The sequence below is a fragment of the Caballeronia sp. TF1N1 genome (assembly GCF_022878925.1).
Classification (GTDB): domain Bacteria; phylum Pseudomonadota; class Gammaproteobacteria; order Burkholderiales; family Burkholderiaceae; genus Caballeronia.
In genome coordinates this window covers 1,421,257-1,468,831 of sequence record NZ_CP084627.1, presented here as the reverse complement: position 1 = coordinate 1,468,831, position 47,575 = coordinate 1,421,257, and the positions used below count along the sequence as shown (strand labels likewise).

At 61.4% G+C, this 47,575-nt stretch carries 46 protein-coding genes (1 of these 46 cut by a window edge); 22 read left to right on the top strand and 24 right to left on the bottom strand.

All coding sequences use genetic code 11. The annotated features are described in order from the left end of the window. The first annotated feature begins 1,712 nt into the window (after positions 1–1,712). Entirely contained in the window at positions 1,713–2,912 is a 1,200-nt protein-coding gene (locus tag LDZ28_RS20890; protein ID WP_244828993.1) for a DNA-binding protein, read from the top strand. A 21-nt stretch (positions 2,913–2,933) separates the two neighbouring features. Here the strand turns inward: LDZ28_RS20890 and LDZ28_RS20885 are convergent, their stop codons facing one another. Then, on the bottom strand, positions 2,934–3,962 hold the full coding sequence (locus tag LDZ28_RS20885; RefSeq protein WP_244828992.1) for a tyrosine-type recombinase/integrase: 1,029 nt from the start codon (positions 3,960–3,962) through the stop codon (positions 2,934–2,936). Positions 3,963–4,140: 178 nt separating this feature from the next. Between LDZ28_RS20885 and LDZ28_RS20880 the strand changes: the two genes are divergently transcribed. Beyond that, on the top strand, positions 4,141–5,583 hold the full coding sequence (locus LDZ28_RS20880; RefSeq protein ID WP_244828991.1) for a DUF2252 domain-containing protein: 1,443 nt from the start codon (positions 4,141–4,143) through the stop codon (positions 5,581–5,583). 34 nt (positions 5,584–5,617) lie between these two features. On the opposite strand, the gene LDZ28_RS20875 is transcribed toward LDZ28_RS20880, so the two are convergent. Together LDZ28_RS20875 and LDZ28_RS20870 are read right to left on the bottom strand one after the other, a co-directional pair. Beyond that, positions 5,618–5,974 (bottom strand): DUF2471 family protein, encoded by a 357-nt coding sequence (locus LDZ28_RS20875; protein ID WP_244828990.1) that lies wholly within the window; start codon positions 5,972–5,974, stop codon positions 5,618–5,620. A gap of 301 nt (positions 5,975–6,275) precedes the next feature. After that, positions 6,276–6,878 (bottom strand): helix-turn-helix domain-containing protein, encoded by a 603-nt coding sequence (locus LDZ28_RS20870; protein ID WP_244828989.1) that lies wholly within the window; start codon positions 6,876–6,878, stop codon positions 6,276–6,278. Positions 6,879–7,036: 158 nt separating this feature from the next. Between LDZ28_RS20870 and LDZ28_RS20865 the strand changes: the two genes are divergently transcribed. Beyond that, positions 7,037–8,239: a glycine C-acetyltransferase gene (locus LDZ28_RS20865; protein ID WP_244828988.1), complete on the top strand. Its 1,203-nt coding sequence runs from the start codon at positions 7,037–7,039 to the stop codon at positions 8,237–8,239. 115 nt (positions 8,240–8,354) lie between these two features. Then, a complete protein-coding gene (gene tdh, locus LDZ28_RS20860; protein WP_244828987.1) occupies positions 8,355–9,386 on the top strand; it encodes an L-threonine 3-dehydrogenase in 1,032 nt (343 codons plus the stop codon). Positions 9,387–9,397: 11 nt separating this feature from the next. On the opposite strand, the gene LDZ28_RS20855 is transcribed toward tdh, so the two are convergent. Then, the gene (locus LDZ28_RS20855; protein ID WP_244828986.1) at positions 9,398–10,030 is read right to left on the bottom strand and encodes a YceI family protein; all 633 of its coding nucleotides are present in this window, start codon (positions 10,028–10,030) and stop codon (positions 9,398–9,400) included. Between the two features lie 151 nt (positions 10,031–10,181). Here LDZ28_RS20855 and LDZ28_RS20850 point away from each other — a divergent pair, with 151 nt between their 5' ends. Further along, complete coding sequence (locus tag LDZ28_RS20850) at positions 10,182–10,700, top strand: hypothetical protein (RefSeq protein WP_244828985.1); 519 nt, start codon at positions 10,182–10,184, stop codon at positions 10,698–10,700. Positions 10,701–10,735: 35 nt separating this feature from the next. On the opposite strand, the gene LDZ28_RS20845 is transcribed toward LDZ28_RS20850, so the two are convergent. Further along, complete coding sequence (locus LDZ28_RS20845; protein ID WP_244829738.1) at positions 10,736–10,972, bottom strand: DUF1272 domain-containing protein; 237 nt, start codon at positions 10,970–10,972, stop codon at positions 10,736–10,738. Positions 10,973–11,130: 158 nt separating this feature from the next. On the opposite strand from LDZ28_RS20845, the gene LDZ28_RS20840 reads away from it, so the two are divergent. Together LDZ28_RS20840 and LDZ28_RS20835 are read left to right on the top strand one after the other, a co-directional pair. Beyond that, the gene (locus LDZ28_RS20840) at positions 11,131–12,360 is read left to right on the top strand and encodes a multidrug effflux MFS transporter (RefSeq protein WP_244828984.1); all 1,230 of its coding nucleotides are present in this window, start codon (positions 11,131–11,133) and stop codon (positions 12,358–12,360) included. A 101-nt stretch (positions 12,361–12,461) separates the two neighbouring features. Further along, positions 12,462–13,055 carry a nitroreductase family protein gene (locus tag LDZ28_RS20835; protein ID WP_244828983.1) on the top strand — a complete coding sequence of 198 codons (594 nt, stop codon included), beginning with the start codon at positions 12,462–12,464 and terminating at the stop codon, positions 13,053–13,055. A 91-nt stretch (positions 13,056–13,146) separates the two neighbouring features. Here LDZ28_RS20835 and LDZ28_RS20830 read toward each other — a convergent pair whose 3' ends face one another. After that, positions 13,147–13,785 carry an NADPH-dependent FMN reductase gene (locus LDZ28_RS20830; RefSeq protein ID WP_244828982.1) on the bottom strand — a complete coding sequence of 213 codons (639 nt, stop codon included), beginning with the start codon at positions 13,783–13,785 and terminating at the stop codon, positions 13,147–13,149. A 260-nt stretch (positions 13,786–14,045) separates the two neighbouring features. Here LDZ28_RS20830 and LDZ28_RS20825 point away from each other — a divergent pair, with 260 nt between their 5' ends. From LDZ28_RS20825 to LDZ28_RS20800, 6 genes are all read left to right on the top strand, one after another. After that, positions 14,046–15,062: an ABC transporter substrate-binding protein gene (locus LDZ28_RS20825; protein ID WP_244828981.1), complete on the top strand. Its 1,017-nt coding sequence runs from the start codon at positions 14,046–14,048 to the stop codon at positions 15,060–15,062. A 45-nt stretch (positions 15,063–15,107) separates the two neighbouring features. Beyond that, positions 15,108–16,055: a TauD/TfdA family dioxygenase gene (locus LDZ28_RS20820; RefSeq protein ID WP_244828980.1), complete on the top strand. Its 948-nt coding sequence runs from the start codon at positions 15,108–15,110 to the stop codon at positions 16,053–16,055. An 11-nt stretch (positions 16,056–16,066) separates the two neighbouring features. Continuing rightward, positions 16,067–17,437 (top strand): LLM class flavin-dependent oxidoreductase, encoded by a 1,371-nt coding sequence (locus LDZ28_RS20815; RefSeq protein ID WP_244828979.1) that lies wholly within the window; start codon positions 16,067–16,069, stop codon positions 17,435–17,437. Between the two features lie 126 nt (positions 17,438–17,563). Continuing rightward, positions 17,564–18,472 (top strand): ABC transporter permease, encoded by a 909-nt coding sequence (locus LDZ28_RS20810; protein WP_244828978.1) that lies wholly within the window; start codon positions 17,564–17,566, stop codon positions 18,470–18,472. Continuing rightward, positions 18,459–19,238 carry an ABC transporter ATP-binding protein gene (locus LDZ28_RS20805; protein WP_244828977.1) on the top strand — a complete coding sequence of 260 codons (780 nt, stop codon included), beginning with the start codon at positions 18,459–18,461 and terminating at the stop codon, positions 19,236–19,238. Before LDZ28_RS20810 ends, LDZ28_RS20805 begins: the two co-directional genes overlap by 14 nt. A 30-nt stretch (positions 19,239–19,268) precedes the next feature. Then, positions 19,269–20,267, top strand: coding sequence for an ABC transporter substrate-binding protein (locus LDZ28_RS20800; protein ID WP_244828976.1), 999 nt, complete (start codon positions 19,269–19,271; stop codon positions 20,265–20,267). Between the two features lie 37 nt (positions 20,268–20,304). On the opposite strand, the gene LDZ28_RS20795 is transcribed toward LDZ28_RS20800, so the two are convergent. From LDZ28_RS20795 to LDZ28_RS20770, 6 genes are all read right to left on the bottom strand, one after another. Continuing rightward, the gene (locus tag LDZ28_RS20795; RefSeq protein WP_244828975.1) at positions 20,305–21,543 is read right to left on the bottom strand and encodes an SfnB family sulfur acquisition oxidoreductase; all 1,239 of its coding nucleotides are present in this window, start codon (positions 21,541–21,543) and stop codon (positions 20,305–20,307) included. Between the two features lie 32 nt (positions 21,544–21,575). Beyond that, entirely contained in the window at positions 21,576–22,907 is a 1,332-nt protein-coding gene (locus LDZ28_RS20790; protein WP_244828974.1) for an LLM class flavin-dependent oxidoreductase, read from the bottom strand. After that, on the bottom strand, positions 22,904–24,115 hold the full coding sequence (locus tag LDZ28_RS20785; RefSeq protein ID WP_244828973.1) for an LLM class flavin-dependent oxidoreductase: 1,212 nt from the start codon (positions 24,113–24,115) through the stop codon (positions 22,904–22,906). Before LDZ28_RS20785 ends, LDZ28_RS20790 begins: the two co-directional genes overlap by 4 nt. Then, positions 24,112–25,773 carry a rhodanese-like domain-containing protein gene (locus LDZ28_RS20780; protein WP_244828972.1) on the bottom strand — a complete coding sequence of 554 codons (1,662 nt, stop codon included), beginning with the start codon at positions 25,771–25,773 and terminating at the stop codon, positions 24,112–24,114. The genes LDZ28_RS20785 and LDZ28_RS20780 overlap by 4 nt, the downstream gene beginning before the upstream one ends. 67 nt (positions 25,774–25,840) lie before the next feature. Then, the gene (locus LDZ28_RS20775; RefSeq protein ID WP_244828971.1) at positions 25,841–26,578 is read right to left on the bottom strand and encodes an SDR family NAD(P)-dependent oxidoreductase; all 738 of its coding nucleotides are present in this window, start codon (positions 26,576–26,578) and stop codon (positions 25,841–25,843) included. A 291-nt stretch (positions 26,579–26,869) separates the two neighbouring features. Beyond that, positions 26,870–27,457 (bottom strand): glutathione binding-like protein, encoded by a 588-nt coding sequence (locus LDZ28_RS20770; RefSeq protein ID WP_244828970.1) that lies wholly within the window; start codon positions 27,455–27,457, stop codon positions 26,870–26,872. A gap of 155 nt (positions 27,458–27,612) precedes the next feature. On the opposite strand from LDZ28_RS20770, the gene LDZ28_RS20765 reads away from it, so the two are divergent. Next, on the top strand, positions 27,613–28,749 hold the full coding sequence (locus tag LDZ28_RS20765) for a GGDEF domain-containing protein (protein ID WP_244828969.1): 1,137 nt from the start codon (positions 27,613–27,615) through the stop codon (positions 28,747–28,749). Between the two features lie 5 nt (positions 28,750–28,754). Here LDZ28_RS20765 and LDZ28_RS20760 read toward each other — a convergent pair whose 3' ends face one another. Further along, positions 28,755–29,465 (bottom strand): GntR family transcriptional regulator, encoded by a 711-nt coding sequence (locus tag LDZ28_RS20760; RefSeq protein ID WP_244828968.1) that lies wholly within the window; start codon positions 29,463–29,465, stop codon positions 28,755–28,757. A gap of 155 nt (positions 29,466–29,620) precedes the next feature. Between LDZ28_RS20760 and LDZ28_RS20755 the strand changes: the two genes are divergently transcribed. The 4 genes from LDZ28_RS20755 (at position 29,621) to LDZ28_RS32880 (ending at position 32,844) form a co-directional block, all read left to right on the top strand. Next, on the top strand, positions 29,621–30,895 hold the full coding sequence (locus LDZ28_RS20755) for a glucarate dehydratase family protein (RefSeq protein ID WP_244828967.1): 1,275 nt from the start codon (positions 29,621–29,623) through the stop codon (positions 30,893–30,895). A 32-nt stretch (positions 30,896–30,927) separates the two neighbouring features. After that, positions 30,928–32,271 carry an MFS transporter gene (locus LDZ28_RS20750; protein WP_244828966.1) on the top strand — a complete coding sequence of 448 codons (1,344 nt, stop codon included), beginning with the start codon at positions 30,928–30,930 and terminating at the stop codon, positions 32,269–32,271. A gap of 163 nt (positions 32,272–32,434) precedes the next feature. Continuing rightward, on the top strand, positions 32,435–32,638 hold the full coding sequence (locus tag LDZ28_RS20745) for a hypothetical protein (protein ID WP_244828965.1): 204 nt from the start codon (positions 32,435–32,437) through the stop codon (positions 32,636–32,638). 113 nt (positions 32,639–32,751) lie between these two features. Then, positions 32,752–32,844 (top strand): hypothetical protein, encoded by a 93-nt coding sequence (locus LDZ28_RS32880; RefSeq protein ID WP_350030150.1) that lies wholly within the window; start codon positions 32,752–32,754, stop codon positions 32,842–32,844. Positions 32,845–32,965: 121 nt separating this feature from the next. On the opposite strand, the gene LDZ28_RS32695 is transcribed toward LDZ28_RS32880, so the two are convergent. The 6 genes from LDZ28_RS32695 to LDZ28_RS20705 form a co-directional block, all read right to left on the bottom strand. Then, positions 32,966–34,765, bottom strand: a complete 1,800-nt coding sequence (locus LDZ28_RS32695) for a hypothetical protein (RefSeq protein ID WP_370652174.1) — start codon at positions 34,763–34,765, stop codon at positions 32,966–32,968. A 717-nt stretch (positions 34,766–35,482) separates the two neighbouring features. Beyond that, complete coding sequence (locus LDZ28_RS20725; protein ID WP_244828962.1) at positions 35,483–35,812, bottom strand: hypothetical protein; 330 nt, start codon at positions 35,810–35,812, stop codon at positions 35,483–35,485. 25 nt (positions 35,813–35,837) lie between these two features. Next, a complete protein-coding gene (locus tag LDZ28_RS20720) occupies positions 35,838–36,095 on the bottom strand; it encodes a hypothetical protein (RefSeq protein WP_244828961.1) in 258 nt (85 codons plus the stop codon). 115 nt (positions 36,096–36,210) lie between these two features. After that, a complete protein-coding gene (locus LDZ28_RS20715) occupies positions 36,211–38,007 on the bottom strand; it encodes a thiamine pyrophosphate-requiring protein (protein ID WP_244828960.1) in 1,797 nt (598 codons plus the stop codon). 82 nt (positions 38,008–38,089) lie between these two features. Beyond that, on the bottom strand, positions 38,090–38,389 hold the full coding sequence (locus tag LDZ28_RS20710) for a DUF6723 family protein (RefSeq protein ID WP_244828959.1): 300 nt from the start codon (positions 38,387–38,389) through the stop codon (positions 38,090–38,092). Between the two features lie 69 nt (positions 38,390–38,458). Continuing rightward, positions 38,459–38,635: a hypothetical protein gene (locus LDZ28_RS20705; protein ID WP_244828958.1), complete on the bottom strand. Its 177-nt coding sequence runs from the start codon at positions 38,633–38,635 to the stop codon at positions 38,459–38,461. Between the two features lie 206 nt (positions 38,636–38,841). Between LDZ28_RS20705 and LDZ28_RS20700 the strand changes: the two genes are divergently transcribed. Next, positions 38,842–40,098 carry an MFS transporter gene (locus LDZ28_RS20700; RefSeq protein ID WP_244828957.1) on the top strand — a complete coding sequence of 419 codons (1,257 nt, stop codon included), beginning with the start codon at positions 38,842–38,844 and terminating at the stop codon, positions 40,096–40,098. A gap of 11 nt (positions 40,099–40,109) precedes the next feature. Here the strand turns inward: LDZ28_RS20700 and LDZ28_RS20695 are convergent, their stop codons facing one another. Continuing rightward, positions 40,110–40,463, bottom strand: a complete 354-nt coding sequence (locus LDZ28_RS20695) for a Rieske 2Fe-2S domain-containing protein (RefSeq protein WP_244828956.1) — start codon at positions 40,461–40,463, stop codon at positions 40,110–40,112. Between the two features lie 382 nt (positions 40,464–40,845). On the opposite strand from LDZ28_RS20695, the gene LDZ28_RS20690 reads away from it, so the two are divergent. Then, entirely contained in the window at positions 40,846–41,895 is a 1,050-nt protein-coding gene (locus tag LDZ28_RS20690; RefSeq protein WP_244828955.1) for a Gfo/Idh/MocA family protein, read from the top strand. A 13-nt stretch (positions 41,896–41,908) separates the two neighbouring features. Here LDZ28_RS20690 and LDZ28_RS20685 read toward each other — a convergent pair whose 3' ends face one another. After that, positions 41,909–42,823: a LysR family transcriptional regulator gene (locus tag LDZ28_RS20685; RefSeq protein WP_244828954.1), complete on the bottom strand. Its 915-nt coding sequence runs from the start codon at positions 42,821–42,823 to the stop codon at positions 41,909–41,911. A gap of 100 nt (positions 42,824–42,923) precedes the next feature. On the opposite strand from LDZ28_RS20685, the gene LDZ28_RS20680 reads away from it, so the two are divergent. Next, complete coding sequence (locus LDZ28_RS20680) at positions 42,924–43,697, top strand: SDR family NAD(P)-dependent oxidoreductase (protein WP_244828953.1); 774 nt, start codon at positions 42,924–42,926, stop codon at positions 43,695–43,697. Between the two features lie 73 nt (positions 43,698–43,770). Here the strand turns inward: LDZ28_RS20680 and LDZ28_RS20675 are convergent, their stop codons facing one another. Then, positions 43,771–45,177 (bottom strand): MFS transporter, encoded by a 1,407-nt coding sequence (locus LDZ28_RS20675; RefSeq protein WP_244828952.1) that lies wholly within the window; start codon positions 45,175–45,177, stop codon positions 43,771–43,773. A gap of 282 nt (positions 45,178–45,459) precedes the next feature. On the opposite strand from LDZ28_RS20675, the gene LDZ28_RS20670 reads away from it, so the two are divergent. After that, positions 45,460–46,233, top strand: coding sequence for an IclR family transcriptional regulator C-terminal domain-containing protein (locus LDZ28_RS20670; RefSeq protein ID WP_244828951.1), 774 nt, complete (start codon positions 45,460–45,462; stop codon positions 46,231–46,233). Here LDZ28_RS20670 and LDZ28_RS20665 read toward each other — a convergent pair whose 3' ends face one another. Together LDZ28_RS20665 and LDZ28_RS20660 are read right to left on the bottom strand one after the other, a co-directional pair. After that, positions 46,234–47,076, bottom strand: coding sequence for a class II aldolase/adducin family protein (locus LDZ28_RS20665; protein WP_244828950.1), 843 nt, complete (start codon positions 47,074–47,076; stop codon positions 46,234–46,236). A gap of 166 nt (positions 47,077–47,242) precedes the next feature. Continuing rightward, positions 47,243–47,575: the 3' portion of a nucleoside deaminase gene (locus LDZ28_RS20660; protein WP_244828949.1), read on the bottom strand. The gene runs 207 nt beyond the window's last position; 333 of the gene's 540 nt are visible here — the last part of the coding sequence; the start codon falls outside the window, past its right edge — the gene reads right to left on this strand; the stop codon is at positions 47,243–47,245.

Sequence of the window (47,575 nt, the reverse complement as noted above, 5' to 3'; positions counted from 1 at the left end):
GCGTCGGACAGTATCGGGATTGCCAGCAGCATACCGAGTGCGGTGATCAACGTCTACGGGGTGGCCTTCACCGTTTGGGGTGAAGTACGAGAACAAACGGAAGCTCACTGCGGTGCGGTCCCGTAAACTCTCACCACTCACCTTTGAGCGTCAGGCGCCATCCCTAGAAGCCACGCGGGTAAACGGGAGCGGCGAGCGCCAGGGGGCATCACGGCATCGCGGCACAGGTCCCGAAAAATCTCACCGAAAAAAATTTTCCCCAAAAATGGCGTGTCGCACACGCACGACGCGTTCATTTGGGATGACGATCGTCGCCAAAAGCAACAGAAAAAGGGCATATGTGGATCTCCTTAAGTCGACGAACTTCAAAACGCTCCTGTAATACCTCACCTTAAGCGGAATATAGGACAAACCTGAGCAAAGCCGTCTCCAGACGCCGTCTTGGTTCATGCGTGTTGGCATCCCGAAAGGGCTCACCTTGAAGGAAAATTCGAGGCGGGTTTCGGTCCTGCAAAGGCTCACTTGAAGCTCCTGAGAAAGCTCACCTTTGCGGTCTACGTCTGCTGGAGACTCGCCCTATAAGGCTCCGAAGACGGGTGGAAAGGCTTAAGTGACGAATGCCCGATCCTGAATATTCTCACCCTAGAAGATATTCCTTGAGCGCTGCCTTATCGCGTCGAGGTCCCGAATACTCTCACCCTAACGCCGGCATAGCCCAGACGCTTGTGCTAACTCATTGTTTAAATAAGGTATTCTGAAGATGAGGTGTTTCAACCGAGTTCAGCGATGTCACGCTATTTCGGAGTAGGACAAAGGAAGTGTTTTCCGTCGAGCAAGCCAATGCGGGAATGAGGCTAGATTTGCCACGAATAGGCCCCCGTAAAAGCTCACCTCTCTTATTTTGGCCCGCTTCAAGGGAAGCATTGCACAAAACGAGGCGGTCTCTCTGGCCTCACATCTCCCCGTAAAACCTCACCTCCGAGGCTTCGGGGTCCGAATTCGCTCGTTTTATGGCTGTTGGTCCTGCAAAGTCTCACCGCACAAACACTTTAGCGCCTGAAATACCTCACCTATCGGTAAAATCGACCCGTTTTATCCGGTGACGAACCCGAATCGGCCGATCCCGATAAGCCTCACTTCGGTTGATCGAGGATTTCGACCACAATCCAACCATGGCGGGAGAACTGAGGCACTAAGCCCCCGGAAAATCTCACCTACATCAAAAACGGGCTCCCTGAATCCGCTCACCAAGCCTCCCGCGAGTCCTCACGTACGGCCCTGAAGGACATCACCAGAGTGTCCCGAATAGCTTCACCTTCTATCCTGAAACATCTCACCCGACGGCCTGGAAAGCCTTATGCAGTAAGGCTTTGCCAAGGCGTTAACAGGGTTAACAAGGTTTCAAAGGTGTTTACTTTTATTACTCTCAAACGAGCCCCGCGAGCATCTGGCTCTAAACAAAACGATCCGTCCCGGCTCTGTACGACGTGAAACCTCGCAAAAACCAGTCGCAGCAGAAATTATTCAAGAATATCAACATGCTAGATGAAAAAGCTAAGGATGTTTCACGCCTTTGCGTTCGAAGCACTAAGATTTGCAGTACTCAGTCGGTGCCACCGCACATCGGCAACTCTTGACGCGAGCGGATCTGCTGCCGTATAACGATCAAAACGTAAAACGTACCGTTCGATACAAATGCGCTGGAAATTGATATGAAAATGGCGACTCGCGAGTCCTTGCGCGAAGAAATAGAACAGATGAGGGCGTCAGGCGCACGCAGGCAGGACTTGTCCATGCATGCGTGTAAGCGCCTGTTTTTCGATCTTGGCATTCGTCCGTCAGTTACGACGGTCCGAGAGTTCACGCAGACGGGTAGCGCTGGCGACATTCCCAAAGACATTGAAGCGTTCTGGTCCACCGTGCGCTCGTCGATGCGCGTACGAATCGATGCCGGCGGGCTGCCTGCAGCCTTACAGGAGCGCGCTGGCGAGCTGCTCACGGAACTATTCGTACATGCGCAAGAAGAAGCCCGCTCGAAGCTGAATGCCGAGCGCACGCAAGTCGATGCCACTGTCAGCGCGGCTCAAATGCAAGCGCGCGAGGCCGAAATCCGGAGGGAAGCGATCGAGCTAGCGCATCAGCAAGCAAAAGCGCATCTCGACACGGCGATGGCGCAAATCGCAAATCTTGAAGCCGACTTGAGAGTGGCCCGTGAGCAGCAGATCGATGCGCAGTCAGGCCTGCGTGAAGTCATCGCGCGATTGGAAAAGGAAAACTCGTCCCTTTCTGATCGTCTTTCGCAAGAGCAAGCGCATGGCGCGCGGCTGCGCGAACGCATCGATGCGCTTCAGGACGAATCGCGTCGGAATAGCGAGCACTACGCGCAGCAGATCAAGGATGCAGTCAAGGAAGCTGAGCGCCGGGTCAAGCCTATGCTCGTCGAACTGGATGCGTTACGCGGCATGGCGGCGACGTATCAGGCCGGCACGCGAGAAGCAGGTCAGAAAGAATTCGAATTCATTCAACAACTTAGTGCCGCGAGGGGCCGCGCGGATCGGCTGGAATCGCAGGTCCGCACGCAATCGGACGAGATCGATGCTCTGGTTCGCGAGCGAGACGCGCATCGCGTCAGAGCGGGCATGAGTGCCGAGATCGGCAAACTGCTGGCGTCGATGGCCCAGGACGGCCGACTGAACCCCGAAGAGTTGGCGGCGCTCGGCACCCAGGTCGATGCGTATTTCGTGACCCCCACCGCGTGCCCGGCCTGCGAAATCGGCGAGCCAGAACTGCAGCGTCACGAAGACGAGTTCGAGCTCTCTTGTCCGAATTGCGAGCGCACTTCGGGCGCCGCCGCGTCGAAGCTGGCCGCAATCGAAGGATTCATCGAAGCCCCGCGATTGAAGGCTGATTAGCCCGCACGCGGGTATCGAAGGTCAAAGGTGAGAGTTTTCGGGATCGATGAACCGATCTTCCATCCCGTCTTGCCCGCAAGCCTCGGCCATATCGCGCTCCCGTATTTGCTCACCCATCCAGTCCTGCCACGCCCGATGCAGGCGATGAACCGAGATCATCTGCTGGAATCCGAGCCATTGTCCAACGCGTTCAGGGTCTGTGCCGTTCTCGAAAAGTTCAGCCGCATAGGTATTGCGCAGCGTTTGCGGGCTCGCGCGCGCGGCGCGTGATTCGGCGATTCCCGCCGCTGCGACCACCACATCGATGGCGCGCAGCATGGTCGCTTTGTGCATCGGCCGTCCGGCGGGCGCGGCCGGGAAGAGCAGCGCGCCCAAGAGTCCGGCGACTTTTCGTTCGTCGATCCACCGATCCAGCACATCGACGGCAAAAGGCGCGAGCCGGGCCTGCCGGATCAGCATGGGATTCGAGGCGTCGACGGTGACATACGGCGCGCCGCGCGCATAGCAATCGATAGTGAGTTGCGCCGCCTCGCCGGTCTTCACCCCCGCGCCGAGAAACACCGCGACGAGCGCTCGATCGCGAAGCTCGCGCCACCGCTGCACACTCGACAAGGCGCCAAGCGGCGCATCGAGTCGCGCGATCAGCAAGCCGCGTTCGTCATGCGTGAGAAAGCCGGTCGGCTCGTTGTCGCGTGCCTTGCGCCACGCCGCCTCGCCGTCCTGCGCGATGAATCGAGCCGGATTCGTCGACGCCGATTCGATCTCGCGCACGTGATCCAGCACGCGTTCGATCAAGCGTAGATAGCGCATGCGCTGTGGCCGCCGAATCTCGAGTTGAGAGACGAACTGCTCGATGACCGGTCGCTGCACCGTATGAAGCGTTGTGCGCCTGGCCGCGAGCCATTCAAGAAAGTTGCCCCATTGCGCCCGATAGACATCAGCCGACGATGCCCGGAACTGCTGTTGCGCGAGCCACGCATCGAAAGCAGCATGCGGGTCCGCTTGCCAGTCGGCTCGCTGTTGGTCGAAGAGATCGGTAGTGTTCGGCATGGTGTTCAAAGTGCGCTTCTAAGCGTCATGTTGCGTTGCGAACAGCGTCGGACTTCGGACTGATTCCGTCAAGGGCACTCTTCAGGATAAGTGTGGTGAAGTGTCTTGTAGCGGCGTTTGCAATCGTCGACTACTGTTTTCGATGTGACGTACTTCGAATAATAACGAGAGGTGATCCATGGGCGAAGGCTTTGCATCAGACTCGGGGCAATCGACATCTAAGTGGCAGGAACGCCGGGCTAGCGGACGTGCCGCGCGTCAGCGAACACCACGAGGCACGCAAGAGGCTGTCGGCGACGTCGATCGCGATCCCATCGAGTTGCTGCGAATAAACAGCATGGGTCGCGTCCCTGCGCTGATTCCGCTGCGATACGGCCGCATGTTGGCATCGCCCTTTGCTTTTTTTCGTGGCAGCGCGATTGTTCAGGCGCACGATCTGGCTAGTACACCTTCGAGTGGATTGACCGTTCAAATCTGCGGTGATTGCCACCTGTCAAACTTCGGCGGGTTCGCGACGCCCGAGCGTGCGCTCGTATTCGATCTGAACGATTTCGACGAAACCGCACAAGGTCCATGGGAATGGGACGTCAAGCGACTCGTCGCGAGCATGGCGGTCGCGGGCAGGCATCTGGGCCACGGCCGTGCGGGCTCTGAAGCACTCTGCTTCGAAGCGGCCCAGAGCTATCAGCAGCACATGCGCGAGTATGCCGAGATGGGCGTGCTGGATCTTTGGTACGAACGAATTACGTTCGACAGGATGTACGACGATGTGCAAAACGAAGACGTGAAACGTCGGATCAAGCGCGGTAGCGAACGCGCGAGCCGGCGCACGCATGAAAAGCTGTTGCCGAAGCTCGCCGATCGATCGGGCGATGCCTGGAGAATTCGCGACGCGCCGCCCGCGATCTTTCATATTCGCGGCGCAAGCACGCTCGTCGACGAGGACGACGAGTGGATGAAACTCGAAGGCGATTCGCACACGATCCTGACTCCGCTCATACGCGATTACGTTTCGACGCTGACATCCGAGCGCGCCGCGCTTTTGTCGCAATTCGCACTTCAGGACATCGCTTTCAAAGTGGTTGGAGTGGGAAGTGTTGGAACGCGATGCTTCGTGCTGTTGCTTACCGATCATCTTGGTAAGGCGCTCTTCCTGCAGTTGAAAGAGGCATCGACGTCCGTGGTGGCGCGCTACGTCGGCGCGACGAAACATACGCACGACGGGCATCGCATCGTTCACGGGCAACGCCTGATGCAGGCGGCGAGCGATCCCTTTCTGGGCTGGGCGTCGGGCCCGGTTGGACGCCCGCTTTATGTTCGCCAACTGCGCGACATGAAAATATCCGCCGACCTCGAAACATTCAGCGGCGAGGCCTTTCGCGGATACGCGTCGCTATGCGGCTGGGCGCTCGCGCGCGCGCATGCCAAGGCAAGCGGCTGCGCGCTTGAGATTTCCGGCTATCTGGGTTCTGGTGATCGCATGGCGGAAGTGCTCGTCCGATACGCGAGCTCCTATGCGGATCAAGTCGAAAAAGATTACGACGCGTTCCGCTTGGCCTGCCGCAGCGGCAGACTTATGGCGCGCACGGATGCGGACATGGCGGCGGACTTTGCCGCCTGATGACTAGCGATGTGCGGCGTGCATCGCTCGCATGTCAGTGTGCGGCGATGGCCAGTTGCGGTCGGCCTTGTCGTGCAGCGCATTCGTAGGCGTCGACGGCGAATGCGAATACTGCCGGCAAAGCGTCGGAAGAGGCGACATCGACCACGTCGTCGGTTTCGGGGAAATGGAAGTCGTCGGGGCGGGCAAAAAGTTCGCGCAAGGCAGCCTCGTGCCGGCCAGCGAAGCCCAAGTCCGCCACGGCTTCCGCTTCGATGGCGTGCAGCAAACGCCAGGTCAGCGGCACGCTCAGATCGATGTATCGGCCCGCAATCTGCCGCGTAATGCGTTCCAGATCTTGTACCGCACGTGCAAACTGCTTCCTGCTGAGATGCTCGCCGTTCGACTCCATGATTCGCCCCTTCCGACTGGTCTTTGTACTGTATAAATATACAGTACTTGCCGCCATGAAAGTAGGGTCTCGCCAGTCGCCTTGCGTGTATGTGCGGTTTCGCTTATGGGCGGTTGAGTCCTTCGTGGGAGTGCGCGGCGACTAACGAAAGGAGGCCGCGCGACGCAGACGGATGCTACGTCTTCCCAGGACACGCCAGAAATTTATGCGCATAAAGAAGTGCCATGCCACCGTTGCTGTGCGCTGGAGGAAGAGGCGGAGCACCTGCTCGCGGAAAACCGCAGACTCGCGAGTCAGGCCATTACCCATGTATAACCACGAGCAAAGCCTTTGCTTCTCCTCGCCCTACATTCCTAATGACATGACCATCGTCGGCAGCATAACGTGCGGTTTCCCCTGCCTTCAGTCGCTTCGCAGCACCTGATGCTTCGATTTCGATTGCGCCATTTAACACGGTCAAATGCTCCCGCGTGCCTGGCTCATGCGCGTCTGAGATGAGCGCCGCACCCGCGTGCAACGTGAGCTCGTACCATTCGAATTTCCCAGCCAACTCAATTGGTCCCCACACGCGAAGCTGATAGTCGCCGTTATCACCATTCAATGTCGGAATCTCATGCGGACCTGCAACGCGTATTACGTCACCGGCCTTTTGCTGCGCGAATAGCTGATCGAGGCTAATACCCAGTGCGTTTGTTAGCCGCCACGCTACGGCAATCGTGGGATTGGCCTTGTCCCGCTCGATCTCCGATAGCATCGATTTCGAAACGCCAGCGGCGCGGGATAAGTCATCGAGCGTCAATTTCCTTTCATTGCGTAGACGCTGAATCTGCTCGCCAACGCGTGGTGGCGCAGTTCCGCTGGCTGAGGAATCACCGGCCTTGCCGCTTGTGACAGAACTTGTCATGAACGCTGCATTCCTTTAGAGTGTTCAATATATTGGAAATTTGTTCGAAATACCGAACCTGTCCAATGCAATGAATGAACTATAACAGGGCTAAAGGTGTGGCCGAGCTTGACTGGTCTGCATCTACTTTCGAACAGCCGGATACTGGAAAGATGCCGATGAAAGACCGATACCTCTCCCATTTGCAAACTACGCTTAACGAGATTCGCGCCGCCGGGTTTTACAAAAGCGAGCGGGTCATCGCTAGCTCGCAGTCCTCGGAGATCCGCCTTGCCAACGGGAGCACCGTCCTCAATTTTTGCGCGAACAATTATCTCGGTCTTGCGAACGACGCTCGCTTGGTCGAAGCCGCAAAAGCCGGACTTGAAGAAGATGGTTTTGGCATGGCATCCGTTCGCTTTATTTGCGGAACACAAACGGTACACAAAGCGCTGGAACAACAAGTCGCGAAGTTCCTCCACTCCGACGACGCCATTCTCTACTCAAGCTGTTTTGATGCAAACGGCGGGCTCTTCGAGACGTTGCTGACCGAGGACGATGCAATCATCAGCGATGAGTTGAACCACGCGAGCATCATCGATGGAGTGCGTCTTTCCAAGGCAAAACGCTTGCGCTACAAGAATAACGATCTTGCAGACCTCGAAGCGCGCTTGAAGGAAGCCGATGCAGCCGGCGCCCGCTTCAAATTGATCGCAACTGACGGCGTGTTCTCGATGGACGGCATCATCGCCAATCTCGCTGGCATCTGCGATCTGGCTGAACGCTACGGCGCGCTGGTGATGGTCGACGACTCGCATGCCGTTGGATTCATCGGGGAGAACGGACGCGGGACGCCCGAGTATTGCGGCGTGCTCGATCGAATCGACATCATCACGGGTACGCTCGGCAAGGCACTTGGTGGTGCGTCAGGCGGATACGTGGCTGCGCATCAGGAGATTATCGACTTGTTGCGGCAGCGCAGCCGGCCGTATCTGTTCTCGAACACGCTTGCGCCGAGCATTGCGGCTGCGTCGCTGAAAGTGCTTGAGTTGCTGGATAGCGATGAAGGCGCCGCGCTCCGGCGACGCGTCCGCGAAAACGGCGCGCGGTTTCGGCAAGCGATGACCGCTTTAGGTTTCGATCTAGTGCCCGGCGAGCATCCGATCATTCCCGTCATGCTTGGCGATGCACAACTCGCTTCGAAGATGGCCGACGCGCTTCTCGACGAAGGCGTTTATGTGATCGGATTTTCATACCCTGTCGTGCCCAAGGGCCGCGCGCGCATCCGCACGCAGATGAGCGCCGCCCACACCGCCGAACACATCGACCGCGCAGTCGATGCATTCGCGCGCGTGGGCCGCTCGCTTGGTGTGATCCGTTAGGACTCACGCCTCGCAGGGTCCTTTATGCGCATAAAGTCAGGACACGTCACGCGACCTTTAGATGCACGGCGCGGTCACAGGCAGCGCCGCGACACAACCGCCCGGAACACCAACAATGAAAGCACTCGCCAAACTCGAACGCGCCCCCGGTCTTACCTTGACTCACGTCAAGCGGCCGGAAGTCGGACATAACGATGTCCTCATCCGCATCCGTAAGACTGCAATCTGCGGTACGGATATCCACATCTGGAAGTGGGATGACTGGGCGCAGAAGACGATACCGGTGCCGATGCACGTCGGCCATGAATATGTCGGTGAGATCGTCGAGATGGGACAGCAAGTCCGCGGCTTTGCCATCGGCGATCGCGTTTCCGGCGAAGGTCACATCACATGCGGATTCTGCCGCAATTGCCGCGCAGGTCGCCGTCACTTGTGTCGCAACACCGTTGGCGTCGGCGTGAATCGCGAAGGCGCGTTTGCCGAATACCTCGTGATCCCTGCCTTCAACGCGTTCAAGATTCCGCCCGATATTTCCGACGACCTCGCCGCGATCTTCGACCCCTTCGGCAATGCGACGCACACTGCCCTTTCGTTCAATCTTGTCGGCGAAGACGTGCTGATTACCGGCGCCGGACCCATCGGTGTAATGGCCGCCGCTATTGCACGGCACGTCGGAGCGCGCAATGTCGTCATTACGGACGTCAACGAATATCGTCTCGAACTCGCCCGCAAGATGGGTGCAACGCGAGCGGTCAACGTTTCCAATGAAAATTTGCGCGATGTCATGCAAGAACTCGGCATGACCGAGGGGTTTGACGTCGGCCTGGAAATGTCCGGCGTACCGAGCGCTTTCACCGCCATGCTGGAAGCGATGAACCACGGCGGCAAAGTGGCTCTGCTCGGCATTCCACCCGCGCAAACTGCGATCGACTGGAATCAGGTTATCTTCAAAGGTCTGGAGATCAAAGGCATTTACGGGCGCGAAATGTTCGAGACTTGGTACAAGATGGTCGCGATGCTGCAAAGTGGTCTGGATCTTTCGCCGATCCTCACGCACACATTCCCCGTCGACGACTACCAGCGCGCGTTCGACACCATGCTTTCGGGCAACAGCGGCAAGGTCGTGCTCGACTGGACCGCGGCGTAAGTGTCAGCGCTTCACTGCTTTACTTTTGCGAACTCGGCCTGAATGGCGACGTGAACATCGTCGCCGACTGCCGGATACCACGTCGTCAGTCCGAACTGCGCGCGGCTGAAATGACCGTTGGCCGAGAAGCCTAACGTTTCCAGCTTGGTCAGTGGATCGACCGAATGCCCGTTGAACGTGACATCGAGAGTGACTGGTCGTGTCGTTCCGCGAATCGTGAGATTGCCTGCCAGTGTGCCCTTGTCGTTGCCCGTACGCGTGAAGCCGGTGCTGACGAATTCGATGTTCGGATAATGCGCGACATCGAACATGTCGGGACCCTTTACCATCCGGTCGAGCAACGGCACATTCGTATTGACGCTCGCGGCGTCGATAGTCACATGCACCGTGCTCTCCGTCATGCCATCCGCGCTCCAGTCGAGTTGTCCGGCCGTCTTGTCGAAACGCATGACAAAGCGCGAATAATGAAGATGATCGACGTCGAAGCTCACATTCCAGTGATGCGCATCCAACTGATAGATCCCGGGCGGCACGCTCGATTCATTCGCGGACACACTGTGCGTGACGACGGCAAGCGGCGTGCATCCACTCGTTGCGATCAACGCGAATAGCGCGACGCATTGCAAGCTTTTCCAAACTTTCATCGATCTGTATCTCCTCGACGCGCGAAAAACGAGTTTCCTCCGAAACAGAAAAGTGCGCATTCGTCACGTGCGTGTCAGTTCATCACACGAAAACGGCACGATCAGGTAGAGTTCGCGACGACCTTCATCTCGAAAATAAGACGCCTAAATCATGCGCTCATGGCCACTCTGTTTCCGATTCGCTCGCGCCGCGTGTGCGGCGGTGCTCGCTGCCATCACGGTATCTTGGACGCCGTCGGCGCACGCCGCGCTGTGCTCTGACGGCGTTTGGATCGATGCGATGATCGGCTCGCATCACGTTCATCCCGATAAGCACTTCGAGCAGTTCAATCCCGGCATTGGCGTGGAATGCTGGGTCTCGCCGCAATGGGCAGTAACCGGCGGCTATTTCCGTAACTCGCTCTCAAAGCCTTCGTTTTACGGCGGCGGCGTATGGGCGCCCGAGTTCCTTCACTGGGGCTTCGTGCGGCTCGCAGCCATGGGTGGCTTGATCTCCGGTTATGACTACGGCCGCTGGGGTATTGGCCACAATCACACGCTTGGCCCCGTGGCCGCGCCGCTCATCATGGTGGACTATAAGCGCGTGGGCGCGAACATCATCCTCATTCCGCCCATTCCTTCGAGCGACTTGCCGTTCACGCTCGGCTTTCAGATCAAGGTCAAGTTTTGACTGTCAAACTCGATTTTATACGGCATCCGAACTAATCAACGGCACGCTGGATTAAAGACTCGTTTCGTTGATGCCGGGTTCTTCTCCAGTTTCTCCGCCGGTCGTCGCGGACGCTTCACCAGTTCACCGCCGCAGTTCGGACACGTGCCCTTTAGCACTTGCTCGGTACAGTCGCTGCAAAATGTGCATTCGAACGAGCAGATGAATGCCTCCGATGAAGCGGGCGACAAGTCCTTGTCGCAACATTCGCAACCGGGCCGTAATTCAAGCATTTTTTGCTCCTTTCTCCTCAGTGCTGCATTCATGGTCTCGAACGTGAGATCGTACCCAATCCCCGCACGAGCAGTGGACATTTACGCCAAATCCCGCTCATGCAGGCACAATACGTTGCGATGCCATCGCACATCGCCACCCGCTTCCCGACGCCTCCATGCCATCCGACATTCCCAGCCGCACCAGTACCGTCGCGCGCGTATCGAATTCGCCGCGCTATCTGTTGTTTCTCGTATGCCTGTTCGCTTCGGCAGGGCAGCTCGCAATCGACATCTATGTTCCCGCGCTGCCCGCGATGGCGCGTTTCTTCGATACCTCGCCGCAAGCGATCCAGTCGAGCGTATCCAGTTACATGGCCGCTTATGCGCTAGGCCAACTCGTTTTTGGTCCGATAGCGGACGCATACGGCCGCAAGCCGGTGCTGGCCTTCGGACTCGTCGTCTATACGGTCGGCTGTCTGCTGTCACTCGTCGCGCCGAGCCTCGAAACATTCCTGTTGGCGCGCTGTCTGCAGGGCTTCGGCATTGCGGCCACCAATCTGCTCGCCAAGGCGATCATCACCGATTCATTCAAAGGCCAGGCGCTGCTGCACGCATTCACCTACATGTCGATTGCTTGGGGACTCGCGCCGATCATTGCGCCCGTGATCGGTGCGCACTTGCAGGAGTGGTTCGGCTGGAAGGCCTGTCTCGTGTTTCTGCTCGTGTATTCGATCGTCATGTGGGTGCTCGTGTGGCGTTATCGCGAGACATTACCCAAGCCTGTTCGACTCGAATTGCGTACGCTCGTCGCGAACACGGGCAAGGTCTTGTCGAGCCCGGTTTTTCAGAGCTGCTTTCTTGCGCAAGGACTGTGCTACAGCATTCTGCTCGTGTTCAACATCGTCGGGCCTTTCATGGTGCAGAACACGTTGCATAAGCCGCCGACTTACTTCGGTTACCTCGCGCTTGGCATCGGCTTGATGTACTTTCTCGGCGGCCTGTCCAACCGTATTCATAGCCTGCGTCTGCCGACAGCAGAACAACGGCTCAAGTATGGATCGCGGATCATGGCGGGCGCATCCATCGTGATGCTATTGCTTTCGTTGACGATAGGTCTGCAAGTGTGGACGCTTGCGCTACCGGTCCTCGTAATGGGCTTCTGCGCAGGCGCCATGTATCCGACATTGATGGCCAAGGGCAACTCGCTGTTTCCCCACATTGCTGGATTGACGAGCGCGATACTCGGTTGCGCATTGCTGCTCGTATCGGCGGTGATGATGGGACTCGCGGGCTTCGTATCGGTCCATATCCTGGCGCCGCTTGCAGCGTTCTTCGTGTTGCTTGGACTTACCGTCGTGTGGATGGTGACGAAGCTGCTCGCGCATCTTGAACAGATGAACGCCTGAAGCGACTTGTCCATGCCGCGCGCATCGGCGACACTTGATGCATTCCCTTGACTGCCAAGCTTCGCATATGAAGCATGGTCATATCCATCGAAGATAAACGCATGACACATCGTCCCGCTCCAACCGATATCGACATTCATCCGCTGCTTGCAGGGCGCTGGAGTCCGCGCGCGTATGCACAGCAGCCCGTAGCGCATGAACAGGTAGTCGCTGTTCTGGAAGCCGCACGCTGGGCGCCGTCCGCTTATAACGTTCAACCGTGGCGTTTCGTGGTGTTCGAGAAGGGGCAAGACGCAGCGGCGTTTGAGCGCGCATTCGCCACGCTCGTGCCGTTCAATCAGTCGTGGAACGCGCATGCGCAGGTGCTCATCGCCGTCCTTGCCGACACGCTCACGGCCAAAGGCACCATCAATCCAAGCGCGAGTTACGACGCGGGCGCCGCGGGTCTTGCCGTATTGTTGCAGGCGCATGCGCTCGGCCTCGCCGCCCATGCGATGGGCGGCTTCGATGCAGCGAAATTGCGCGATACCTTCGCCATTCCCGAGCGCTATCAGGCTTTGAGCATGATCTCCATCGCGCATCATGGCGAGGCAGAGGCGTTGCCCGCAGCGCTTGCCGAACGTGAGCAGGCGCCACGTGCACGCCTTGCGCTGGACGAGATCGCCAAGTTCGGTGGATGGCCCGAATCGGCTTAGTGATAGTGATAGTGATCGCTAACAAGCCGTAGCGCCCATGAAAAAGCCTTCGCCACTCATGGCGAAGGCTTTTTCGTTAAAGCGAGGTAGTTTAATTCTGCGCGACGGCCACGCGTCGTTCGACATCGTGATAAGCGTCGCTATCGTGTGCGGCGAATGCGAGCGCAAAGCTCGATGCTTGACGGCCCACGGTGCGCAGCTGCTCGACGACCTTCGGGTCGGAGCACGTATCGGCGGTTTCGAAACGCGTTTCAAGCGTGTTGACGGTCGCACCGAAAGGCGTCGGCCAGCCGCGCAACGCGTGCACGATCGAACGCAGCGACGTCAGCACGGTGCCTGCTGCCTGCCACCCGTAAGCGGTCACGATGCTGCCGACTGCGCGCCCATCCAGATAAGGGCGTTCGTCCTCACGCAGCTCTTCCAGCGTATCCAGCGCGTTCTTGACCAGCCCCGAGATGCCGCCGTGATAGCCCGGCGTCGCGATGATCACTGCGTCGGCGATACGCACCGCCTCGATGAGTTCGTGCTGCTCGTCGGTCAGATTGCGATGCTCAGGCGCGTAGTGCGGCAGGCTATGCAGGAACGCGCCGCCGAACAACTGCACGCGCGCGCCGGATTCCTGTGCGCCGCGCAGCGAAAAAGCCAGCGCACGCTCGGTCGACGATGCCGGCCGCGTCGTTCCGCCAATACCGACAACCAGCGGCTGACGCGATGAGGTGTTTCGAGTCAAGGTGAACGCTCCATGAAAGGTAAAGCAGCGCGCGCGTTCGTTTTACGGCGAGCCGACAGACTAAACATGATAGCCAGCGAACGTGCGTATCGGAACGCATGATTTGCGCTAAGGATATTCAGTAAGCATGTGCAAGTGCCGTGCCGCGCACCTTATCTCGCACGGAGATAACCGTATGGCGTTTTCTTGGTTCGCGCGTGACGAGACGGCTTGTACATTTCATCGTCTTGGCGCGACGAATCCACGGCAAAAATCCCCGCATGACGATCAAAGGCTTAAGCAATCGCAGCATGGCCGCGCTCGCGCTGATCGCATCGATCGCGCTTCCCTTCGAATGCGCGCATGCTGAAGGCGAAGTGAAAGTCGCCGATCAATACGGCATCGGCTCGCTGCTGCTGAAGGTCGTGAAGGACCAGAAGCTCATCGAGAAGGAAGGCGAGCGCGCCGGAATCAAGATCGACGTGGAATGGCACACGCTCTCCGGCGGCGCGGCCGTGAACGAAGCGCTGCTTTCGCGTGCGGCGGATATCGCCACGCTCGGCATCGGACCGCTCATGACGATCTGGGACCGCACGCAAGGTCACCAAAATTTCCGTGCAATCGCGGCGCAAAGCTCGGTTCCGGTCGTGCTCGTTTCGAACGACCCCCGCATTCGCAGCATCAAGGATATCGGCGAGAAGGACCGCATCGCGGTGGTTTCCGTCGCGGTCTCGCAGCAGGGCAGGCTGTTGCAGATGGCATCGGCCAAGGCATACGGCGATGCGAACTACGCGCAACTCGACCGCTTCGAAGTGAACATGCCGCATGCCGATGCAACCACCGCGATGCTCTCGGGCAACTCGGTCATCAACCTGCATTTCTCGAACGCGCCGTATCAGTATCAGGAACTCGACGATCCAAAGATCCACAAGGTCATCAGCTCGACCGACATTCTCGGCGGTCCATCGACGGGCAGCGTGGTCGTGACATCGGAGAAATGGCGCAAGGACAATCCGAAGACCTATGCAGCCGTACGCGCCGCACTTGTCGATGCCGCAAAGCTCATTACGAGCGACAAGCAACAGGCCGCAGCCATCTATCTTCGTCAGGACGAGTCGAAACTCACGCCCGCTTTCGTCGCACGCATCCTCGGCGACAAAGACGTGAGCTTCACGACGACGCCGCAAAACACACTGCAATTAGGCGCTTTTCTTTATCGCGTAGGCGTGATTCATCATGAACCGAAGTCCTGGCGCGACTACTTTTTCGTGGACGACGCAAACGCGCAAGGCAGTTGACGCGAGCATCCGCGCCGGCATCAACATCAATCAGGAGACAGGCATATGAACGCAGCCGTCATCGAACACGCAGCGCGTGTCGAAGTGAAGCCGTTGTCCGCGCATATCGGTGCGGAGATCAGCGGTGTCGATCTTACGCGGCCCTTGCCGAAGGACGAGGTCAAGGCCATTCGCGACGCGCTTCTGAAGTGGCGCGTGGTGTTCTTTCGCGAGCAATTCCTGAGTCATGAACAGCATGTCGCGTTTTCCGCGCAGTTCGGCGAATTGACGGTGGGCCACCCCGTATTCGGTCACGTGGACGGGCATCCCGAGATTTATTCGATCTCCAAGTTCCGCAAGGCCACGCGCTTCGAAGGGCAGTCGGTATTGCGTCCGTGGACCGGTTGGCATACGGATGTCACCGCTGCCGTGAATCCACCGTATGCATCCATCTTGCGCGGCGTGACCATTCCGCCGTATGGCGGCGATACGCAATGGACCAACCTCGTGGCCGCGTACCAAAAGCTCTCGGCGCCGCTGCGCGCATTCGTCGATGGCCTGCGTGGCGTGCATCGCTTCGCGCCGCCGCAAGGCGCCGCCGGCACCGATGCTTTCGCGAAAGCGGTCGACCAGCACACGCTCGTGAGCGAGCATCCGCTCGTGCGTGTGCACCCTGAAACCGGCGAACGCGCGCTGTATGTAAGCCCGAGCTTTCTCAAGCACATCGCGGGTCTTGCGCCGCGCGAGAGTCAGGCGTTGCTCGAACTGCTGTGGGAACACGTGACGCGGCCGGAATTCACCGTGCGCTTCAAGTGGGAGCCGGGCAGCATCGCGTTCTGGGATAACCGCACGACCGCGCATCTCGCGCCGACCGATATCTTCGATCTAGATTTCGATCGACAGCTATATCGCACGACGCTTGTCGGCGATATTCCAGTGGGACCGGACGGTCAATCATCGGTGGCAATCGAAGGCTCGCCGGTGGGTGCCGCGGCCGCTGTCGCACTCAACTGATCGACGACGCCATGGCAAAACGAAGCGGACAACTGCGCCTGGGCGCGTTTCTTTATCCGACGGGACATCACATTGCCGCGTGGCGTCATCCGCATGCCGTCGCGGATGCCGGCGTCAACTTCAAGCATTACGCAGCGCTCGCGCAGGCAGCGGAAGCGGCGAGCTTCGATCTCGTCTTTCTCGCCGATGGCTCCGGCACGCGCGGCGACGATGCCGCGTTCCTGAGCCGCACCGCGCACAGCTATGTCGCGCAGTTCGAGCCGCTTACGCTGTTGTCCGCGCTCGCGGCCGTGACCGAGCGCATCGGGTTGGTCGGTACGGCATCGACATCGTTCAACGAGCCTTATCACATCGCGCGCAAGTTCGCGTCGCTGGATCACATCAGCGGCGGCCGCGCGGGCTGGAACCTCGTCACTTCGTCGAGCGAGCATGAAGCGCGCAACTTCAATCTCGATCAGCATCTCGCGCATGCACACCGTTACGAACGCGCGGAGGAATTCGCCGAAGTGGTGACGGGCCTGTGGGATAGCTGGGACGACGACGCCTTCGTGCGCGACAAAACATCGGGTCGGTATTTCGATCCCGACAAGCGGCACGTGCTCGACCATCGCGGCGAGTTTTTCAAGGTGCATGGTCCGCTGAACGTTTCGCGTGCGCCGCAGGGACATCCGGTCGTGGTGCAGGCGGGATCGTCCGAAGCGGGCAGGGCGCTTGCCGCGCGCACCGCCGAAGTGATCTTCACCGCGCAGCAGACGCTCGAAGATGCCGTTGCGTTCTATGCCGATGTAAAGGGACGCATGGCGCAATATGGACGTGATCCCGAATCGCTCAAGATCATGCCGGGCGTCATGCCCATAGTCGGACGCACGGAAGAAGAAGCACGCGAAAAGTTCGATGCACTGCAGGCATTGATCGATCCCGTGGTCGGCCTAGCGATGGTCTCGACGCTCACGGGCGGCTTCGATCTCTCGGGCTATCCGCTCGACGGACCCATTCCCGATTTGCCGGAAACGAATGCCAGCAAGAGCCGCCAGGGCTTGATGATCGACTTGGCGCGCCGCGAGAATCTGACCATACGTCAGCTCTATTTGCGCATTGCGGGCGCGCGCGGTCATTGGCAAATCGTCGGCACGCCGGTGCAGGTTGCGGATGCGCTGGAAGAGCGCTTTGTCAATTATGGGGCGGATGGTTTCAACGTCATGGCCGCGTTGCTGCCCGATTCGCTGAATGATTTCATTGAACTGGTGCTGCCTGAATTGCGCCGGCGCGGGCTCTTCCGACACGGCTATGAAGGGCGCACGTTGCGCGATCATCTTGGTCTCGAAAGACCGCGTTCTCGCTATGCGGTGACGCAAGAGGAAACCAGCACGGATCTCGTCTGAATGTGAGCCAGCGGCGCGCAAAACGATATTGCGCGATCCTTGGATAGCATCTGGCAAACCGTTGGTTTGCGTGGGGCAGACACGAACGTAGTATCGGGTGTTCTCTTTCTCACTCGAAGAATGCCCATGAATGCCCATCGCTTTTCCTCGGCGACACTCGAGCTCGATCCGGGCACGCCGCTCGAACAGCCCGCGCCACGCGCATCCGGCGCACAGACGCTGGTCGAACTGCCCACACGCGAACGTGCCCGCACCACGACACTGAACTGGAAGCTCATCCGCTCGCGCAGTTTGCGCGTGGGCGTGCCCATTGCGATTGTCGTGCTGTGGCAACTCGTGTCGTCGCTGCAACTCATCGCGCCCGAAACGCTGCCGCCGCCGACCGTCATTCTTGCTGCATTGAAGGAACTCGTCGCGGATGGCGAATTGCAGAGCGCTATCGGCGTATCGCTTGCGCGTGCGGCGACCGGCCTTGCCATTGGCGGCGGTATCGGCCTGATTGCGGGCTTGTTCGCGGGACTGTGGCGCGTAGGCGAAGAAGTCGTCGATGCGCCCTTGCAGATGCTGCGCACGATTCCATTCATCGCGCTCATTCCGCTCTTCATCACGTGGTTCGGTATCGGCGAGGGCGCGAAGATCGCGGTCATTCTCGCGGCGACCATCTTCCCGATGTACCTCAACACCTACGCGGGCGTGCGCGGTGTCGATCCCAAGCTGCTCGAAGCGGCCACCGTGTTCGGGCTATCGAGCCGGCAAGTAGCGTTGCGCATCATTCTGCCGACCGCGCTGCCTTCCATACTCGTCGGCTTGCGCTATGCGTCCGCCGTGGCGCTGCTTGCGCTCGTCGTCGCGGAGCAGATCAACGCGCAGAACGGCATTGGCTACATCCTCGTCAATGCGAACCAGAACCAGCGCGCGGACATCATCATCGCGGGCATTCTGGTTTATGCGGCGCTCGGCATTCTCACCGATCTCATCATGCGCGGTCTCGAACATGTCGCGCTTCCGTGGAGGCCGCGCTTTGAACTCGCCTGATATCGATGCCTTGAAGAACGCACGCGATCATCGTGAAATCGCACTCGAATTGCAAGGCGTGAGCCGTCGCTTCGGCGGACGTGCAGTACTCAAGGACGTATCGCTGAACATAAGGCGCGGCCAATTCGTATCGATGCTCGGCGCATCGGGCGCCGGCAAGACCACGCTACTGCGTATTCTCGCGGGCCTCGACAAGGCCGATGAAGGACGCGTGCGCGTGGCGAATGCGCGCTCCGTCGTGTTTCAGGAACCGCGTCTCGTGCCGGCGCGGCGCGTGTGGGAGAACGTCGTCATCGGCCATGACAGGTTGGGCGCCGCAAAAAACGACGCACTCGCCGCGCTCGACGAAGTGGGTCTTGCAAGTCACGCGGAAGGCTGGCCAAAGACGCTTTCGGGCGGCGAAGCGCAACGCGTTGCATTGGCCCGAGCGCTCGTGCGCGAGCCGCGTCTCTTGCTCCTCGATGAACCCTTCGCCGCACTCGATGCATTGACCCGCATCCGCATGTACGACCTCGTCGCACGCTTGTGGCGCGCGCATACGCCGGCGGTCGTGCTGGTGACGCATGACATCGACGAAGCCATTCTCTTGTCGGACCGCATTGTCGTGTTGTCGCAAGGCGAGATAAGCGCGGACTTCACCGTGGACTTTCCCCGGCCGCGTTCGCGTGCGGACGCCAACGCTATAGCACTCAGAACACAACTGCTGGAAGCGCTCGGCGTGACGACAGAAGAACCACAACGAGCCGCGACAGCAAGCGCGGCCTGACATTCCTTTCCTTAACCGACCACTCACTTCATGCGCATCAAGAAAAGCTTAACCGCACTCTTCGTTACGGGCTTCCTCGCTTTATCGACTTCGGCGTTCGCGGAAGAGCCGCTCACCATTCAGATCGGCACGCAGGATGCCGCGTGGCCATTGATCGTCGAGGCATCGCACGTGCTGGATGGCGCGCCGTACAAGGTCAAGTGGGCCGTGCTCACGGGACCCGCCGCGCAACTGTCCGCGCTCTATTCGAAAGTGCTCGACGTGGGTCTGATGGGCGATACCTCGCTCATCATCGAACAGGGGAATGCGCGTCAGATATGGACGCCGGAGACCGCGCCCTTGCAGATCATCGCGGGATGGCGCAACCCGGATAACGCGTATCCGCCTATCGTCACCGTGGTTCGAAAGGAAGCCAACGTGAAGACGCTCGCGGACCTGCGCGGCAAGACCTGGGGCTACAACTTCGGCGGCTTCAATTATCTGCAATACGTGCTGTCGTATGTGAAGGCCGATCTCAAGCCGAAGGACTTCCAAGCGGTCAAGTTCGGCGATGGCAACGTGTCGGCTTCCGCTTTCAACGCGGGACAGGTGTCGGTTTATTCGGGCGGCTTTGGTCCGGTGAAGGAAGCGGTCGACAAGGGCGATGCACGCGTGATCGTCAAGAGCGACGAACTGGATATTCCAGCGCTCTCGGTGTTCGCGGCCCGCACCGATGTCTTGCGCGATCCCGCGAAGAGCAAGGCCATCGGTGACTTCCTGGGACGTCTCAAGAGCTCGTGGACGTGGTGGGCGCAGAACGTGCCGGCCGTCGAGAAGATCTATGCGGAGAAAATGAAGCAGTCGCCGGCACGAGCGAAGTTCTCGGCGGAAAATGGACGCTCCGTGTTTTATCCGCTCGACAAGACGCTTGTCACGCGCGAGCAGAAGATTGCGGACACGCTCTACAAGTCCGGCGATATCAAGAACAACATCAAGGTGGATATCGAGTTCAATCCGGTATTCGATTCGCAAGCAGTCGCCGCGCGATGATGCCTGAAGCGGGCGTGCGAAAGGCACGCCCGCTTGTTCATTCCTTCACCGCCGTATAAGGATGCGCGTAGCTGAAGGGATCGCACAGCAAGTCGTTCAGCGCATACTGCCCCACCGCGTGATACTTCCATCGCACGCTGTCATGCAACGTATGCGTGCGCGCATTGCGCCAGTGGCGGTCGAGGTTATGCTCTTCGCGTGTCGATTGCGTGCCTGCAAGCTCGAAGAGTTTGTTCGATGCATCGAGCGCGAGGTGGGTCGTGAGAATCTTGGCTTCCGCCGTCGCGACGATGGCCGCGCTCACTTTGTCACGCGCTGAACCGGGCACACGCGCCGCTTCGATCAACACCGCTGCGCGCTCGGTCAACGCGCGCGCAGCGTGCAGGTCCACGGTCAGCGTGCCGATATCGCGCAACGTGAACGGATCGTCCGTGGCATGTGCGGCGCCACTTCCTCGTGCCGGATGCGCAAGCGTGCGCAAGAAGCGCTTCGTCTCATCGAGCGCGGCACGGCCGATACCCAAGTCGATCGCCGCATGAATCAGCTGCGAAACCGCGTTGCCCGTATCGATCTCGCCGCCTGGCTCGCGACGCACCACTTGCACCGCGTCCACTTCGACATTGTCGATATGCACCCGACCGCTTGCAGTCGTGCGTTGCCCGAAGCCCGACCAGTCGTCGATCACTTCGACGCCGCGCGCATGACGCGGCACGTAGACGAACACGGGCGAGCCATCGTCATCGCGCGCGGCGACGGGTATCCAGTGCGCGAAGAGCGCGCCTGTGGAATACACCTTTTTGCCCGATACGACGAGCCCGCGCGTCGTGCGCCGCACGCGTGTTTCATGCGAGCCCGGCAAGCGATCGCCGGGTTCGGCCGTCGCATTGCCGAGTCGCTCGCCTGCAAGCGCGCGTTCGAAGAAAAACGCCTGCTGCGAAGGCGTGCCGTCGTGCCGCAGGCGTTCCAGATTGGCGAAGTGATTCTGCGGAATCTGGCCGAGCGATGAATCGCCTGCCGAGATATATTCGAAGACCTGCGCGATGGTCCATACGGAAACATCCGCGCCGCCGAATGCCTTGGGAACCGAGATGCCCCACAGTCCCGATGCGCTGAACGCTTCGAGTTCTTTACGCGGCAAGCGCCGCTCGCGATCTCGCTCCGACGCTTCCTGCGCGAACGCATGTTCGAGACGTTGTGCCGTTTCCAGCGCTTCTGCATCGGTACGAATGCGATGCGCTTCTTGCGCGCGAGTCGGTTGATCCAGAGTAGAAGACATGAAACTCCCTTGGAGGCTCGGACGATAAAAGATCAGGCGGCCTCGCGCCTCTTTGCATACTGGCTGTCGGGACGCGGCAAACAATAATGTTCGCGCAAGGTCGTGCCTTCGTAATCGGTGCGGAAAATGCCTTTGCGCTGCAAGAGCGGCACGACGTGATCGACGAACGCCGCAAGGCCGCTCGGAAACACATCCGCGTTGAGATTGAAGCCATCCGCGCCACGCTCCTCGAACCACTGCGCGATGTCGTTGGCAATCTGCTCGGGCGTACCGACAATGATTCGATGCGCGCCCGGATTGCGATCGAGCAACTCGCGTACGGTCAGGTTTTCGGCCTTGGCAAGCGCAACCGTCGAGTCGATGAAGCCGCGCGGCAAGTCCGAGCGCACGACCTTTTCGATGCGCTCATAAGGCAGCGGCTTGTCGATATGCAGATCGTCCGGCGAGAGCCCGAGCGCGCCGGCCAGGCGCGCGACTTCCCGGTCGGTGTCGAGCAGCGCATCGAGTTCGGCTTTATGCGCGCGCGCTTCCTGTTCCGTTCCGCCAACCACCGGATACAAGCCCGGCAACAGCAGAAAGTGATCGGGGTTGCGCCCATGCCGCGCCACGCGTTCCTTCATCTCCTTGTAGAACGCCTGCGCGCTCGGCAGAGTGGTTTGCGCGGTGAAGACCGCATCGGCGAAACGGGCGGCAAGCGCGCGTCCGCCTTCGGACGATCCCGCCTGCACGAGCACGGGCCTTCCTTGCGGACTGCGCGGCACATTGAGCGGGCCGCGCACCGAAAAGTACTGACCGCGATGCTCGATGGCATGCACGCGCGACGGGTCCGCATAACGTCCCGTGGCCTGATCGGCGACGAGCGCGTCGTCTTCCCAGCTATCCCAGAGCTTCGTCACCACATCCACGAATTCTTGCGCGCGTGCATAGCGCTCTTCCGTGGAAAGCGGCGTGTTGAAGCTGAAATTCGCGGCGGCGGCTGCGTCGTAGGTCGTCACGGCATTGAACGCGACGCGCCCGCCGCTCAGGTGATCGACCGATGCGAAGCGCCGCGCGAGATTGAACGGATCGTTGAACGTGGTCGATGCCGTGCCGATGAGACCGACATGCTCGGTCGCGCCCGCGAGCGCGGTGAGGAGCACCGTGGGTTCGAACGATTGCTGCGGACCTTCGGCGTGATTGCGCAGGGCGAGCGCATCCGAGAGAAACACGGCGTCGAGCTTGCCGCGCTCCGCTGTCGTTGCAATCTCCCTAAAGAACTTGAAGTCGATGATCGCGCGCGGGTTGTCCAATGTGCGCCATCCTGCGGGATGCCGCCCGACGCCCGTGATGTTGGTGTTCAGATGCAATTGGCGATGTTTGGTCATGACGTCGTCCGAGGTAAGGAGTTCGCTGCGGGCACGGGCAGTCGCAAACCCGCATCGACGAGAAGCGGCAACACGGCCTCGCCGAAATACGCGAGGTCCGGTTCGAAGTCGAAGAAGGTGAGCTGCACGCCATCGCAACCGGCGCGCTTCAATGCAAGCAACTGATCGACGATCTGCTCGGGCGAGCCGATCAGATGCAGATTGCCGCCGAGAATGCGCTGCTCGCGCTTGTGATTCGCCCACGCCTTCGCGTCGCTGCGGCCGTGCTGGCCGACGAAGCCATCGAGCGCGCCTTCATCGGCGTGAGCGACGATGGCATCGCGATACTCGCGCGCCTCGCGTTCGGTCGGCCGGCACACGATGGTCGGATTGATGAGCGTGCGCACGTTGCGTTTCACCCGCGCGGCCTCTTCGCGAATGGTCGCGGTATGCGCGGGCAGGGCGCCGATGGCGTCGTTGAAATCGGCGCCTGCGGGGCTCGTGATGAAGATCAGGTCCGAGTGACGCACCGCGTACGCAATCCCCGCGGGCGACCCGGCCGCATTCACGAGCACCGGCCGATGAAAGCGCGGTCGCGGACTCACGAACGCGTCCTGCAACTGCCAGTGCGGAGAATCGATGTTCTGATTCGCATCGCTGCGCCACAACGAATCGAGCACGGCGACGAATTCGGCCGCGCGTTCATAGCGCGTGTCGTGCTCGATCATCGGCTGGCCGAACATCGCCCATTCGCTTTTGACGTGACCCGTCACCAGGTTGATGCCCCAGCGTCCGCCCGAGATATGGTCGAGCGTCGCGCCGAACTTGGCGAGATGCAGCGGATGCCACGGACCATAGAGCGCATGCACCGTCGAGATCAGCAAAATGCGCTCGGTGACGGCGGCAAGCGCGCTCGTCGCGATGAACGCATCGAGCGATTGCTCACGATACTTGAGCACGCCGCCATGCCCGTTCTTGCCAAGCCATTGCGCGAGGCCGAAGACCAGATCGAAGCCGAGCGCTTCCGCTGTCTTCGTGAGCCGCGCGTTGTAGTCGAAGCGCCAGTCGGTCGAGCGCGGCAAGGTCGAGATGGACCAGCCGCCGTTCTGAATCGGCAAGAAGAGGCCGAGCATCAACGGTTGCTGAAACGCGCCGTGAAGCGCGCTGCCGGGAATGTCGGCGGGACTCGTCGAACCGTCAAAGACAGGGCGTATCGTCGGTGAAGTCATGATGCCAGGCGTTCGCGGCTGCGCTTGTCCGTGGCCGTCTTGAAGTCCAGCACATCGATCGATGCAATCGCGTCGCGCTCCACCTGTTCGACCAGTTGCAGCTCCCACGCGAGGTACGCATTCATTTGCTCGGCCACGCGTTCCTTCTCGACGTGATACGGGCTATACCACGCGTCGTCGTCGCCAGTCAGGTTGTGCGCGTCGCCGGTTTCGAGCGGCAAGCCAATCGCGCTCCAGCGCGCCGTGCCGCCCACGAGCGCGGCGATCTCCGGCCAGCGCGGCGCGAGTTCGGCGGCGACGAGTCCGGCGAGCAAGCCATCTTCCGAAGTCAGCACGACGGGCGCATCGCGCTTGAAAACGCCCGAGCGCAGGTGGTCTTCCACTGCGCTTGCCGCCACGAAACGCGCGCCCGGCACATGGCCTTTGCGATACGCAATGCTCGCGTCGATATCGATCACTTGCGCGCGACCGGCATCGAGCGCGCCTTGCAGATGATCCGGCTCGATCCAGCGCGTGTGCGCGCCATGCGGACGCACGCGCAACGGCTCGGGACCGGCTTCGAGCGCGTCGTGGGTGAGGGCGGCGCTGGCGGCATCGTCGAGCACGCGGACATCGAGATAGCCGAGTTGCTTGAGCCACGACGCGGTCATGCGGGCGCGCACGCCATCGTCGTCGCGCAGTACCACGCGTGCATGCAGCGTGGCGATGTACTCGTCGGTCGCCTGCACGAGTTGCCCGCCCGGCGCCGAACGCCAGCCTGCCGGATGCCCCGCCGCGTATTCGAGCGGATCGCGCACATCGAAGCGATACAGCGTGCGCTCGCCGCTTTCGCGTTCGAGCGCCGCGAGCGTTTCGCCGTTGATCACGGGCACGTTCGCCTTGCGCGCGGCGGCCGCCGCGAGTTCGCGCGCGGTCGCGAGCGTCGCGCCTTCGGGACGCGGTGCGGTGCGAATCTCGCCGTGTTCGAGTTCGAGGCCCGAGAGCAGCCAAGCCATCGAGCCGCCCGTGAGTGCGGCGACCGGATTCGGCACGCCCGCATTGATGAGCGATTGCGCGCCGAGAATGCTGCGCGTGCGCCCGGCGCAATTGACGACGATCAGCGTGTCCGGCGAAGGCGCCGCCGCGAGCGCGCGATACACCAACTCCGCGCCCGCGCAGTCGATGCCGCCGGGAATATTGAAGTTGTTGAATTCGCCGAAGGGGCGCGAGTCGAGCACAACCAGATCGTCGCCCGCATCCTGACGCGCCTTAAGCGTTTCGGCGTCGATGTTGGGCGTATGCAGCCGATGCTCGATCAGTTCGCCGAACGCCTTGCCCGGCACGTTGGTGCCGCTGAAAATTTCGAAGCCGGCGCGCGCCCAGCCTTCCACGCCGCCATCCAAAATCGACACGTCCGTGTAGCCCCAGCGCGCCAGCAATGCGGCGGCGCGTTGCGCATAGCCGTCCTCGGCGCCTTCGGCATCGACGAGAACGACGGGCGTGCCGCGCCGTGGAGTGAGCCGATCGATCACGAGACCCAGGCGTCCGACCGGCGCGACCGACGAATAGAACAGGCGTTTTTTCGACGACACGCCTTCTTCGCGCACGTCGAGCACCGCGAGTTCATTGTGTTGAGCGATCAGGGTGCGCAATTGCGCGGGAGAAACGAAACGTGACATGAAGAAGGTCCTTGGATGGGTTTCGGTTGACGCGGCGAATCGGGCGCTATGCGTTACGCGTTACGAGTTACGCGTAGGGCGGCCCGCCGCCATCGACATAGAGACGCGAACCGGTGACGAAACGGGCATCGTCCGAAAGCAGATACGCGACCGCGGCCGCGACGTCTTCCGGCGTGCCGGGGCCTTCGAGCGCGGTCAGGCGCGTGGGCTCGTTCTGACTTTGCGCGCCGGCGAGCGCATCGAAGCGCGGCGAGCGGATCGGACCGGGCGCGACGGCATTTACGCGCACGCCTTGCGGACCGTAGCGGCGGCCGAGACCTTGCACGAGCAGATCGATCGCCGCGTTTACGCTCGAACCGGGGAAATGATTCGGCGGCGGCGCAATGCCGCCGCGTCCCGAGATCGCCACGATCGCGCCGCGCCCTTGCTTGATGAAGAACGGCAAGGCGGCGCGAATCGGGCGCACCGAGCCGAGCAGCTTGGCATCGATCACGCTTTGCCAGTCGTCGTCGGTGAGTTCGAGGAAGTCGCCGAAAGTGGAGACGTTGGTGCTGGTGACGAGGCCATCGAGGCGCCCAAAGCGCTCTTCGATCTGCGCGAACGCCGCCTTCACGCTTTTGTCATCGGTGACGTCGACCTTGAGCGGGACCACGTTCGGCGACGCTGCGAACAATCGCTCATCGATGCTGCGTGACGATGCGACGACCGTCGCGCCCGCATCGGCGAGCGTGCGCGCGGTGGCCGCGCCCAGCGCGCCGGAAGCGCCCGTCACCCAGACAACCTGGTCCTTGAATGTGCTGCTCATGGCTTACTCCGATGAATGGTTGGAAAGTACGCGGCGCGCGCGCCCACACAGCCGGTTGTCGAGGCGACCGGCCGAAGATTCGCGGAAAACGTCAGGGAACGAGGCGGGCAGGCGCCGGGGCAACGCGTTCATGCGCGCCGCCCCGGTGTGTTGGTGGCGATGGCGGAAAGGAGCATGGACGAAGTGTTTCGAAAGCGGAGTCGCCCATCTTCGCCTTGCTTGCGGTCATCGCAAACCGATCATTTCAACGATGCTTCTTACCTGATTTCGTATTTGGTTAGATGGTCAGGTTCAAAGCGAAATGCCTTCGTGTTCGAGCGCGAGCTTGACAGCGGGCCGCTCGCGCATGCGCTCGTAGAACGCTTTGAGCTTTGCCGGCACTTCGATGCTCATCTTGTTGGCCCATGTCAGCATCGTGAAAAGGTAAGCATCCGCGACGCTTGCGGATTCCCCGAAGAGATAGTCGCCCTTCATCATCTTGTCGATGAGCGTAAAACGCTGGCCGATCTTCTCGCGCGCCGCCGACGCTTCCGCATCCGATGTTGGGCGGAACACGCGGCCGAACTGCTTGTGGATTTCGGTCGAGATGAAGGCGAGCGTTTCGAGCAGACGCGTGCCGCCTTCATCGTCGGATGGTGCGAGCGCGGGCTTCTGACGCGCGACCCACGAGAGAATCGCGATGTTTTCGGTCAGACGGCGGCCATCGTCCAATTCGACTACCGGCACGTAGCTTTTCGGGTTGATCTCGTCGAATGGACGGCCGTCTTCAGTCAGCTTGGTCTTCAGATCGACCTTCACGCGTTCGAAATCGAGCCCTGCCTCGTGCATGGCAATGTGATCCGCGAGACTGCATGCGCCGGGTGCGTAATAAAGTTTCATCGTGTGCCCCTCCTTGGTTTCGTTGATTTGGCGTCTTGAAGGCGAGCAAGGGTTATGCCGCGCGCAAACGTCGCGCCGTGGCTCAAGTTTCACGATTTGGCTGCCGATATACCGGTGTCCTTCTCCCTCGCGCGCGCAGGCCGCGTCGCCCGGTCATGTTCCCCACACCCGACACCGAAACCCTACGTCTTTGCAGCGTGCTTTCGAGCAGCGCGTTCGGACTCGTCTTTGCGCTCGTGCGCTTCGAACCGCGCGCGGAACGCTACTTCGCGCACTGGTCGGCGAGCGCGTTTCTCTATGCGGCGGTTCTAGTCGGCTTCGAGTTCTGGGAAGACCGTTTATTCCTCGATGGCCTGCTGCTGGGCGGGCTGGCGGCGAGCAATATGCTGCTGATCACGGGGATGCGCGCGTTCGACGGCAAGCCGCCTTTTCGCTGGTGGATGCTCGCGCCCATCGCGGGCTCCGTGCTGGTCCACGTGCTTCCCACGTTGACGTTCGGCGCGCGGCCGGCCGTGTTCGCCTGGACGCGCGCGGGCGATACCATCGGCATCGCGATATCGGCGCTGATCGCGGGCGCCATGCTCGTGTTGGACGCGCGCCGCCTGAAGAGCCGGGGCGGGCGCATCGCCGGTCTTGCGATGCTCGGTTATCTGCCGGGTTACGCGATCACGCTCGCGGCATTGGCGTGGGGCGACTCGCGCGTGAATTTTCTCGCGGTCATTCCAATGCTTTCGGATCAACTGTTTCTGGCCGTGCTCAATCTTGGCCTGCTCGCGATTCCGGCGGAGCGCGCGCAGCAGCGTCTGCGCGACGCCGCGTTGCGCGATCCGCTGACGAGCGTATGGAATCGCGCGGGCTTTGAGCAACACGCGCGGCCGTTGATCGCACCGGGCGCAACCATCCTCGCCATCGACCTCGATCACTTCAAGCAGATCAACGACCGTCACGGCCATCTCGCGGGCGATAACGTGCTGATGGAACTGGCACGGCTGGCGGGCGCGGAAGTCGGCTCGCTCGGCGGCGAGTTCGGGCGGCTGGGCGGCGACGAGTTCATCGCGATCCTGCCGGAATGGCGCGCGCCTTATGCACAGGCGTGCGCCAACCAGATTCATCGCGCGTGCCGCTCGTTCACGGAAGGCATGCCGGAATGGACGATGAGCATCGGCGTCGCGCAGGTGAGCGAAGGCGAGCAAGGCTTTCAGGATGCGTTGCAACGCGCGGACAAGGCGCTGTATCGCGCGAAGGTCGCCGGACGCGACAAGCTGACCGCTATCGGCGACGCGTGCTGGTAGCGCGCTCATTCGTCCGCCAGAAAGGTCGGATGACGCGTGCGAATCTGATCGATCTGATGCAGCGTGCCGGACAGATGCTTGCGCAACGCGGCGTCGGCGGCTTCGGCGTCGCCATTCGCGATGGCATCGACGATTTCGGTGTGATCGCGCACCACGGCAAGCGTCTTGCCCTCGACGGGCAAATGCAGCCGCCGCAACCGGTCGATATGGCCGCTCAACCGGCGCACCAGATCCCACAACTGCGGCACGCCGGCGGCTTCGTACATCTGCCGGTGAAACGCCTGGTCTTGTAGCGAGAACTGCTCGTAGTTCTTGAGGTCGCGCAGCTCCATCTGCTTCTCGATGGTCGTGCGCAGCCGCTCCACCAACTCGGCATTGCGCGCGTTCGCCAGCGTGCGCACCACTTCCAGCTCGATCGAGCGGCGCAGGAAATGCGCTTGCAGCGCCGAAGTCACGCTGATGCGGCTAACCACGGTGGCGTGCTGCGGGAAGATATCGACGAGACCTTCCTCGCCCAGCTTCATCAACGCGTCACGCACGGGCGTTTGGGAGAGGCCATAACGCGCGGCGAGATCGGCGCGCGACAGCACCGTGCCCGGCGCGAGTTCGAGCGAAAGAATGCGCGCGCGCAACTGCTCGAACACTTGCGGCGCGGCGTGGCGCGACCGGTCGAGGCCTTGTCGGGTTGCCGCAGCCGGGGCGTCGATGAGTTTCATGGTGGACTGTTTGATTGCGATATTCGCGATTTTAAGGCCTGCAAGAGCGATTTCCGGCCGCATGGCGCGGCAGCGACGATGGGTACTTTCCCCACTGACGCACTAATATATTAGTGTTTATGATGCGGACATCGATTCCATTTTCGGACATTCCCATGAGCCGCAGCGTCACCATCACGCAAGTCCGCATCACACCGATCGCCTTTCGCGACGGCCCGCTCCTGAACGCGGCCGGTATCCACGAGCCCTGGGCGTTGCGCGCCATCGTCGAACTGGAAACGAGCGACGGGCGCGTCGGTATCTCCGAAACTTATGGCGATGAGCCGATGCTGCGCGTGCTGGAACAAGCGAAGGAACTGGCCATCGGCCTCTCGCCGTTTGAGTTGAACCGCATGGAGGAGCGCGTGCGTGCGAGCATCAAGCCAAGCCCGGGCGCGGTGGAATTCGAACTCGCACCCGGCTCGCACACGGCCAAGAACGCGTCGAAAGTGATCAGCACGCTGGAAGTCGCGATGCTCGATCTGCAAGGGCAAATGGTCGGCGCGCCTGTCGTCGATCTGCTCGGCGGCAAGGTGCGCGACGCGGTGCCGTACAGCGCCTATCTCTTCTTCAAGTATGCGGAACATATCGACAAGCCGTATGCGCCGGATGCCTGGGGCGAAGGCATCAGCCCGCAACAGATCGTGGCGCAGGCGCGCCGCATGATCGATCTGTACGGCTTTCAGAGTATCAAGCTGAAGGGCGGCGTATTCGAGCCGAAGCATGAAATTGCCTGCATGCGCGCGCTGTCCGAGGCTTTTCCCGGCACGCCGCTGCGGCTCGATCCGAACGCCAACTGGACGCTCGAAACGAGCATCGAGGCCGCGCCCGAACTCGACGAATTGCTCGAATACTACGAAGACCCGTGTCCGGGTCTCGCAGGCATGGCGGAACTCGCCAAGCACACGCGGTTGCCGCTTGCGACCAACATGGTCATCACGACTTTCGACGACTTCCGGCGCGGCTGCGAAATGGGCTCGGTGAAGGTGCTGCTGTCGGATCATCACTACTGGGGCGGCCTGCGCGCGACGCAGACGCTTGCACGCATGTGCGCCCTGTGGGAGCTTGGCATGTCGATGCACTCGAACTCGCACCTGGGCATCAGCCTGATGGCGATGACGCATGTCGCCGCGAGTATCCCCAATCTCACTTACGCATGCGACACGCATTATCCGTGGCAGGAAGAGGAAGTCATCAAGGGCGGCCGGGTGAAGTTCGATAACGGCGCGGTGCGCGTGCCGACAACGCCGGGCCTCGGTGTCGAACTGGACCGCGACAGGCTCGCGGAACTGCATGAGCAATATCTCTCGTGCGGCGTGCGCAATCGTGACGACCTCAAGCAGATGCGCAAATATCAGCCGGAATTCACCGGCAAGAATCCGCGCTTCTGAGCGGCACGCACGATCAACGAGGAGACAAGCCCATGAGCAGTTCGACGCCAGATCGCGCGGATGAACCGACGAATCCACTGACGAGCGCCGTCAGCAAGATCAAGTGGCACATCCTGCCGCTCTTCGTCGTGATGTTCATCGTCAATTACATCGACCGCGTGAACATCGGTTTCGTGCGTCAGCATCTGAGCGCTGATCTTGGGATCGGCGCTGCGGCTTATGGACTGGGCGCGGGCTTGTTCTTCGTGAGCTATGCCGTGTTCGAAGTGCCGTCGAACATGCTGTTGCAGCGCTTCGGCGCGAAGGCGTGGCTCACGCGCATCATGATTACTTGGGGACTGGCGGCGGTCGGCATGGCTTTCGTGCGCGGCGAGACTTCGTTCTACATCATGCGCCTGGTCCTCGGCGCGGCTGAAGCGGGCTTCTTTCCCGGCGTGGTGTTCTACTTCACGCGCTGGCTGCCGAGCAATCAGCGTGGCCGTGCCATGGCGATTTTCTTGAGCGGCTCCGCGTTGGCTTCGGTGCTATCCGGGCCGATCTCCGGCGCGCTCATGCTGATAGACGGCATGGGTCTGCATGGCTGGCAGTGGATGTTCCTGATCGAAGGTTCGGCTTCCGTGGTGCTCGCGGCCTTCGTGTGGTTCTGGCTCGATTCGAAGCCGCGCGATGCGAAGTGGCTCACGCGTGCGGAGCAGGACGCGATCATCGACGAGATCGAGCGCGAACAAGTGGAACGTGACGCGTCGCATACCGTCAAGCCATCCACGTGGAGCCTGTTGCGCGATCCGCAGATTCTCATCTTCTGCCTGATCTACTTCTCCGTGTCGCTGACGATCTACGGCGCGACGTTCTGGCTGCCGAGCATCATCCGCAAGATGGGGCACTTCAACGACTTCCAGGTCGGGCTCTTCAATTCGATTCCGTGGATCATCTCCATTGCAGCGATGTACGTCTTCGCCATGCTCGCGGCACGCTTCAAGTTTCAGCAGGCGTGGGTGGCGGTGGTGTTGATCATCGCCGCGCTCGGCATGTATGCGGCGGGGCAGGGCAGCGCGGTGTTTTCGTTCGTGGCGATCTGTTTTGCGGCGATGGGTTTCAAGGCCGCGTCGTCGCTGTTCTGGCCGATTCCGCAAGGCTATCTCGACGCGCGCATCGCGGCGCCGGTCATCGCGCTCATCAATTCGCTCGGCAATCTCGGCGGCTTCGTGGCGCCCGCGACCTTCGGCTTTCTCGAGCAGAAGACGGGATCGATCGAAGGCGGCCTCACGGGGCTCGCCGCGATGTCGGTCGTGGCCGCGGCGCTCGTCTTCTTCGCGGCCATGAAGCCGCGCGATGGACGCGGCGTGATGATTGCAAAGGCGGGGCGTTCGCACTGATTGTGGCGTCCGGCGTCAGGCGTCAGGCGATACGCGCCGCACGTCGTTTCGATTCATCGCGCGGCCCGGCATTGTCGAAATGCTTGGCCAGCGCATCGACTACGTTCGGCCATCGCCGGGCGCGTTTCTTCCGTACCCAAACCGATATGCCGATTTCGCAGGCATGTTCGAGTGCGCCGCCGAACTCATCGGCCGGCTCGCGAGCAGCTTTGTCGAGCTTGCTTTCGCTGCTCGTCCGTTGCATATGCGTCTTGCACACGCTTGGCATGCCGCGCGTCACGCCGAGCCTTATCCGCAGGGCGATTCCCGCGCGGATCTTTTATGCGCTTTCGAGGCATCCGATGTGGCGCGTGCCTTGATCGATTGAGCCGAGCGTCTGACAGGTAGGAAGCCCGCATCGACGTCGCGCTGGCTGCGCTCGTTGAGCATTGAGAGTTACCGGAGGGTGCGGCGTTCGCGTTGTTCTCCATCGCGCGAAGCGTGGGATGGATGGCGCATTCGATGGAGCAGATCGAGGAGGGAAGTTTGTTGCGGCCGCGGGCGCATTGCATCGGGCCCGCGGTTGTCGATTGACGTTTGAATCTGTTTGATGCTGCAAAGGCAGCATCGGGTGCTTCTAGCGCTTTGTGTTGGCTTTGCTTTTGATTCGCGTCGACCGGATTGCGGTCCGATCGACGCGTTTGCGAAGGGTGGGTTAGCGGCCGCCTGCTCCACCGCCACCGCCACCGCCACCGCCGCCGCCGCCACCACCACCGTGACCACCGCCGCCGTTGCCGTGGCCACCGTTGCTGCCCGCGCCGCCGCCATTGCCGTGACCGCCGCTGCTGCCATTGCCGTGTCCGCCGGTGCTACCTGCGCCGCCGCCATTGCCATGACCGCCATCGCCGTGGCCGCCGCCATCGCCGTGACCACCGGCGCTGCCGCCGTTGCCATGACCGCCGTCGCCGTGGCCACCTCCATCGCCATGACCACCAGCGCTGCTGCCGTTGCCATGACCGCCGTCGCCGTGGCCACCGCCATCGCCATGACCACCAGCGCTGCTGCCGTTGCCACCGCCGTTGCCATGACCGCCGTCGCCGTGGCCGCCGCCATCGCCGTGACCACCAGCGCTGCTGCCGTTGCCACCGCCGTTGCCATGACCGCCGTCGCCGTGGCCACCACCATCGCCGTGACCACCAGCGCTGCTGCCGTTGCCACCGCCGTTGCCATGACCGCCGTCGCCGTGGCCGCCGCCATCGCCGTGACCACCAGCGCTGCTGCCGTTGCCACCGCCGTTGCCATGACCGCCGTCGCCGTGGCCGCCGCCATCGCCGTGACCACCAGCGCTGCTGCCGTTGCCACCGCCGTTGCCATGACCGCCGTCGCCGTGGCCACCACCATCGCCGCCGCCATTGCCATGACCGCCGGTGCTGCCGTTGCCGCCGCCGTTACCGTGGCCGCCGTCGCCATGACCGCCATCACCGTGACCGCCGCTGCTGCCGTTGCTGCCGTTGCCGCCACCGTTACCGTGACCACCGTCGCCGTGACCGCCGTCGCCGTGACCGCCGTCGCCGTGACCGCCGTCGCCGTGACCGCCGTCGCCGTGACCGCCGTCGCCGTGACCGCCGTCGCCATGGCCGCCATCACCGTGACCACCGCTGCTGCCGTTGCCGCCACCGTTACCGTGGCCGCCGTCGCCGTGACCACCGTCGCCATGACCGCCGTCGCCGTGACCGCCATCGCCGTGACCGCCGTCGCCATGGCCGCCGTCACCATGACCACCGCTGCTGCCGTTGCCGCCACCGTTACCGTGGCCGCCGTCGCCGTGGCCGCCGTCGCCGTGACCACCGTCGCCGTGACCACCGTCGCCGTGACCACCGTCGCCGTGACCACCGTCGCCGTGACCACCATCGCCATGACCGCCGTCGCCGTGACCGGAGCTGCCGCCGCCGTGGCCCGTGCTACCACCACCCGTGCTGCCACCGCCCGTGCTGCCACCGCCCGTGCTTCCACCACCCGTACTGCCACCGCCCGTGCTACCACCACCCGTGCTGCCGCCACCCGTGCTGCCACCGCCCGTGCTGCCACCGCCCGTGCTGCCACCGCCCGTGCTGCCACCGCCCGTGTTGCCACCGCCCGTGCTCCCACCACCCGTGTTGCCACCGCCAGTGCTTCCACCGCCAGTGCTTCCACCGCCCGTGCTGCCACCACCCGTGCTGCCACCACCCGTGTTGCCACCGCCCGTGTTGCCACCGCCCGTGCTACCACCACCAGCGCCTACACCACCCGACCCAGAACCAGACCCAGAACCCGACCCAGAACCAGACCCCGTACTACCGGAACTCGAGCCACCATGCGAACCAGTCGACCCCGCACCTTGCCCTCCGGTCGATCCCTGACCAGCCGCCGTTCCAGCACTAGCGGTTCCACTACCCGTGCTCGCGCCATTGCTGCTCGAAGTACCCGCAGCACCAGCGGATGTCCCACTCCGGTTACCCGCTGGAAGTCCAACCATCCGTCCCGGCAAAACGGCGGCTTGAGCGCGCGTTTGCGGGTCCGTTGCAGCAGACACCGCCGCCGGCGCAACCCCGATGACACCATTCGCGCATGCCGCCGATGTCAGGTTATTGCAAGCCTCCGTGGCTGTCTGAGCATGTGAAAGATTCGACACCGCAGCCGCGATAACGATCACGCTAAGCTTGAGCGCCGTCCTCAATTTATATTTGTTTGGGTTCCTCATGTCTTCCCCGTAGTTTGGCTATCGCGACGCTTCGGTGAGGCGTTTAACGCGATGTGGGGCAAGAATGGCAGTCTGAGGATGTCGTTCTGTGCGTTACTCAACCTAGCGCCGGTCGGCCATGTAGCAGGGCGTGCGCGACCTCTCAGAAAACGTTTGCATAAGCCAAAAAAGACACGGTTGCAGTTACCACGTGAAGCCGATCACCAGCGGAAATTTTGCCTTGCCGCAATGGGAGAGATGCATCGATCAGCAACGGGAAAATCGTGAAAATAGTCGGCATCCTAACTAATTGGAAGCACATCGAACGCACGTAGGAGCACGGTCGAGCACTCGGAACGAATGCTAGTTGAAAGTTAATTCGATGGTTATTCGAAAGCTTAAATGACAGTCGATATGCGGTCCACACCGCATAACTTCCTCAAGCGCGTAATAAAAAAAGCGGCGGCGTCCGAACCATCGAACACCGCCGCATTGCGCTCAAGCGATCGGTTATCAGAAGCCCTGTCCACCGCCGCCGTTGGTTGAAGGACTCGTTCCGCCATTCGAACTACCGCCGCCCGATCCGGTTACGCGCGGCTGCATGCCGCCCGAGCCCTGATTCGTGCCACGCCCCGCGGCACTCGTGCCGTTATAGGACCCACCCGTTGCCGATTTACCAGTAGTGATATCGGCGGTGCCCGAACGAGTCATATCGCTATTGACCTGTCCGGGGCTGGCCGGACCATGACTCGCACCCGGCTGTGTTTGCGCGCTTTGAGCGAACGCCGCGCCGGACAACCCCGACATGAGTGCGCATAGAACGAGCTGCTTGCTGATCTTCATGGCATCTCTCCTTTTTCGATAAGACTCACGCTTCCGAATCGCGCTTGCTCGATGGATGATCGGGCCCGGCGTCCGGATCGACATCGGGATCGATATGATCGTTCTCCGGCGTGTAAGGCCCTTGCTCTGGATGGTCCTTGCCCTTCGGGACCAGCGATGCATCCATGTTTCCGTGTTCGCGCTGTTCGATCGTGCCGTCGGCCTTCTCCTTCACGTCGCCTTCGCCAATCGCTTCGCGGCGCTGGTCCGCGCGTTCCACCGGGTCCGAAGGTTCGCTATTCATTTCTTTACTCCTGATCGAGGATCAGTGCGCCGAAGGTCGGCCGCACAGTTGCAACGGTTACGCAAATAACGCAGCAACGGTTATGCCGCCGCAATGCATCACGTCGCATCGAAAGCTATTTGACTCGATGCCCCGGCAGCACAGCGCCCAGGACTTGCCGCGCCGTATCGACGATCACGTTGCCCTGGTTTGGATCGCCCTTCAAGAGTGTGGTCGCGAACGCCTTCGCTTGCTGCAGCGTGATATGCGGCGGCAGCGGCGCCACATTGGGATCGGCCTTGACTTCGATCACGACAGGCCGGTCCGATGCAAACGCCTCGTCCCACACGGCGGCCATGCGTTCGGCATCGTCCACATACAGGCCTTTGAGGCCGATCATCTCGGCGAACTTGTGATACGGCACCGATGGAATGTCCTGCGATGCCTCGAACTTCGGGTCGCCTTCCATCACGCGCTGCTCCCATGTCACCTGATTCAGGTCCTGGTTGTTGAGCACGAGACAGATCCAGCGCGGATCGGACCATTGCTTCCAGTACTTCGCCACGGTGATGAGTTCGGCCATGTTGTTCATCTGCATGGCGCCATCGCCGACGAGCGCGATCACCGGCCGCTCGGGATGCGCAAACTTCGCCGCGATGGCGTAAGGCACGGCCGCGCCCATCGATGCAAGGCCGCCCGAAAGCGAGCACATCATGCCGCGTTTCACCTTGAGGTCGCGCGCATACCAGTTCGCGCACGAGCCGGAATCGCTCGTGACAATGGCATTCGACGGCACGCGCGGCGACAATTCCCACACGGTGCGCTGCGGGTTCACGCCGGTTGTAGCGGGCTCGAGCGCGCGCTTTTCGAGCGTCTTCCACCAGTCGCTCATCCATCCTTCTATGTCCTTGCGCCACGCGCGATCCGTCTTCTCTTCAAGCAAGGGCAGAAGTGCCCGCAAGGTTTCGGCGCTATCGCCGACGAGGTTGACTTCCATCGGGTAGCGGATACTCAGCATGTCCGCCTTCAGGTCGATCTGCACGCCCCGCGCCGCACCTTCCTTCGGCAGGAATTCGGCATAAGGGAAACCCGAGCCGATCATGAGCAGCGTGTCGCATCCGGTCATGAGCTTGTAGCTCGGCTCGGTGCCGAGCAAGCCGATGGAACCGGTCACGAAAGGCAAATCGTCCGGCAATGCAGCCTTGCCCAGCAGCGCCTTGGCCACGCCCGCGCCGAGTCTCTCCGCAATGGCGATGACTTCATCGGTTGCCTGCAACGCGCCCGCGCCGACGAGTATCGCGACCTTCTTGCCGGCGTTGAGCACATCGGCGGCTTGCTGCAAGTCATCGGGATACGGCACGGTCTTCGGCGCGCGATAGCCCACGCCCGAATGCAAGGTGCCGTGTTTGCGGCCGGGCGCTTCATAGTCGAGGTCCTGCAGATCGTTCGGCAGGATGAGGGCGGTCACGCGCTTCTCGGCAATGGCGATGCGCACCGCGCGATCGACGAGATGCCGTATCTGCGAAGGCACGCTCGCCTGTTGCACGAACGCGCCCGCGACATCCTTGAACAACGCGCTCAGATCGACTTCCTGCTGATAATGGCCGCCAAGCGCGGCGCGCGCCTGCTGGCCGACGATGGCGAGCACTGGCATGTGATCGAGCCGCGCATCGTAAAGGCCGGTGATCAGATGCGCTGCGCCCGGTCCCGATGTCGCGATGCACACGCCCAGTTCGCCAGTGAACTTCGCATGTGCGGATGCCATGAACGCGGCCATTTCCTCGTGCCGCGCCTGAATGAATTCGATCTTGCCTTTCGCGCGATTCATGGCGCCGAAGACGCCATTGATTCCGTCGCCGGGATAGCCATAAATACGGCGCACGCCCCAGGCGTGCAGACGGTCGATCAGAAAATCGCCGACAGTAGTGGACATGGAATTATCTCCGGATGACGAAGCAAAAAGCGCACGCGTACGTCGCGATGTCGTAACGTAGCAGAGATAAAGAATGCTGCGTTTAAAGCTCGGGAACCTGCAAATCGGCCTGGACGATTTCCCGGCCGCGCAGCACGGCAGCATCTTTTGCCGTCTGCTTCGAATCGAACGGGCCAATATCTTCCGCGCCCTCGAAGGGAAAGAGCAAGCGGGCATCCGTCAAGCGCACGACTTTGAGCGTGCCGACATAACCGCCTCCCACATGCGGCCGATACGACGCGTAAATCGCGTAGTCGTCATCGGTCAAACCCGGCTTTGCATTGCGATCCTTCTTATGCGGGAACAGCACGAGCTTGGCTCGTCCGGAAACTGGCTCTTTCATGATTCGTGGAGGTCGATGAACTTTGAAAATCCGATAAGCATTCGTTGTGCCGCATTCGAGCCATATGGCTTACTGACTGGCGCCGCCCGGCGTATCGCTTGCGGCCGTCGCAGGGAAGCTTGCCGCTGCGGGCGCGGAGGATGTGGGCGTGGTCGAAGCGGCTGTGTCCGTGTCGCGCTTGCAGCCGGTTGTGAGCGAGACCATCGCGAGGGTGAGGATGAGTGTCGGCAGGACAGTGCGCTTCATTTCGTCACCTGGTCGCGATGGTTCGATTGCATCGTCATTGTTCGAGCAATCGGCGTACCGTCGCGCGACGAGACGTGCTTGGCAGATGCGCGGCGACCGATCACTGGCGCGAACTTTGCTCCTCGACCGCCAACTACGGGAGATCAGCAAGTGACCTGCGCTTATCCGCCTGACCTCGAACTGCCTGCATCGCGGCGGTTTATCGCGTGAAGCCGACTTTTCCTTTAATCGCCGTCAGTTTCTTCGCGGCGGATGTACAAGCCGGCGTCGGGCCGTTCCTTGGCATCTATCTGCTGGCCAATGGCTGGACGTCGGAAAAGATCGGCACGGTGCTGACCATCGCGGGCATCGTCGGCATGTTGGTGACGGCGCCCGCGGGCGCGCTCGTCGACGCCACCACGCGCCGCCGCGGCATCGTGGCCGCGGGCGGCGCGCTGACGGTGCTGGCGGCGGTGATCATCTGGCTGGGCCAAGGCTTCTGGCCTGTCACGCTTTCGCAGATCGCCACGGCAGTGGCGGGCGCCGCCATGGGACCGGCCCTGGCGGGGCTGACGCTTGGCATCGTCGGAAGACAAAACTTCGACCGGCAATTCGGCCGCAATCAGGTGGCGAATCATGCGGGCAATATTGCTGCTGCCTTGCTTTCTGGATGGCTTGGCGCGTGGCTTGGCATCGTCTATGTGTTTGCCTTGAGCGCGGCTTTCGGCGTGGGCTGCATGCTTACTGCGTTCCTGATTCCCGCGCGTTCCGTGCATAGGCATCACGCACGCGGTATTGCTCGCGATGACAACGACGACAACGCGCCGGTACAAACCGACAGCGCGAGCATCCTCGTGCGCAATCGGCCCTTGCTCCTGCTGGCCATCGCACTTGCCGCGTTCAACCTCGGCAATTCGGCGATGCTGCCGCTCTACAGTCTCGCGGTTGCATCGACACACAAAGCGGGCGCAAGCCAGATCACGGCGGCGAATATCGGGATCGCGCAGGTCGTCATGTTGTTGGCGGCGGCTTTCGCGAGCCGTCTGACGCGGCGCTTCGGCTTCTGGTGGATCATTCTCGTCACGCTTCTGACCTTGCCGTTGCGCGCGGTGACGGCAGCGTGGTTAGAGCCGCCATGGGGCATTTTTCCCGTGCAGATTCTCGACGGCATTGGCGCCGGTTTGCAAAGCGTGGCCGTGCCGGCGCTCGTCGTGCATCTTCTGCATGGCAGCGGTCGCGTGAATCTGGGGCAGGGCGCGGTGCAGGGCGTTCAGGCGGCGGGCGCGTGTCTGAGTCCGCTTATTGGCGGATGGCTCGCGCACCTGTTCGGCTATCCGGTTGCGTTCATGCTGCTTGGCAGCGTGTCGGTGGCATCGTTCGCGATATGGATTGGCTACGGCGGCCAGATCCGGCAGGCATGCGACGAACGTGGCGAAGAGTTGTCGAAGCTCGCGGATGTGGATTCGTCACGGCTCTTTCGCTGATACCGCGGTCCTCAAAGCATCGCGAGAATCGTGCCGTCGTGTTCGCGCGCTTCATATGTTTTCGCGTAAGAGTCATCGCGGCACGACGATGCAACCGTCAGCGGTCGCACATGCTGACCGTTGCTATCGAAGCGCCAGCCATGCGATGCGCACGTGATCAACCCGCCTGTCACGCGTCCTGTCGACAGTTCATTGCCTCGATGCGGGCAAGCATCGTCCCAGACATGGATGCCGCCTTCGCCATCGCGCCACACGACGAGTCGTCTATCTCCATACGAAACGGCGCGCGCCGCTTCGCACGGCACGTTCTCCGACGTGCACACGTGAGCCCATCCGGACATTTCCTGCAGTTTCAACGACTTCATACGCCAACGACTCTCTGTGTTTGCACGGGCAACGCGCCTTACGCTTCATCCTGAGCTTAAGCGATAAGCCCAAGGGCGCCTAAGGTTATCGCGCTAATTGTCTGCAGACATGCTCCCCGAAAACGCTCACCTTTGGTCGAAGAGCGCGTCCATACGCGGAGCGTGAGCAAAACAAGCGTCATGCCGCTTTTCCTTATGCAGCAACGCTCCGCGCGTTTCGAGCAGCGCATCCAATGAAGCTAAATCCAGGCAACTGAAGCGCACAAACACGCGATCCCGCAAACCCTCACCTTTCACACGTACATGAAGCGCCGCGCAGTCAAGCTGTGATACGGTTCCTGATCGATTCCACTCATTTCTCTCGTTCAAGTAAGGAGCTGCCTTGTCATCGATTCAAGCCTCATCGCCCTTGCGCCTCGGTATTCTCGGCGGCGCCAATATCGCCAGGCAATTCGCGCGTGACGTGCAGCCAAGCGAAAACGTGCGCATCGTCGCGGTGGCGAGCCGCAGCGACGACAACGCAAAAGCATTCGCGGAAGCGAACGACATCGGCGCATGGTTCGGCAGCTATGAAGCACTGCTCGCCAGCCCCGATGTCGATGCCATCTACATTCCCTTGCCCAACAGCCTGCATGCCGAATGGGCAATCAAGGCAGCAAACCACGGCAAGCACGTCCTCTGCGAGAAGCCGCTCGCGTTGTCCCGCGACGAAGCCGCCAGCATGTTCGAGGCCGCCGAGCGCAACGACGTGCTGTTGCTCGAAGCCTTCCCGTGGTACTTCCAGCCGCAGACCGCGCAGATGATGTCGCTGATCGGCGAAGGCGCCATCGGCGCGGTGCGCGCCATTCAGGCGAACTTCGGCTTCACTGTCGGGAACCCGGGCGCGAACATCCGCATGAAGCCGGAACTCGGCGGCGGCGCGCTGCTCGATGCAGGCAGCTATCCGCTAAGCCTGATTCGCCTCGTGACCGGAACCGCACCGCAAAGCGTGCAGGCCGTGGCGACGTGGGCCGATACCAAGGTCGACATCAGCCTCATGGCGACGCTCATCTATGCCGATGGCCGCCGCGCGCAACTCTCCTGCGCAATGGATGGCGCGAATCATCGATATGCGACGATCATCGGTTCCGAAGGCACGATCGATACCGAGTATCTCAACCATACGAGCGATCTGACGCACGGCCATCCGTATGGCTATCTGCCGAGCCAGTTGCGCGTGCGGCGCGGCATTCCCAATTCGGTGCCGTTCGAAGTAGTGCAGTCGGACACGGGCAGCGGCTTCTTCTTCACGGCGGAAGCGTTCGCGCGCATGGTCGCCACGCACGATACGGCGGCCATCGAGTTCTACGCGCAGGCGAGTCTCGATAACGCGGCGACGCTGGCCGCTATCATCGAAAGCGCTCGCACTGGAAAGTCCGTGACGCTCGCCTGAATGACGAACGGCCTCACTTCGTCTGCGCAAGCGAAATCACGAGATCGAGAAACGCCCGCGTCTTCGCGGGCGGATGATGCCGCGACGGATAGTACGCGTACAGCGGGAAGCGCTCGTCGGGCCAGTCGGGAAAAAGGTCGATCAACTTGCCTTCCGTGAACAGATGCTCGGAGCCGAGTTCGAGAATCTGCGCGACGCAATAGCCCGACAGGCTGGCGCTCAACATGGTGCCGACATCGTTGAGCGTGAGGCGGCCGCGCGTATCGACGGTCATGCGCTTCTTCTTGCGGTGAAACTCCCACACGAACGGACGCCCTGTTTCAGGATCGCGAAACTCGACGCACGTATGCGCGTCGCTTTCCAGCGCTTGCGGTGTCGCGGGCCGTCCGCATCGCGCGATGTATGAAGGCGCGGCCACGGTGCGCACCGGCGTGTCGAGCAGCTTGCGAGCGACGAGACTCGAATCGCGCGGCTCGCCAAAACGGATCGCCAGATCGAAGCCGTCCGCGATCATGTCGCCAAGGCGGTCGCTCGTGATCAGTTCGAGTTCTATCTCCGGGTGCGTGTCCATGAACGCGTAGAGCTTCGGCCCGAGCACGAGGCGCGAGAAAATGGGATCGACATTCACGCGCAACCGGCCGCGCACGGCGGTCGCGCCGCCTGAAGCGGTGGCCGCCGCTTCTTCCAGTCCGTTCAGATGCGGCATGACTTGTTCGAAGAAGCGCCGGCCGTCGTCGGTGAGCGACACGCTGCGCGTCGTGCGATCGAATAGCCGCACTCTCAAACGCGCTTCCAGGCGGGCGATGGCGCGGCTCACGCCGGGCTGCGACATGCCGAGACGGTTGCCCGCGGCGGCGAACGTGCCTGCATCGACGATAGCCGCGAACACGCTGATGCCGTTCAGGATGCGTTCGTTGAAGCCCGCCATTCATGCCTCCGCGTCATCGATGAAATGGCTTTCATGTTATCGCGAAGCGGCGCCTTCACGCGCAGAATGGGCTTTGGATCAATCGCCATAGGAGCGTTGCATGTCACGAATTTTCATCACCGGATCGAGCGACGGGCTCGGTCTCATGGCCGCGCGTCTTTTGATCGAACAAGGGCATGCCGTGGTGCTGCATGCGCGCAACGCGGCGCGCGCCGAGGACGCACGCACTGTCCTGCCGCAAGCGCAAGGCGTCGTCACGGGCGATCTCGCGAGTCTGGAAGCCACGCGCGGCGTGGCGAAGCAAGTCAACCGGCTGGGACATTTCGATGCCGTCATTCATAACGCGGGCGTGGGGTATCGCGAGCCGGGCCGTATCGAAACCGTCGATGGCCTGCCGCATGTCTTCGCCATCAACGTGCTCGCGCCGTACGTGCTGACGGCGCTGATCGAGAAGCCATCGCGGCTCGTGTATCTCAGTTCCGGCATGCATCACGGCACGCCCGCGAATCTCGACGACATCGAATGGACGCAACGCCGCTGGAACGGCTCGCTCGCGTATGCGGAAAGCAAGTTCATGGACGTGCTGCTCGCGCTGGCGGTGGCGCGCTACTGGCCGGATGTGCTGTCCAACGCGTTAGAACCCGGCTGGGTGCCGACGAAGATGGGCGGCGCTTCCGCGCCCGACGACATGGACAAGGCGCATCGCACGCAAGCGTGGCTCGCAGCCAGCGACGACGACAAGGCGCGCGTATCGGGCCGCTACTTCTTCCATCTGCGCGAGCGCTCGTGCGATCCGGCCGCGCGCGACGAAGCCATGCAGGACCGCCTGATCGGCATTTGCGAGCGTCTGTCGGGCGTGCGTATCGACAGATGAGTTCGTGCCGGACGAAAAAAAGCCGGGCTTCGAAAAGCCCGGCAATCACTCCAACATCGCGTGTTCTTTCTGATCAGGCGTGCGCCTTGGCGGTTTTTTCCACGGCCATGGAGTCGGCGCGCTGACGGTCGTATTCCTGCTGGGTCATCGGCACGGCGTCCGGCTTGCCCAGATCGTTCAGGCGAACGCGGAAGGTCTCGCGAGCCGACCATGCCGCAAGCGCCGCGATGATCGTCACCACCAGCGTGATGCAACCGACCGTCATCGGAATATTGTTCGATCCCGGCGGCGCGACCGCTGCGAAGAGGGCGGGCAAGAGCGCGGTAATGGTGGTGCCGATGTTCTGCGCGATCGCCATGGCCGAAACGCGGGAGCGCGTCGGGAACAGTTCCGGGAAGAAGCTCGGGAAAATCGCGTTATAGCCCTGATACACGAGACCCCACATCAGCAGCGACATGACGATGGCAACCGGCACATTGTGGATGCTGATCGCCCACAGATAAGCGAACGACAGCAGCCCCGAGAGGATAGCGCCGACGATGATCGGCGGACGGCGCCCGATCTTGTCCGACAGATTGCCGACGAACGGAATCACCAGCACGGCGAGGATGTTGCCCGCGACCGGAATCCACAGATACACGCTCTTCGAGAAACCGATGCCGTAGGAAGCCTGCACCGCGAAAGCCGCGCCGAAGATCGTGGCGACCACGGGAATGACGTTCATGAGCGCCATGCAGATCACGCGCAGCATGTCAGGCGTGCTGTTGGCGAACGCTTCCTTGATCGGCGACTTCGGCAGATCGCCATGCTTGCCTTCGGCCGTGAACGCCGGCGTTTCGTGAACCTCGCGACGGATGATGTAACCCGCGACCAGCACGCCCGCCGACAGCAGGAACGGAATGCGCCAGCCCCATGAGTTGAACGTGTCTTCCGGCATGAAGTACGCGAGCGGCAGGAACACGGCGGCGGCGAGAATCTGGCCCGCCTGCACGCCTTGCAACGTGAAGCTCGCGAAGAAGCCGCGTCGTCCGAAAGGCGCGTGTTCGAGAATCATCGAGCTTGCGCCGGAGATTTCGCCGGCCACGGCGAAGCCCTGAACCAGACGCAAGATCACGAGCAAGGTCGGTGCGAGCATGCCGACGCTGTGATATGTCGGCAACAGGCCCACGGCCATGGTGGAAAAGCCCATCAGGAACATGCAGACCAGCAGGACGTTCTTGCGGCCGTGGGTGTCGCCCAGATGGCCGAGCACGAATGCGCCGATAGGACGCGCGACATAACCCACGCCGTAAGTCGCGAGCGACGCGACGATAGCCACCTTCGGATTGCCCGAGGGAAAGAACAACTGCGGGAAGATGAGCGCTGCCGCCTGGGCGTAGATGAAGAAGTCGTAGTACTCGAGCGCCGAGCCGATCCAGCCGCTCGCCGTCGCTTTCTTCGCCTGGCGGCCGCCGTGTGCTTCGTCCTGAAGGCTAGCCATGTAATGTCTCCGACAATGGTTATGAGTAGAACCCGTTTGCCACCGAGGCCGCCGCTTTCTGGCCTGCTGCTCGTGGCCGAGCGGCAGGGCATTCGGATCACCGGAATACGCCTCGCTCAGAAGTGTTTCGAGCATAAGAGCGCTGGCTGATCGCGGCAACGACTTATGACGCATTTTGCGCGATAATCGTACGCGTGTGTCCGATAATCGACCGAATTGGGGGTTAGCACTGACCTTTCGGCTTTGTCAGCGCACGCCGGCTGCCCCATTCGAGCAACGAACATGACGAAAACATCGACACTCGACAAGCGCGACTGGATCGCCGGACTGGAGAAAGGTCTAGCCATTCTCGAAGCCTTTGACGACCAGCACGCTCGCATGACGCCGACGCAAGCCGCCGTGCGCACCGGCATGACGCGCACGGCCGCGCGCCGCTATTTGCTGACGCTGGCACATCTCGGTTACGTGCAAACCGATGGCAAGCTCTTCAACCTGACGCCGCGCGTGTTGCGCGTGGGCTGGTCGTACTTCGACTCGGCGCGGCTGCCGCGTATCGTGCAGCCTTATCTGCAGCAGTTGAGCGCGCTGATCCACGAGTCAGTGTATGTGAGTGTGCTGGACGAATGGGATCTCGTCATCATCGCGCGAAACGGCTCGACGCGCGTCATGACCACCGGGTTCGTGCTCGGCGCGCGCGTGCCGGCGGCGTTGATGTCGGGCGGCATCGTTCTGCTCGCGCACAAGCCGGACGAGGAAGCGGTGCGCAAGTGGCTCGACGCGACGGAGTTCAAGCCGTTCACGCCGCTCACCATCACCAACAAGGAGAGGTTGTACGAAAAGATTCGCGCGGCGCGCGTGGAAGGTTACGTTGCAATCGAACAGCAATTGCAGGTGGGCGTGCGCGGGATCGCCGTGCCGATGAAGAACCGTCACGGGCAGGTGGTCGCGGCCTTGTCGGCGAATATGCCGATCGGAAAAGAAACGAGCGAGGCTGCGCTCGCTCGGGTCTTGCCGCCGCTTCAGGAGACGGCGTTGAACATGCTCAACGTGATCTGATCAGTCGAACATGTCCGGCTGCGTGGCGACGAGGTCGTTCCAGATAGTCTGGAAGTGCAGCCAGCCGATATAGTCGCTGCCCACGTGTTCGCGGCTGTAACGCGCGCGGTCCGGCGTGACGAGCTTAGGCGTGATGCCGGTTTGCTCGATCATCAGTTGCTGATGGCAGCAGCGCTCCAGCGCAATGAACCAGAACGCCGCGGAGTCGATACTGTGGCGACTCGCCGTGAGCAGCCCGTGGTTCTGGTGGATCGCGGCTTTCACGCCCTTGAAGGCGAGCGCGACCTTGTTGCCGCCTTTCACTTCCACCGCAACCTTGCCCGCTTCCTCGCCGATCACGACGTGATCTTCGAAGAAAGCAGCGGCGTCTTGCGAGATTGGTTCGAGCGCTTTGCCGAGCGACGCGAACGCGGTGCCGTAGAGCGTGTGCGCGTGGCACATGGCGACGATATCCTGGTGCATCTCATGCACGGCCGCATGCAACACGAAGCCGGCGCGATTGATCGCGTGATTGCCCTCGACGACGGTGCCCTTGTGATCCGCGCAGATCAGATTCGACACCTTCACTTGCGAAAAGTGAATGGCCATCGGATTAGTCCAGTACAGGCCGGGGTTTTCTGGATCGCGCACGGTGAGATGCCCGGCGAAACCGTAATCGAAACCTTGCAGCGCGAAGGCGCGACATGCACCCACTAGCCGCTCTTTCAAATACTGCCGATGTTCGGCCGCATTCTTGAATTCCGGCAATTCAGGAAAGATCAGCCCTTCCTGCTCCGGCTGATAGATCGATACCTTGCCTTCCTTGACGATCGACGATGCGGGCTTTTCGAGCACTTCGTTCATGGCGGGTCTCCAATGTTTGTTGCCTCGTTATCGTTATAGTCTCCCCGCCGCGATCCGATGACAAACGATCGATGTTCATCCATGCATGAACCCGGCTCATGCATGCAGTCAACGCATGACGGCCAATCCATCTTGCTTGCTTCATGTTGCACTGCAAGAGGCTTGTCTAGCGTTTGGCCCAGAACTCGCGTTGCACTCGTAGCACCTCGTCTTCTACTTCGGCAATCGGGCCGATCAGTTCGACGGGCTTCTGGCAGTGATCGAACACGTAGCGTGACGAGACGCTCATGGTCGGATTCTCTTCGTGATTGCCGGTGGCGTCCAGCAGACGCGCTTCCGTCAGTCCATACACCACGCGTCCGATGTTCGCCCAATACGCGGTTCCCGCGCACATGCAGCACGGCTCGACGGACGTATAGAGCGTGCAGCTCCACAAGTACTCCGGCGTGAAGTTGAGCGCCGCGACGCGCGCGAGCACCGACTCCGCGTGATTCACGGT

Bases quoted from the DNA above. Each gene is read 5' to 3' on its own strand.
- LDZ28_RS20885 (WP_244828992.1), bottom strand. From the start codon at position 3,962: ATGCCGAACACTACCGATCTCTTCGACCAACAGCGAGCCGACTGGCAA.
- LDZ28_RS20705 (WP_244828958.1), bottom strand. From the start codon at position 38,635: ATGAAGCGCACTGTCCTGCCGACACTCATCCTCACCCTCGCGATGGTC.
- LDZ28_RS20820 (WP_244828980.1), top strand. From the start codon at position 15,108: ATGAACGCAGCCGTCATCGAACACGCAGCGCGTGTCGAAGTGAAGCCG.
- LDZ28_RS20845 (WP_244829738.1), bottom strand. From the start codon at position 10,972: ATGCTTGAATTACGGCCCGGTTGCGAATGTTGCGACAAGGACTTGTCG.
- LDZ28_RS20725 (WP_244828962.1), bottom strand. From the start codon at position 35,812: ATGAAGATCAGCAAGCAGCTCGTTCTATGCGCACTCATGTCGGGGTTG.
- LDZ28_RS20780 (WP_244828972.1), bottom strand. From the start codon at position 25,773: ATGTCACGTTTCGTTTCTCCCGCGCAATTGCGCACCCTGATCGCTCAA.
- LDZ28_RS20750 (WP_244828966.1), top strand. From the start codon at position 30,928: ATGAGCAGTTCGACGCCAGATCGCGCGGATGAACCGACGAATCCACTG.
- LDZ28_RS20685 (WP_244828954.1), bottom strand. From the start codon at position 42,823: ATGGCGGGCTTCAACGAACGCATCCTGAACGGCATCAGCGTGTTCGCG.
- LDZ28_RS20815 (WP_244828979.1), top strand. From the start codon at position 16,067: ATGGCAAAACGAAGCGGACAACTGCGCCTGGGCGCGTTTCTTTATCCG.
- LDZ28_RS20665 (WP_244828950.1), bottom strand. From the start codon at position 47,076: ATGAACGAAGTGCTCGAAAAGCCCGCATCGTCGATCGTCAAGGAAGGC.
- LDZ28_RS20855 (WP_244828986.1), bottom strand. From the start codon at position 10,030: ATGAAAGTTTGGAAAAGCTTGCAATGCGTCGCGCTATTCGCGTTGATC.
- LDZ28_RS20715 (WP_244828960.1), bottom strand. From the start codon at position 38,007: ATGTCCACTACTGTCGGCGATTTTCTGATCGACCGTCTGCACGCCTGG.
- LDZ28_RS20695 (WP_244828956.1), bottom strand. From the start codon at position 40,463: ATGAAGTCGTTGAAACTGCAGGAAATGTCCGGATGGGCTCACGTGTGC.
- LDZ28_RS20790 (WP_244828974.1), bottom strand. From the start codon at position 22,907: ATGACCAAACATCGCCAATTGCATCTGAACACCAACATCACGGGCGTC.
- LDZ28_RS20795 (WP_244828975.1), bottom strand. From the start codon at position 21,543: ATGTCTTCTACTCTGGATCAACCGACTCGCGCGCAAGAAGCGCATCGC.
- LDZ28_RS20760 (WP_244828968.1), bottom strand. From the start codon at position 29,465: ATGAAACTCATCGACGCCCCGGCTGCGGCAACCCGACAAGGCCTCGAC.
- LDZ28_RS20875 (WP_244828990.1), bottom strand. From the start codon at position 5,974: ATGGAGTCGAACGGCGAGCATCTCAGCAGGAAGCAGTTTGCACGTGCG.
- LDZ28_RS20765 (WP_244828969.1), top strand. From the start codon at position 27,613: ATGTTCCCCACACCCGACACCGAAACCCTACGTCTTTGCAGCGTGCTT.
- LDZ28_RS20775 (WP_244828971.1), bottom strand. From the start codon at position 26,578: ATGAGCAGCACATTCAAGGACCAGGTTGTCTGGGTGACGGGCGCTTCC.
- LDZ28_RS20850 (WP_244828985.1), top strand. From the start codon at position 10,182: ATGCGCTCATGGCCACTCTGTTTCCGATTCGCTCGCGCCGCGTGTGCG.
- LDZ28_RS32695 (WP_370652174.1), bottom strand. From the start codon at position 34,765: ATGGTTGGACTTCCAGCGGGTAACCGGAGTGGGACATCCGCTGGTGCT.
- LDZ28_RS20840 (WP_244828984.1), top strand. From the start codon at position 11,131: ATGCCATCCGACATTCCCAGCCGCACCAGTACCGTCGCGCGCGTATCG.
- LDZ28_RS20745 (WP_244828965.1), top strand. From the start codon at position 32,435: ATGTTCGAGTGCGCCGCCGAACTCATCGGCCGGCTCGCGAGCAGCTTT.
- LDZ28_RS20720 (WP_244828961.1), bottom strand. From the start codon at position 36,095: ATGAATAGCGAACCTTCGGACCCGGTGGAACGCGCGGACCAGCGCCGC.
- tdh (WP_244828987.1), top strand. From the start codon at position 8,355: ATGAAAGCACTCGCCAAACTCGAACGCGCCCCCGGTCTTACCTTGACT.
- LDZ28_RS20675 (WP_244828952.1), bottom strand. From the start codon at position 45,177: ATGGCTAGCCTTCAGGACGAAGCACACGGCGGCCGCCAGGCGAAGAAA.
- LDZ28_RS20670 (WP_244828951.1), top strand. From the start codon at position 45,460: ATGACGAAAACATCGACACTCGACAAGCGCGACTGGATCGCCGGACTG.
- LDZ28_RS20825 (WP_244828981.1), top strand. From the start codon at position 14,046: ATGACGATCAAAGGCTTAAGCAATCGCAGCATGGCCGCGCTCGCGCTG.
- LDZ28_RS20770 (WP_244828970.1), bottom strand. From the start codon at position 27,457: ATGAAACTTTATTACGCACCCGGCGCATGCAGTCTCGCGGATCACATT.
- LDZ28_RS20865 (WP_244828988.1), top strand. From the start codon at position 7,037: ATGAAAGACCGATACCTCTCCCATTTGCAAACTACGCTTAACGAGATT.
- LDZ28_RS20890 (WP_244828993.1), top strand. From the start codon at position 1,713: ATGAAAATGGCGACTCGCGAGTCCTTGCGCGAAGAAATAGAACAGATG.
- LDZ28_RS20835 (WP_244828983.1), top strand. From the start codon at position 12,462: ATGACACATCGTCCCGCTCCAACCGATATCGACATTCATCCGCTGCTT.
- LDZ28_RS20785 (WP_244828973.1), bottom strand. From the start codon at position 24,115: ATGACTTCACCGACGATACGCCCTGTCTTTGACGGTTCGACGAGTCCC.
- LDZ28_RS20755 (WP_244828967.1), top strand. From the start codon at position 29,621: ATGAGCCGCAGCGTCACCATCACGCAAGTCCGCATCACACCGATCGCC.
- LDZ28_RS20870 (WP_244828989.1), bottom strand. From the start codon at position 6,878: ATGACAAGTTCTGTCACAAGCGGCAAGGCCGGTGATTCCTCAGCCAGC.
- LDZ28_RS20810 (WP_244828978.1), top strand. From the start codon at position 17,564: ATGAATGCCCATCGCTTTTCCTCGGCGACACTCGAGCTCGATCCGGGC.
- LDZ28_RS20680 (WP_244828953.1), top strand. From the start codon at position 42,924: ATGTCACGAATTTTCATCACCGGATCGAGCGACGGGCTCGGTCTCATG.
- LDZ28_RS20710 (WP_244828959.1), bottom strand. From the start codon at position 38,389: ATGAAAGAGCCAGTTTCCGGACGAGCCAAGCTCGTGCTGTTCCCGCAT.
- LDZ28_RS20880 (WP_244828991.1), top strand. From the start codon at position 4,141: ATGGGCGAAGGCTTTGCATCAGACTCGGGGCAATCGACATCTAAGTGG.
- LDZ28_RS20800 (WP_244828976.1), top strand. From the start codon at position 19,269: ATGCGCATCAAGAAAAGCTTAACCGCACTCTTCGTTACGGGCTTCCTC.